The sequence below is a fragment of the Aromatoleum toluolicum genome (assembly GCF_012911005.2).
Taxonomy (GTDB): domain Bacteria; phylum Pseudomonadota; class Gammaproteobacteria; order Burkholderiales; family Rhodocyclaceae; genus Aromatoleum; species Aromatoleum toluolicum.
Map to the genome: position 1 here is coordinate 1 of NZ_WTVS01000024.1, position 55,469 is coordinate 55,469.

At 63.9% G+C, this 55,469-nt stretch carries 57 protein-coding genes and 1 pseudogene (1 of these 58 running past the window's edge); 36 read left to right on the forward strand and 22 right to left on the reverse strand.

The window, feature by feature from the left end; all coding sequences use genetic code 11:
- Nucleotides 1–123 precede the first annotated feature (123 nt).
- The 5 genes from uppS to rpsB are packed head-to-tail and all read right to left on the reverse strand — an operon-like array spanning nt 124 to nt 3,993.
- Nucleotides 124–933, reverse strand: a complete 810-nt coding sequence (gene uppS / locus GPA27_RS12615; protein WP_169140958.1) for a polyprenyl diphosphate synthase — start codon at nt 931–933, stop codon at nt 124–126.
- 49 nt (nt 934–982) lie between these two features.
- Nucleotides 983–1,540 (reverse strand): ribosome recycling factor, encoded by a 558-nt coding sequence (gene frr, locus GPA27_RS12620; protein ID WP_169140960.1) that lies wholly within the window; start codon nt 1,538–1,540, stop codon nt 983–985.
- A 10-nt stretch (nt 1,541–1,550) separates the two neighbouring features.
- Nucleotides 1,551–2,267 (reverse strand): UMP kinase, encoded by a 717-nt coding sequence (gene pyrH, locus GPA27_RS12625; RefSeq protein WP_026296224.1) that lies wholly within the window; start codon nt 2,265–2,267, stop codon nt 1,551–1,553.
- A 10-nt stretch (nt 2,268–2,277) separates the two neighbouring features.
- Nucleotides 2,278–3,183, reverse strand: a complete 906-nt coding sequence (gene tsf / locus GPA27_RS12630) for a translation elongation factor Ts (protein WP_169140962.1) — start codon at nt 3,181–3,183, stop codon at nt 2,278–2,280.
- Between the two features lie 54 nt (nt 3,184–3,237).
- Nucleotides 3,238–3,993, reverse strand: coding sequence for a 30S ribosomal protein S2 (gene rpsB, locus GPA27_RS12635; protein ID WP_169140964.1), 756 nt, complete (start codon nt 3,991–3,993; stop codon nt 3,238–3,240).
- Between the two features lie 293 nt (nt 3,994–4,286).
- Here rpsB and map point away from each other — a divergent pair, with 293 nt between their 5' ends.
- Both map and GPA27_RS12645 read left to right on the forward strand, forming a co-directional pair.
- Entirely contained in the window at nt 4,287–5,102 is an 816-nt protein-coding gene (gene map / locus GPA27_RS12640; protein WP_169140966.1) for a type I methionyl aminopeptidase, read from the forward strand.
- A 22-nt stretch (nt 5,103–5,124) separates the two neighbouring features.
- The gene (locus tag GPA27_RS12645; RefSeq protein WP_169140968.1) at nt 5,125–7,704 is read left to right on the forward strand and encodes a [protein-PII] uridylyltransferase; all 2,580 of its coding nucleotides are present in this window, start codon (nt 5,125–5,127) and stop codon (nt 7,702–7,704) included.
- 44 nt (nt 7,705–7,748) lie between these two features.
- On the opposite strand, the gene GPA27_RS12650 is transcribed toward GPA27_RS12645, so the two are convergent.
- The 4 genes from GPA27_RS12650 to GPA27_RS12665 form a co-directional block, all read right to left on the reverse strand.
- Nucleotides 7,749–8,255, reverse strand: a complete 507-nt coding sequence (locus GPA27_RS12650; protein ID WP_169140970.1) for a TIGR00645 family protein — start codon at nt 8,253–8,255, stop codon at nt 7,749–7,751.
- 70 nt (nt 8,256–8,325) lie between these two features.
- Complete coding sequence (locus GPA27_RS12655; RefSeq protein ID WP_256222927.1) at nt 8,326–9,417, reverse strand: DUF8744 domain-containing protein; 1,092 nt, start codon at nt 9,415–9,417, stop codon at nt 8,326–8,328.
- A gap of 48 nt (nt 9,418–9,465) precedes the next feature.
- Entirely contained in the window at nt 9,466–9,774 is a 309-nt protein-coding gene (locus GPA27_RS12660) for a metal-sulfur cluster assembly factor (protein WP_169140972.1), read from the reverse strand.
- A gap of 114 nt (nt 9,775–9,888) precedes the next feature.
- Nucleotides 9,889–10,626: a Crp/Fnr family transcriptional regulator gene (locus GPA27_RS12665; protein WP_169140974.1), complete on the reverse strand. Its 738-nt coding sequence runs from the start codon at nt 10,624–10,626 to the stop codon at nt 9,889–9,891.
- On the opposite strand from GPA27_RS12665, the gene GPA27_RS12670 reads away from it, so the two are divergent.
- Together GPA27_RS12670 and GPA27_RS12675 are read left to right on the forward strand one after the other, a co-directional pair.
- Nucleotides 10,612–10,917 carry a hypothetical protein gene (locus GPA27_RS12670; protein WP_211164979.1) on the forward strand — a complete coding sequence of 102 codons (306 nt, stop codon included), beginning with the start codon at nt 10,612–10,614 and terminating at the stop codon, nt 10,915–10,917. The two genes, GPA27_RS12665 and GPA27_RS12670, sit on opposite strands and share 15 nt — an antisense overlap.
- On the forward strand, nt 10,917–12,251 hold the full coding sequence (locus GPA27_RS12675) for a hypothetical protein (RefSeq protein ID WP_246261068.1): 1,335 nt from the start codon (nt 10,917–10,919) through the stop codon (nt 12,249–12,251). The genes GPA27_RS12670 and GPA27_RS12675 overlap by 1 nt, the downstream gene beginning before the upstream one ends.
- A gap of 41 nt (nt 12,252–12,292) precedes the next feature.
- Here the strand turns inward: GPA27_RS12675 and GPA27_RS12680 are convergent, their stop codons facing one another.
- Nucleotides 12,293–13,909: a cation:proton antiporter gene (locus tag GPA27_RS12680; protein ID WP_246261070.1), complete on the reverse strand. Its 1,617-nt coding sequence runs from the start codon at nt 13,907–13,909 to the stop codon at nt 12,293–12,295.
- Nucleotides 13,910–13,976: 67 nt separating this feature from the next.
- On the opposite strand from GPA27_RS12680, the gene GPA27_RS12685 reads away from it, so the two are divergent.
- The gene (locus GPA27_RS12685) at nt 13,977–14,462 is read left to right on the forward strand and encodes a glycine zipper 2TM domain-containing protein (RefSeq protein WP_169140978.1); all 486 of its coding nucleotides are present in this window, start codon (nt 13,977–13,979) and stop codon (nt 14,460–14,462) included.
- A 145-nt stretch (nt 14,463–14,607) separates the two neighbouring features.
- Here the strand turns inward: GPA27_RS12685 and GPA27_RS12690 are convergent, their stop codons facing one another.
- The gene (locus tag GPA27_RS12690; protein WP_169140980.1) at nt 14,608–17,106 is read right to left on the reverse strand and encodes a DUF6600 domain-containing protein; all 2,499 of its coding nucleotides are present in this window, start codon (nt 17,104–17,106) and stop codon (nt 14,608–14,610) included.
- A gap of 463 nt (nt 17,107–17,569) precedes the next feature.
- Between GPA27_RS12690 and GPA27_RS29365 the strand changes: the two genes are divergently transcribed.
- From GPA27_RS29365 to GPA27_RS12735, 8 genes are all read left to right on the forward strand, one after another.
- Complete coding sequence (locus tag GPA27_RS29365; RefSeq protein WP_269469651.1) at nt 17,570–18,682, forward strand: beta/gamma crystallin-related protein; 1,113 nt, start codon at nt 17,570–17,572, stop codon at nt 18,680–18,682.
- Nucleotides 18,683–18,957: 275 nt separating this feature from the next.
- Nucleotides 18,958–19,602, forward strand: coding sequence for a hypothetical protein (locus GPA27_RS12705; RefSeq protein WP_169140983.1), 645 nt, complete (start codon nt 18,958–18,960; stop codon nt 19,600–19,602).
- 60 nt (nt 19,603–19,662) lie between these two features.
- Entirely contained in the window at nt 19,663–19,878 is a 216-nt protein-coding gene (locus GPA27_RS12710) for a YMGG-like glycine zipper-containing protein (protein WP_169140984.1), read from the forward strand.
- Nucleotides 19,875–20,207, forward strand: coding sequence for a hypothetical protein (locus GPA27_RS12715; protein WP_246261072.1), 333 nt, complete (start codon nt 19,875–19,877; stop codon nt 20,205–20,207). The genes GPA27_RS12710 and GPA27_RS12715 overlap by 4 nt, the downstream gene beginning before the upstream one ends.
- A gap of 198 nt (nt 20,208–20,405) precedes the next feature.
- A complete protein-coding gene (locus GPA27_RS12720) occupies nt 20,406–20,582 on the forward strand; it encodes a CsbD family protein (RefSeq protein WP_169140985.1) in 177 nt (58 codons plus the stop codon).
- A gap of 228 nt (nt 20,583–20,810) precedes the next feature.
- Nucleotides 20,811–21,524: a proteasome-type protease gene (locus GPA27_RS12725; RefSeq protein ID WP_308446332.1), complete on the forward strand. Its 714-nt coding sequence runs from the start codon at nt 20,811–20,813 to the stop codon at nt 21,522–21,524.
- Nucleotides 21,525–21,573: 49 nt separating this feature from the next.
- Nucleotides 21,574–22,386, forward strand: a complete 813-nt coding sequence (locus GPA27_RS12730) for a transglutaminase-like domain-containing protein (protein WP_169140987.1) — start codon at nt 21,574–21,576, stop codon at nt 22,384–22,386.
- 97 nt (nt 22,387–22,483) lie between these two features.
- Nucleotides 22,484–22,804 carry a DUF1840 domain-containing protein gene (locus tag GPA27_RS12735; RefSeq protein WP_169140988.1) on the forward strand — a complete coding sequence of 107 codons (321 nt, stop codon included), beginning with the start codon at nt 22,484–22,486 and terminating at the stop codon, nt 22,802–22,804.
- 48 nt (nt 22,805–22,852) lie between these two features.
- Here the strand turns inward: GPA27_RS12735 and GPA27_RS12740 are convergent, their stop codons facing one another.
- Nucleotides 22,853–24,052, reverse strand: coding sequence for a DesA family fatty acid desaturase (locus GPA27_RS12740; RefSeq protein WP_169140989.1), 1,200 nt, complete (start codon nt 24,050–24,052; stop codon nt 22,853–22,855).
- Nucleotides 24,053–24,395: 343 nt separating this feature from the next.
- Here GPA27_RS12740 and GPA27_RS12745 point away from each other — a divergent pair, with 343 nt between their 5' ends.
- The 5 genes from GPA27_RS12745 to GPA27_RS12765 all read left to right on the forward strand — a co-directional run bounded on the left by GPA27_RS12745 (nt 24,396) and on the right by GPA27_RS12765 (nt 27,466).
- Nucleotides 24,396–24,599 carry a CsbD family protein gene (locus tag GPA27_RS12745; protein ID WP_169140990.1) on the forward strand — a complete coding sequence of 68 codons (204 nt, stop codon included), beginning with the start codon at nt 24,396–24,398 and terminating at the stop codon, nt 24,597–24,599.
- Nucleotides 24,600–24,661: 62 nt separating this feature from the next.
- Nucleotides 24,662–24,847: a hypothetical protein gene (locus GPA27_RS12750; RefSeq protein WP_050415955.1), complete on the forward strand. Its 186-nt coding sequence runs from the start codon at nt 24,662–24,664 to the stop codon at nt 24,845–24,847.
- Nucleotides 24,844–25,254 (forward strand): hypothetical protein, encoded by a 411-nt coding sequence (locus tag GPA27_RS12755; RefSeq protein ID WP_169140991.1) that lies wholly within the window; start codon nt 24,844–24,846, stop codon nt 25,252–25,254. Before GPA27_RS12750 ends, GPA27_RS12755 begins: the two co-directional genes overlap by 4 nt.
- 123 nt (nt 25,255–25,377) lie before the next feature.
- Nucleotides 25,378–25,665, forward strand: a complete 288-nt coding sequence (locus GPA27_RS12760) for an encapsulin-associated ferritin-like protein (RefSeq protein WP_169140992.1) — start codon at nt 25,378–25,380, stop codon at nt 25,663–25,665.
- A gap of 79 nt (nt 25,666–25,744) precedes the next feature.
- The gene (locus GPA27_RS12765; RefSeq protein ID WP_169141000.1) at nt 25,745–27,466 is read left to right on the forward strand and encodes a diguanylate cyclase domain-containing protein; all 1,722 of its coding nucleotides are present in this window, start codon (nt 25,745–25,747) and stop codon (nt 27,464–27,466) included.
- 12 nt (nt 27,467–27,478) lie between these two features.
- Here GPA27_RS12765 and GPA27_RS12770 read toward each other — a convergent pair whose 3' ends face one another.
- Complete coding sequence (locus tag GPA27_RS12770) at nt 27,479–29,434, reverse strand: AsmA family protein (RefSeq protein ID WP_169141002.1); 1,956 nt, start codon at nt 29,432–29,434, stop codon at nt 27,479–27,481.
- Between the two features lie 238 nt (nt 29,435–29,672).
- On the opposite strand from GPA27_RS12770, the gene GPA27_RS12775 reads away from it, so the two are divergent.
- From GPA27_RS12775 to GPA27_RS12790, 4 genes are read left to right on the forward strand one after another with little or no spacing between them, the layout of a single operon-like run.
- The gene (locus GPA27_RS12775; RefSeq protein ID WP_169141004.1) at nt 29,673–30,809 is read left to right on the forward strand and encodes an ABC transporter permease; all 1,137 of its coding nucleotides are present in this window, start codon (nt 29,673–29,675) and stop codon (nt 30,807–30,809) included.
- Nucleotide 30,810: 1 nt separating this feature from the next.
- Nucleotides 30,811–31,644, forward strand: coding sequence for an ABC transporter ATP-binding protein (locus tag GPA27_RS12780; protein ID WP_169141006.1), 834 nt, complete (start codon nt 30,811–30,813; stop codon nt 31,642–31,644).
- 5 nt (nt 31,645–31,649) lie between these two features.
- A complete protein-coding gene (locus tag GPA27_RS12785; RefSeq protein WP_169141008.1) occupies nt 31,650–32,612 on the forward strand; it encodes an MlaD family protein in 963 nt (320 codons plus the stop codon).
- Nucleotides 32,609–33,313, forward strand: a complete 705-nt coding sequence (locus GPA27_RS12790; protein WP_169141010.1) for an ABC-type transport auxiliary lipoprotein family protein — start codon at nt 32,609–32,611, stop codon at nt 33,311–33,313. The genes GPA27_RS12785 and GPA27_RS12790 overlap by 4 nt, the downstream gene beginning before the upstream one ends.
- 27 nt (nt 33,314–33,340) lie before the next feature.
- On the opposite strand, the gene phaP is transcribed toward GPA27_RS12790, so the two are convergent.
- Complete coding sequence (gene phaP, locus GPA27_RS12795; protein WP_169141012.1) at nt 33,341–33,877, reverse strand: TIGR01841 family phasin; 537 nt, start codon at nt 33,875–33,877, stop codon at nt 33,341–33,343.
- Between the two features lie 167 nt (nt 33,878–34,044).
- A complete protein-coding gene (locus GPA27_RS12800; protein WP_169141014.1) occupies nt 34,045–34,422 on the reverse strand; it encodes a hypothetical protein in 378 nt (125 codons plus the stop codon).
- Between the two features lie 460 nt (nt 34,423–34,882).
- Between GPA27_RS12800 and GPA27_RS12805 the strand changes: the two genes are divergently transcribed.
- From GPA27_RS12805 to GPA27_RS29485, 4 genes and pseudogenes are all read left to right on the forward strand, one after another.
- Nucleotides 34,883–36,955, forward strand: coding sequence for a PAS domain-containing sensor histidine kinase (locus GPA27_RS12805; RefSeq protein WP_169141016.1), 2,073 nt, complete (start codon nt 34,883–34,885; stop codon nt 36,953–36,955).
- Nucleotides 36,956–36,964: 9 nt separating this feature from the next.
- Entirely contained in the window at nt 36,965–37,600 is a 636-nt protein-coding gene (locus GPA27_RS12810; protein ID WP_050415966.1) for a response regulator, read from the forward strand.
- Between the two features lie 252 nt (nt 37,601–37,852).
- Nucleotides 37,853–38,261, forward strand: a pseudogene (locus GPA27_RS29480) (chemotaxis protein CheB); the annotation flags it as partial.
- Nucleotides 38,262–38,402: 141 nt separating this feature from the next.
- Nucleotides 38,403–40,637, forward strand: a complete 2,235-nt coding sequence (locus GPA27_RS29485; protein ID WP_373322756.1) for a CheR family methyltransferase — start codon at nt 38,403–38,405, stop codon at nt 40,635–40,637.
- 82 nt (nt 40,638–40,719) lie between these two features.
- Here the strand turns inward: GPA27_RS29485 and GPA27_RS12825 are convergent, their stop codons facing one another.
- From GPA27_RS12825 to GPA27_RS12840, 4 genes are read right to left on the reverse strand one after another with little or no spacing between them, the layout of a single operon-like run.
- Nucleotides 40,720–41,946 (reverse strand): hypothetical protein, encoded by a 1,227-nt coding sequence (locus tag GPA27_RS12825; protein WP_169141017.1) that lies wholly within the window; start codon nt 41,944–41,946, stop codon nt 40,720–40,722.
- Between the two features lie 42 nt (nt 41,947–41,988).
- Nucleotides 41,989–42,765, reverse strand: a complete 777-nt coding sequence (locus GPA27_RS12830; RefSeq protein ID WP_169141018.1) for a hypothetical protein — start codon at nt 42,763–42,765, stop codon at nt 41,989–41,991.
- A gap of 11 nt (nt 42,766–42,776) precedes the next feature.
- Nucleotides 42,777–43,286 carry a hypothetical protein gene (locus GPA27_RS12835; protein WP_169141019.1) on the reverse strand — a complete coding sequence of 170 codons (510 nt, stop codon included), beginning with the start codon at nt 43,284–43,286 and terminating at the stop codon, nt 42,777–42,779.
- On the reverse strand, nt 43,283–43,561 hold the full coding sequence (locus GPA27_RS12840; protein ID WP_169141020.1) for a DnaJ domain-containing protein: 279 nt from the start codon (nt 43,559–43,561) through the stop codon (nt 43,283–43,285). The genes GPA27_RS12835 and GPA27_RS12840 overlap by 4 nt, the downstream gene beginning before the upstream one ends.
- 892 nt (nt 43,562–44,453) lie before the next feature.
- On the opposite strand from GPA27_RS12840, the gene GPA27_RS12850 reads away from it, so the two are divergent.
- The 6 genes from GPA27_RS12850 to GPA27_RS12875 all read left to right on the forward strand — a co-directional run bounded on the left by GPA27_RS12850 (nt 44,454) and on the right by GPA27_RS12875 (nt 48,578).
- Nucleotides 44,454–44,678: a hypothetical protein gene (locus GPA27_RS12850; protein WP_169128352.1), complete on the forward strand. Its 225-nt coding sequence runs from the start codon at nt 44,454–44,456 to the stop codon at nt 44,676–44,678.
- 18 nt (nt 44,679–44,696) lie between these two features.
- Nucleotides 44,697–44,852, forward strand: a complete 156-nt coding sequence (locus GPA27_RS12855; RefSeq protein ID WP_169141022.1) for a DUF3096 domain-containing protein — start codon at nt 44,697–44,699, stop codon at nt 44,850–44,852.
- A 474-nt stretch (nt 44,853–45,326) separates the two neighbouring features.
- Nucleotides 45,327–46,688 carry a beta strand repeat-containing protein gene (locus tag GPA27_RS12860; protein WP_256222932.1) on the forward strand — a complete coding sequence of 454 codons (1,362 nt, stop codon included), beginning with the start codon at nt 45,327–45,329 and terminating at the stop codon, nt 46,686–46,688.
- 69 nt (nt 46,689–46,757) lie between these two features.
- Nucleotides 46,758–47,144, forward strand: a complete 387-nt coding sequence (locus tag GPA27_RS12865) for a hypothetical protein (RefSeq protein ID WP_169141023.1) — start codon at nt 46,758–46,760, stop codon at nt 47,142–47,144.
- 10 nt (nt 47,145–47,154) lie between these two features.
- A complete protein-coding gene (locus GPA27_RS12870; RefSeq protein WP_169141024.1) occupies nt 47,155–47,844 on the forward strand; it encodes a C39 family peptidase in 690 nt (229 codons plus the stop codon).
- Complete coding sequence (locus tag GPA27_RS12875; protein WP_169141025.1) at nt 47,841–48,578, forward strand: hypothetical protein; 738 nt, start codon at nt 47,841–47,843, stop codon at nt 48,576–48,578. The genes GPA27_RS12870 and GPA27_RS12875 overlap by 4 nt, the downstream gene beginning before the upstream one ends.
- Before the next feature lie 55 nt (nt 48,579–48,633).
- On the opposite strand, the gene GPA27_RS12880 is transcribed toward GPA27_RS12875, so the two are convergent.
- Nucleotides 48,634–49,989, reverse strand: a complete 1,356-nt coding sequence (locus tag GPA27_RS12880) for an autotransporter outer membrane beta-barrel domain-containing protein (protein WP_246261074.1) — start codon at nt 49,987–49,989, stop codon at nt 48,634–48,636.
- A gap of 22 nt (nt 49,990–50,011) precedes the next feature.
- The gene (locus GPA27_RS12885) at nt 50,012–51,343 is read right to left on the reverse strand and encodes a sigma-54 dependent transcriptional regulator (protein ID WP_169141026.1); all 1,332 of its coding nucleotides are present in this window, start codon (nt 51,341–51,343) and stop codon (nt 50,012–50,014) included.
- An 853-nt stretch (nt 51,344–52,196) separates the two neighbouring features.
- On the opposite strand from GPA27_RS12885, the gene GPA27_RS12890 reads away from it, so the two are divergent.
- A complete protein-coding gene (locus GPA27_RS12890; RefSeq protein WP_169141027.1) occupies nt 52,197–53,249 on the forward strand; it encodes an AI-2E family transporter in 1,053 nt (350 codons plus the stop codon).
- 76 nt (nt 53,250–53,325) lie between these two features.
- On the opposite strand, the gene GPA27_RS12895 is transcribed toward GPA27_RS12890, so the two are convergent.
- Nucleotides 53,326–53,814 carry a phasin family protein gene (locus GPA27_RS12895; protein ID WP_169141028.1) on the reverse strand — a complete coding sequence of 163 codons (489 nt, stop codon included), beginning with the start codon at nt 53,812–53,814 and terminating at the stop codon, nt 53,326–53,328.
- Between the two features lie 239 nt (nt 53,815–54,053).
- On the opposite strand from GPA27_RS12895, the gene GPA27_RS12900 reads away from it, so the two are divergent.
- The 3 genes in view from GPA27_RS12900 to GPA27_RS12910 are tightly spaced (at most 41 nt apart) and all read left to right on the forward strand, a layout consistent with a single transcriptional unit that may run on beyond the window.
- On the forward strand, nt 54,054–54,335 hold the full coding sequence (locus GPA27_RS12900; RefSeq protein WP_246261076.1) for a hypothetical protein: 282 nt from the start codon (nt 54,054–54,056) through the stop codon (nt 54,333–54,335).
- Nucleotides 54,336–54,376: 41 nt separating this feature from the next.
- Entirely contained in the window at nt 54,377–55,318 is a 942-nt protein-coding gene (locus GPA27_RS12905) for a DnaJ C-terminal domain-containing protein (RefSeq protein ID WP_169141030.1), read from the forward strand.
- A gap of 3 nt (nt 55,319–55,321) precedes the next feature.
- Nucleotides 55,322–55,469, forward strand: partial view of a chaperone modulator CbpM gene (locus GPA27_RS12910; RefSeq protein ID WP_169141031.1) — the 5' portion only. It continues 152 nt past the right edge of the window; the window shows 148 of its 300 coding nt (coding positions 1–148); its start codon is at nt 55,322–55,324; the stop codon falls past the right edge of the window.

The following is a 55,469-nucleotide window of genomic DNA, read 5'->3' on the forward strand; positions in this document are numbered from 1 at the left end:
CCCCACTCCCACGCCGCCCCGCCGCAGATCAGGCTGGCGAACGCCAGCCACCCGAGGGGCGGCAGGAAGAAGATCGCGCCGAGCAGGACGCCCAGCAGCACGAATGCGGTAATGACCCGGGTCTTAAGCATGATCCGCCGAATCCCGGCTTGCCTCTTCCTGTTTCGCGGATTTTTCGGAATCGCACAACTGCTCGCTGGTCCGCCCGAACCGGCGCTCGCGCGACCTGTAAGACGCAATCGCCAGATCGAGCGCCTTCTCGTCGAAATCCGGCCAGAGCGTGTCGGTGAAGTAGAGCTCGGAATAGGCGAGCTGCCACAGCAGGAAATTGCTGATCCGCTGCTCGCCGCCGGTACGGATGAACAGGTCCGGCTCAGGACCGTAGTTGAGCGACAGCTCTGCGTTCAGGTCCTCTTCGGTGAATCCCGAACGGCGCTCGGGGTTCTTCGCGAGCATGCGCTCGACGGCCTGCAGGATGTCCCAGCGCCCGCCGTAGTTGGCGGCGATCGTGAGCGTGAGCCGCTCGTTGCGCGCAGTCAGATCCTCCGCGCGCCGGATCATGTCGACGAGCCCGGGCTCGAATCGGGACAGCTCGCCGATGACGCGAAAGCGGATGCCGTTTTCATGCAGGCGATCGATTTCCTTCTGCAGCGAACGCATGAAAAGCTGCATCAGGAACGAGACTTCGTCGGCAGGCCGGCGCCAGTTCTCGGAACTGAAGGCGAACAGCGTCAGGTGGGACACGCCCTTCGCCATGCATGCCCGGATCACGGCGCGAACGGATTCGACGCCCTTGCCGTGACCGGCAACGCGCGGCATGAAGCGCTTGCGCGCCCAGCGCCCATTGCCATCCATGATGATGGCAATGTGCTGCGGAACGCCGGAGACCTCCGGGATTTCGCGCGTGGAGCTGGTAAAGGGTTTACGCGCCATCATGCGCCTCCCGCGTGGTATCCCGCCATCGGATCCGATCCCGGAGGGATCAGATCTGCATCAGTTCCTGCTCTTTCTGTGCGAGCAGCTTGTCGATCTCGGCAATATTTTTGTCGGTGAGCTTCTGGATGTCGTCCTGGGCGCGACGCTCCTCGTCTTCCGAGATCGTCTTGTCCTTGACCGCATCCTTGAGCTGCTGGTTGGCGTCGCGGCGCAGGTTGCGCACGGCCACCTTGGCGTTCTCGCCTTCGTGGCGCACGACCTTTGTCAGGTCGCGACGGCGCTCTTCCGTCAACGCCGGCATCGGCACCCGCAGCATCTCGCCCATGTTGGCCGGATTTAGGCCCAGGTCGCTGTCGCGGATGGCCCGCTCGATCTTCCCCAGCATGGGCTTTTCCCAGGCCTGGACGCCGATCGTGCGTGCGTCGATCAGGGTGACGTTGGCGACCTGGTTGATCGGAACCGGGCTGCCATAGTACTCGACCATCACATGATCGAGCAGACCGGTATGGGCGCGACCGGTGCGCACCTTGCTCAGGTCGGCCTTCAGCACGTCGATCGACTTCTGCATCCTCTGCTCGGTCGATTTCTTGAGTTCGGCAATCATTCTCGAATCCTCAGGAATGAACCAGCGTGCCTTCGTCTTCGCCCATCACGACGCGCTTGAGCGCACCCGGCTTGAAGATCGAGAACACGTTGATCGGCAGTTTCTGATCGCGGCACAGCGCGAACGCGGTGGTGTCCATCACGGCGAGGTTGCGCCCGATCGCCTCGTCGAAGCTTATGCGGTGGTAGCGCTTGGCCAGCGGATCCTTGTGCGGATCGGCGGTATATACGCCATCGACCTTGGTCGCCTTCAGCACGATCTGCGCGGCCATTTCCGACCCGCGCAGCGCGGCGGCGGTATCGGTCGTGAAGAACGGGTTGCCGGTACCGGCCGCAAAAATGACGACGCGGCCTTCCTCCATGTGGCGGATGGCGCGCCCGCGGATATACGGCTCGACCACCTGGTCGATGCGCAGCGCGGACTGCACGCGCGCCTCAACGCCGGCGCGGCGGAATGCGTCGGCCAGCGCCATCGCATTCATCACCGTTGCGAGCATACCCATGTAGTCCGCGGTGGCGCGGTCCATGCCGGACGCAGCGCCTTTCATTCCGCGGAAGATGTTGCCGCCGCCGATCACCACGCCGACCTGAACGCCAAGGTGCGTGACCTCGGCGATCTCGGCGACGATGCGGCTGACCACCTCTTCGTTGATGCCGTACGCGTCGTCACCCATCAGGGCTTCGCCGGACAGTTTCAACATGATGCGCTTGTAGGCGGCGACACTCATCATGGACCTCTTACTTCTTGGCTGCAGCAGCCTGGGCGGCGACTTCGGCGGCGAAGTCGGTCACCTTCTTCTCGATGCCTTCACCCACGACGTAGAGCGTGAAGCTCGCGATCGAGGCATTGCGCGACTTGAGCAGCGCTTCGACGGTGAGCTTGTCGTCCTTGACGAAGGGCTGGCCGAGCAGCGTGACTTCCTTCAGGAACTTCTGCACCGAACCTTCGACGCGCTTGGCGAGGATGTCCTCGGGGATCGCCTTGCCGGACTTGGCGGCATCCTCGGCAGCCTTCTCGCGCGCAACGCGGCGCTCGGACTCGATCAGTTCGAGCGCGACGCCCGAAGAGTCCAGAGCCTTCGGCTTCGACGCGGCGATGTGCATGGCCAGGTCCTTCGCCATCTGCTCGTCGCCACCGACGAGGTCGATCAGCACGCCGATCTTGGCACCGCCGTGGATGTAGGACGCCAGACGACCCTTGGCTTCGACGCGCACGAAACGGCGCAGCGTCATGTTCTCGCCGATCTTGCCCACCAGGCCAGCACGCACGGAATCCACCGTACCGTCACCCAGCGGCAGTGCCGACAGCGCAGCGACGTCGGCCGGATTGCGCTCGGCAACCAGGGCGGCGCAGTCGGCGGCCAGCTTCAGGAATTCGTCGTTCTTGGCGACGAAGTCGGTTTCCGAGTTGATCTCGAGGATGCTGCCGAGCTTGCCGTCGGCGCTGATGTTGATCGCGACGACGCCTTCGGCGGCAACGCGGGAGGCTGCCTTGGTGGCCTTGCTGCCGAGCTTCACGCGCAGGATCTCTTCAGCCTTGGCCAGGTCGCCAGCGGCCTCGGTAAGAGCCTTCTTGCATTCCATCATGGGCGCGTCGGTTTTCTCGCGCAGTTCCTTGACCATGCTTGCGGTGATTTCCGCCATGCTAACTCCTCAAATTCGTATGCTTATCGGCCCTGCGTGCAGGGCCGAGGAAACTCAGGCCTGCTCACCCGAAGCCGACTCGTCGACTTCGACGAATTCGTCCGAACCCGCGGCGACGATGTCCTGCAGCACCTGGCTGCGACCTTCCAGCACGGCGTCGGCGACACCGCGGGCATAGAGGCGGATTGCGCGCGACGAGTCGTCGTTACCCGGGATCACGTAGTTGATGCCTTCGGGCGAGTGGTTGGTATCGACCACCGCGACAACGGGAATGCCGAGCTTCTGGGCTTCGGTGATGGCGATCTTGTGGTAGCCGACGTCGATGACGAACAGCGCGTCCGGCAGGCCGCCCATATCCTTGATGCCGCCGATCGACTTCTGCAGCTTTTCCATTTCGCGCGAGGCCATCAGCGCTTCCTTCTTGGACAGACGCTCGATCGAGCCGTCCTCGACCATCGCCTCCATGTCCTTCAGGCGCTTGATCGACTGCTTGACGGTCTTGAAGTTGGTGAGCATGCCGCCGAGCCAGCGCTCGTCAACGAAGGGCATGCCGGCGCGACCGGCTTCCTCGGCGATGATCTCGCGCGCCTGGCGCTTGGTACCGACCATCATGATGGTGCCGCGATTGGCGGACAGCTTGCGCACGAAGTCCATCGCTTCGTTGTACTTGACCATCGTCTTCTCGAGGTTGACGATGTGGATCTTGTTGCGCTGGCCGAAGATGTAGGGGGCCATGCGCGGATTCCAGAAGCGGGTCTGGTGACCAAAGTGGATGCCGGCTTCCAGCATCTGACGCATCGTGACGGACATTTGTACTACTCCGAACTATAAGGGTTGAGCCTCCGCCCGACATGGTCATTCCAGGATGACCCGAACCGTCCCGAGCACATGGCTTTTCGACGGACCCTCACGGCATTCTGCCGGGCGTGTGGATTTTGCCTGCCACCATTGGCAGACAAGCCCAAGATGATAGCAGGTTCGCGCCACCCCACTCAAGATCGAGATGCCCGCACGCGCGGGCAGGCGTGGCCGCCGCGCATCGGATTTGCCGCGGCTTCCGCCATGCGCTAGCCTTTCTCATTTACGCGCCAACCCCTGCACAGATGAGCATCACCATAAAAACACCCGACGAAATCGAGAAAATGCGCGTTGCCGGCCGGCTGGCGGCGGAAGTGCTCGACTACATCGAACCCTTCGTCAAGCCGGGAGTCACCACGGGCGAACTGGACCGGCTGTGCCATGAGTACATGGTCAACGTGCAGCAGACGATTCCCGCACCGTTGAACTACGCACCGCCCGGATACGCGCCCTACCCCAAGTCCATCTGCACGTCAATCAATCACCAGGTGTGCCACGGCATCCCCGGCGAAAAGGCGCTGAAGAAGGGCGACATCGTCAACCTCGACATCACCGTGATCAAGGACGGCTACCACGGCGACACGAGCAGGATGTTCATCGTCGGCGGCGACGGCTCCATCCTCGCGAAGCGCCTGTGCCAGGTGACGCTGGAATGCCTGTGGCTGGGCATCTCGGTCGTGAAGCCCGGAGCCCGGCTCGGCGACATCGGCCAGATCATCCAGAAGCACGCGGAAGGAAACGGCTTCTCGGTCGTCCGCGAGTTCTGCGGTCACGGCATCGGCACCAAGTTCCACGAGGAGCCGCAGGTCCTGCACTACGGCAAGGCGGGCACCGGCCCGGAGCTGCAGCCGGGCATGACCTTCACGATCGAACCGATGATCAACGCCGGCAAGGCGGCGATCTCCGAGCTTCCCGACGGCTGGACCATCGTCACCAAGGACCGGAGCCTGTCCGCGCAGTGGGAACACACAGTGCTCGTCACGGAAACCGGCGTCGAAGTCCTGACGCTGTCGGCGGGCTGCCCGCCTGCCCCCGCGATTGCCGCGCCATCGATCCGGTAAGCGCGAACCACCGGGAGCAGCCATGAGCGCCATGTCGATCGATGACTTCCAGGCGGCGCTCGCGCATGCCCGCGGGCACCTGTCCAACGGAACTGCGCGCATCCGCGCCGCCTACGAGGCGCATCCGGCGACATCGACCGTTCTCAAGGGGCGCGCCCAGCTGGTCGACGAGGCGATCCTCCACCTGTGGCGGGCGTGCGCCATGCCCGGCGAAGTCGCGCTGCTTGCCGTGGGTGGCTACGGACGCGGCGAACTGTTTCCGCACTCCGACGTAGACTTGCTCGTGCTGCTGCCGATTCCGGCCGACAGCCCGTTGCAGGCGCGCATCAGCACCCTGATCGGCGCGCTGTGGGACGTCGGCCTCGAGATCGGCCAGAGCGTGCGCACGCTCGACGAGTGTCTGGAGGCGGCCGAGGAAGACATCACCGTCCAGACCAACCTGCTGGAAGCCAGGCTGCTCGACGGCAACGCGGAGCTCTTCGAGGAGTTCGTGCGGCGCTACCAGGCTCAGCTCGACGTACGCACGTTCTACAAGGCAAAGCAGCTCGAACAGGAAAACCGCTACGCGCGCTTCAACGACACCCCGTACGCGCTCGAACCGAATTGCAAGGAGAGCCCGGGCGGGCTGCGCGACCTGCAGATGCTGGGCTGGATCGCACGCGCCGCCGGGCTAGGGCGCAACTGGCGCGACCTCGCCCGGCGGCGCCTGATCACCGGCGCGGAGGCGAGCGAACTGCGCAGCATCGAGCGCTTCCTGCAGCACGTGCGCATCCGCCTGCACTATCTGACCGGTCGCGCCGAGGATCGCCTGCTGTTCGACCACCAGGAAAGGCTCGCGCGTGCGTTCGGCGTCGAGGCGACCGCAGCCAAGCGCGCCTCCGAAGTGTTCATGCAGCGGTACTACGTGAACGCGAAGAAGGTCACGCAGACCAATACCATCCTGCTTCAGAACTACGGCGCCGAGATTTTCCCCAACCGCGGCGGCGCCGCCTTCGTGATCAACGAGCGCTTCCAGGCGGTACGCGAACTGCTCGACATCCGCAGCGAGGACACCTTCGAGCGCCATCCGCTGGCGCTCCTCGAATGCTTCCTGCTGCTGCAGCAGCGCTCGGAGCTGAAGGGCATGACCGCACGGACGCTGCGTGCGCTGTGGCTGAACCGCACGCGCATCAATGCGGCCTTCCGCGCTGATCCGGCCAGCCGCGCGATGTTCATGGAGCTGCTGAAGCAGAAGCGCGGCATCGTGCATGAATTCCGGCGGATGAACCAGTACGGCATCCTGAGCCACTACCTGCCCGCGTGGCGGCGCATCGTCGGTCAGATGCAGCACGACCTGTTCCACGTCTACACCGTCGATCAGCACATCCTGATGGTGCTGCGCAACATGCGCCGCTTCACGATGGGTGAGCACGCGCACGAATACCCGCTGATGACGCGGCTGATCCTGGGATTCGAGCGCCACTGGCTGCTGTACATCGCTGCCTTGTTCCACGACATCGCGAAGGGGCGCGGCGGCGATCACTCCCAGCTGGGCAAGGGCGACGCGCGCGAATTCTGCGAGCACCACGACTTGCCGCCGGAAGACGCGGAGCTCGTCGTGTGGCTGGTCGCACACCACCTCACGATGTCGCAGGTCGCACAGAAGGAGGACACGACGGATCCCGAGGTCATCCGCCGGTTCGCCGACACCGTGCAGACCGAACGGCGCCTGACCGCCCTCTACCTGCTCACCCATGCAGACATTCGCGGCACGAGCCCGAAGGTCTGGAACGGCTGGAAAGGCAAGCTGCTCGAAGACCTGTTCTTCGCCACGCAGCGCCTGCTGCGCGGCGCGACGCCGCAGCAGGCGCTGGGACTCGACGACCGCCAGGAGGACGCCCGCGAGCTGCTGCGCTACCACGGCCTGCGCCCGGGCATCGAGGAAGCGCTATGGACGCAGCTCGACGCGGTCTACTTCATGCGCCATTCCGCCGAAGAGATCGCATGGCACGCGCGCATCCTTTATTTCCGTCCGCAGAGCGACGAGCCGGTGGTCAAGGCCCGGGTTCTAGACGGCGACGAGGGTGTGCAGGTGATGGTGTTCACCCCCGACCAGAAAGACCTGTTCGTGCGCATGACCGGTTTCTTCGGCCGGCTGGGGTTCTCGATCCTGGACGCCAAGGTGCACACGACGCGTCACGGTTATGCGCTCGACAGCTTCATCCTGCAGGATCCGGGCAACACCGCACATTATCGCGACGTCATCCAGCTGATCGAACATGATCTGACCGAACGGCTGATCCATCCGGGAAGGTCTGACCGCCCGACGCAGGGCAGGCTTTCGCGCCAGATGAAGCACTTCCCGATCACCCCGCAGATCAGCATCCAGCCGGACGAGCCGGGCAAGCACTTCATCCTGTCCCTCGTCGCAGCGGACCGCCCCGGGCTGCTGTTCTCGGTCGCCGAGGTTCTCGCGCGGCACGAGATCCGCCTGCACACGGCGAAGATTGCAACGCTGGGCGAGCGCGCCGAGGATACCTTCCTGATCAGCGGAGGGCGCCTCGCGCTCGACGGTCAGATCCTGCAGGTCGAGCGCGAGCTGCTTGAACGCCTGCAGGTCTAGCAAGCCCCCGCGTTGCGCGTTCGCACGGGCGTATACGCGGGGCGTCAGTGCCCCTTGGTCTGCAGACGATCCATCAGGGCATAGAGAACGCCGGACACCAGGAAGGCGACGTGAATGCCGACCATCCACGCGAGGTGGCGGTCCGTCACGTTGTCGACGTTCAGGAAGGCCTTCAGCAGCTCGATACCCGAAATTGCGACGATCGAGCCGATCAGCTTGATCTTCTGGTCGGAGAATCCGATATGCCCCATCCATTCGGGGCGGTCGGTATGCGAATGCAGATCCTCCATTTTCGACACGAAGTTCTCGTAGCCGCTGAACATGATGATGATGAGCAGGCTCATGATCAGCGCGATGTCGACCAGCGACAGCACCCCGATGATCATCTCCGACCCGGTGGCGCTCATGATGTGGCTGAAGAGGAACCAGACTTCCTTGCCGAACTTCACGAGAAGCACAATCAGCGCCAGGATCAGCCCGAAGTAGACGGGCGCCATCAGCCAGCGGCTGGCGAAGAGCATGTGTTCGAAGGCTGATTCGAGTTTCTTCATTTCTTGTGCAGGATGCATGTAATGGAACGGGAGGGCGCAATTCTAGCAGTTGTCGCACACGTCCCCGGCTTCAGCCTCGGCCGGCCAGACGGCCGCGCAGCACGCTCCCCACCATCGTCAATATAAAGGCAAGGAGGGCGAGCGCATTGACGAGCCCGCCCGCCAGCAGCAGGGGCGCTGCACCGCCGCCCACGAGCGTTCCTGCAATCCTCGCCGCAAGCGAGACGTGAAGCAGCACGAGCGGCAGGTAGAAGACCGGATGATAGGGAATCCGGACCCGCGCGATGGCCGGGAAGATGATCGGGGCATGGCCGAACACCATCGCGAACACGAAACCGAGCGCGATCGCATGCAAGGCCGCATCGCGCAGCAGATGGCCGGGCGCGAAGCCGCCCGCGAGCCCGATCGCGGCCCCCACGGCCAGCCACACGTAGCCGGACAGGAGGCAGAGCGCGATGTAGCGCACAAGCTCGCGTTGCCGCGCGTTGTGCCGCGCGATGTCGTAGCGCAGCAGCCACAGCGACAGCGCGAAAAGGCCGGCCGCGAACAACACGAGCCCGAAGGGCGAGAACCAGGCCGCCACGGCGCCGCCGAGCGTGGCCGCGACGGCGATGCGAAAGAGCGGCGCAGCCTCGCGGCGCGCAGGCAGGAAGCGGGTGAGCTCGAGCCTCTCGCCGGCGATCGTCACCACAAGAAATGCGAGCCACCACGGAATCGCAGGCTGGATCATGCCGCTCGCGACCCAGGCGAGGTTGCCTGCAAGCCAGCACCCTGCCCCGACTGCCAGGGTCCGCGTAAACAGGGCCGACTGCCGGCGCACGACCGCGATCGCGCCACCGACGAGCACCACTGAGGCGAGGACAAACAACAGTTGCGCCGACGGGAGGGGCAAACCGGCGAGCAATGCGATGCCCCCGAGCCCCGAGGCCAGAGGCCCCGCATAGGCGATGGGGTGTCCGAGCGCTACGGCACGCTCGAGCCCGATCACCGTCCCGAAGAATGCGCAGACCATCAGGGCGGCATGCCACCCGGCCAGCGACGCTGCGAGAGCGGGGACGTCTGCGCCCAGGCGCGCCAAGCCGGCGCCGACACCGGCCACGAGCGACAGCATCCCCAGCACCAGCAACACCACGCGCGGCACCAGCCGCGGATCAGAACTCACGACGCCCCACCTCCGTATTCCCTGCTCCGTCGATCTCTCGGGGTGTCCTTACCAGCCGAAATGACCGCGCGCATCCTTGTTCATCATTTCGGGGGTCCACGGCGGTTCCCACACCAGATTGACCACCACACCAATCTCGGGCGGCAACGCAGCATCGAGCGCGGCATCGATGTCGCTCATGATCATGTCGCCCATGGGACACGCCGGCGAGGTCATCGTCATGCGGATGGAGACCTGCTCGGGCGTGATGTCGATGCCGTATATGAGCCCGAGATCGACGATGTTGACGCCCACCTCGGGATCGATCACCTGGCGCAGCACTGCCTTGACGGATTCCACATCGGGAATTGCAGGCATCGCGAACCTCCTCGTCCGTCGTATTGGAAGTCCGATTATGACCGCGAAGCCGCGGAAAACTCCAACCCGACCGGTTCGTCTCTCCAGACCGTCCGACGAAAAGCGGGTGCCAGCTTACAGGATCTCTTCTACCTCGGGCAGCAGGCGATCGAACTCCCTCTTGACCACCGCATAACACTCGCAGGCCCTCGCCTCCAGCCCCGGCCGGTCGCGGACGGTGATGTGGCCACGCCGGTATTCGATCACGCCGGCCCTTTGCAGCTTGCCAGCCGCCTCCGTGACCCCTTCGCGGCGCACGCCGAGCATGTTGGCGATCAGTTCCTGGGTCATGACCAGTTCGTTCACCTGCAAACGGTCAAGACTGAGCAGCAGCCAGCGGCAGAGTTGCTGGTCCAGCGAGTGATGGCGGTTGCACACCGCCGTCTGCGCCATTTGGGTCAGCAGTGCCTGGGCATAGCGCAGCAGCAGGTTATGCAGTGCGCCGGAGCGACGCCCCCCGACCCGATCGAATTCCTTCTTCAGAACCTGACCCGACAGCCGATAGGCGCGGCCCGCGCTTTGCACGACGGCCCGGCTGGGCGTCGTTTCACCGCCCATGAACAAGGAGACACCGACGATCCCCTCGTTGCCGACCACGGCGATTTCGGCCGAGGCGCCGTCTTCCAGCACATACAGCAGGGACACGATCGCATCGGTGGGGAAATAGACGTGACGCATCTGGGTCCCCGATTCGTACAGCACTTCGCCGAGCTCCATCGGGATCAGTTCCAGATAGGGAGCGATGCGCGCGTAGTCGTCGCCCGGGAGGGCGGCGAGAAGGTGGTTCTGGCGCGGGTCATGAAAGTCATCCATACGCAATCCTCCACTCGCCAAATACCCATTTCCTTTATAGGCGTTTCATTCCCTATATGCGCGACAGCGAACAGACGCGGCAAGGGATTCAGCTCAATTCTTATCTGCCCACGGCAGGAAGAGAGGAACGGCAAGGCACCTCGAGCGAGCAAGGACCAGCATCGCCCGGAAGGCGATGGGCGCGCACTGGACCTCGATCTCACGTATCGCGTCGTTGTCGAGCGGGCGGCGCAAAGCAATGACGCGCAGCGCGTGGTGCGGCAAGGCTTAATCTTCGCATGGAGAGGATGATGAAACGCTATTTGAAATACATTCTTGCAGTCCCGTCATTGGCAGCCCTGGCGCTGTCAGGTCAGACGATCGCCGTCTCGGACGACGTCGCGCTGTCAGGCAAGAAGCTCGACCAGCAGATGGACCGACGCGCGCAGCAGACACTGGCCGAGGGAAGGGAGACCTTCCGCTTCGATACCTTCGGCGATGAGGCCTTCTGGGGCGACACGCTGAAGCTGCACGAGGCGGTCAAGGGTGCGCCGCTTGGTGGCGTCGGCCCGGGCGTGAGCCCGAAGACTGCGCTCGCCGTGGGGCTGAAGATCGATGTCGATGCCCTGCCCGGGAAGCTCGTGGACGACCTCAAGGGCGGGCGTGTGAATCTGGACGATCCGGCGGTGACTGTCGAGTTGCTGCGCCTGAATGCGGTCATCGGCGTGACCGGGTTCTTTGACGGAGGGCGCGACCTGCGCTCCGTCGGAATCCAATGCGCGCTCTGCCATACCGCGGTGGACAACTCGCTCGCTCCGGGGATCGGTCATCGGCTCGACGGCTGGGCGAACCGCGACCTCAATGTCGGCGCGATCATCAATCTGTCGCCGGACCTGAGCGCCGTGGCCGCACTGCTCCAGGTCGACGAGGCGACCGTGCGCCAGGTCGTCACGGCTTGGGGACCGGGGAAGTTCGACGCCGCGCTGTTCCTGGACGGCAAGGGCTTCCGACCCGACGGCAAGACCGCCGCAACGCTGATTCCCCCGGTGTTCGGGCTGGCCGGAGTCAACCTCCACACCTGGACCGGCTGGGGCTCGGTGCCGCACTGGAATGCCTTCGTCGCCAATCTCGAGATGCACGGCAAGGGAACGTTCTACGATCCGCGCCTGAACGACCCGGTGCAGTTTCCCGTTGCAGCCCGCGCGGGCTTCGGCGACGTACGCAGCAACCCCGACCTGATCAGCCCGAAACTGCCGGCGCTGCATTTCTACCAGCTCGCGATTCCCGCCCCGGCTGCGCCGACAGGCAGTTTCAACGCCGCCGCCGCCGCGAGCGGCAAGCAGATCTTCGAGAACAAGGCAGGCTGCGCGAGCTGCCATGTTCCCCCAACGTTTACCGAGCCGGGCTGGAACATGCATACGCCGGCCGAAATCGGCATTGATGATTTCCAGGCAAACCGGGCGCCGGACAGGCGCTACCGCACCGCACCGCTGAAGGGCCTGTGGACCCACACGACCGGCGGCTTCTACCACGACGGGCGCTTCGCGACCCTGGGGGCAGTCGTCGACCACTATAACGCCCACTTCGGATTAGGCTTGACCGGACAGGAGAAGATCGAATTGGTGGAGTACCTGAAGTCGCTCTAGCCGCGCCGCGACGAACACTCGCCAGACGGGCAGAGGGGGCGTCAATCGTCTTTCCGCCGCCCCTGGCGCTGCGCCTTGCGCCGCGCGTAGTGAGCCATCAAGGGCGTCACGGATACGCCGTGAACCACGATGGAGACGGCCACCACGGTGAGCGTGAGGGCGATGATTTCCTCCGCCAGGGGACGCGGCAGGCCATGGTTGATTGCGTACATCAGGTAGTAGATCGAGCCGATGCCGCGGATGCCGAACCACGAAATCAGGATGCGCTGGTCGCGTGACACGGGCGCACCGAGCAATCCAAGCCACACCGACAGGGGACGCACGACCAGGAACAGGAGCAGGACAATCCAGGCGGCGCTGGCGGGGAGGTAGGTGTAGGAGAGCATCGCGCCGACCACCAGGACGACCGCCACCTCCGCGATCCGCTCCAGTTGTTCGTTGAAGCCCTGCACTGCCTGCATCATGTAGGCGCCGGCGTAGTCCGCATGGGTGGCAAGCACCTCGTCGGCCTGCTTGCCCCGAAGACCCGTTTCCAGGAGCACAGCATCGGAGATCCGCCTCGGCTGTTCGTTCACTCGCTGCAGAGCGAGGCCCGCGGCAAAAACGGCCAGGAAGCCGTACGTGTAGCTGACCACGGCGAGCCCGTAGGCCAGTGCAATGAGTCCCAGCGCGAGGAATTCGTCGAAACCGACCGACTCCTTGTGGCGGCTGCGCAGATAGACGACCAGCCGCCCGATCAGCGTGCCCAGCATGCCGCCGATCAGCAGGCCGCCAGCGATCGCCCACAGCACGTCGACGGCCAGCCAGCGCCAGCCGCCCGTGCCCAGGTCGTGAAGACCCATCAGGCCGAGTCCCAGCATCACGAAGGGAAAGGCGGCGCCATCATTCAAGCCGCCCTCACCCGTCAGGCTGAAGCGCAAGCGGTCGCGATCGCCCGCCTCGAGCACCTGCACGTCGGACGCCAGCACCGGATCGGTAGGTGCGAGGATCGCCCCGAGCAGGACTGCTGCGCCGAGCGAAAGGCCGAGACCCAGAACGCCGATCGCCGCGATGAGCCCCACCGTGATGGTCATCGAAACGAGCGCGAGACGCACTGGCAGACGCCAGCCCTTGTCCGACATCGGGAGGCCGAGCTTGAGACCGACGGCGAACAAGGAGATGAGCACCGCCAGCTCGGTAACTCGTTCAAGGATGACAGCGTAGGTCAGCGGATCGGGCGACAGGAGCGCCCATCCGGCGGGGCCGAGCCCGAAACCGGCGGCCAGGTAGAGCATGGCGGTGCTCAGGGGGAGCCGCTTGAGCGATGTGCCCGACAGGGCCATCGTGATCAGCAGCACGCCGATGATGAGCGCCCAGATAGCGAAGGACATGGGACAAAGATACGCGAGTTGCCCGGCCTCCTTCGTACGTTGCCGCACATTGCGCAGGTCGTCCGGCAGAAAATCGGCTTTCCGGTGATCGAGCTGGCAGACACTCCCCAAGCACGGCATGAGCGCGACCGTACAGAGCGACGGACGGCAGAAGGGGATGATCAACATGAAGATCGGCGGCTTGCCCCGAACCGAGCACGCAGTGAAACGTGTCATCACATGCGCGGCGAAAGGGGTACAGAACGTCGGCAATGTGGTGAGCAGCAGGACTCGGGTGGAGTCGCTCATCGTAACGATCGCGGGGGCCAGCCCGGCCGGCGCGCGACCCTAATTCAAAATGGGCAGGAGATTAATCATGAAGACGATCAATGAATTCGGATCGGTGCTCGGCGTCGTTGCGGCGCTGACGCTTGGTGCATGCGCAACCCCCTACAACGAACCCTATGGGGCCAGCTCCGGGGTGAGCAATCGGGAAGAGGCCTCCTCCGGCTATGGCGTGGTGTCGGCGGTTGAACGGATGAGTTCCGACAACACGGGCCGTGCCGGAGGCATCGGCCTGGGCACCATCGCCGGCGCCGTCGTCGGGGGTGTGGTTGGCAACCAGGTGGGGTCCGGAAGCGGCAACACGGCGGCAACCGTCATCGGCGCCGCGGGCGGTGCGTATGTCGGCCACGAGCTGGAAAAACGCCAACAAGTGCAGCGGGGGGACGATGCCTACAAGGTCACGATCAGCATGGATGACGGGACGTACCAATCGATGATCCTGGACAGGAGCAGCAATACCGACTTCCGCGTCGGCGACCGGGTGCGGATCAGGAATGGCGTGCTGCAGCGGTACTGATCGCGGCACGTGGTCCCTGAAAGGAAATGCCCTGCTGTGCAGGGCATTTTTCCGTTGGTGAAGCACACGTTCGAGCCGGGCGACGGGTCGATGTACGCGGCGGCAGTTGCGCGCCGCTCTTGCGGCGCCGCAGACGACCGGTGTCTCAGTTGCGCCGCTCGTCCCTGCGCCTCTGTTCTTCGCGCCGTTCCTCTTCCAGCTTCTGTTCTTCGCTGTCCTTGTTCTTGTCTCGCCCCCTGCCCGCGGCAGGCTTGGGCTCCTGACCACGCGGCTCCGCCGCTGGCGCCGGCTGCGAAGGTGGTGGGGCCTGCTTCGGTGCAGCAGCAGCCGGACGCGGCTCAGCTTGCCGCGCGTCCGGCGCAGGCTCGGGCTTCGCCCGTTGCGCGGGTTGTTGTGCGGCGGGCGGAGGGGGCGACGGAACGGCGGCTTTCTCGCGCTCGCGCTGGGCACCATTCCCACGCTGTTCCGACCTGTCGCGTGGTTCGCGCGACTGCACTGCAGGTCGCTCGGGCGCTGCTCGCGGCGGGGCCGCCTCCTCGGGCGGCGCTACACGTCGGGCTGGCGCCGGGGCCGGCGTCACCGCTTGTTCTCGCTGTTCGCGCTGTTCGCGCTGCACCCGCTCGTCACGCTGTTCGGACTTTCCGCGTGGTTCGCGTGCTTGTGCTGCCGGCTCGGCTGGTGTGGCGGGCACTGCGGGCACCGCCGGTGTCGCTCTGGTCGCGGGCGTGGCCGGTGTCGCAGGCACGGCTGGCATCGCGCGCGGCGGAGCGGACTCTGGCTCGGCGGAGCGTTGCGGTGATGCGGGCCGCGGGGCGACGGTTTGTCCGCGCTGCTCATCGTTTCCACGCTGCTCCGTTCTGCCCCGCTGCTCATCGTCACCGCGCTGATCCGCCCTGCCGCGTGGTTCGCGCGGTTGCGCTGCGGGCGCGGCTGGCGCTGCTTGCGGCGGCGTGATCTGGGGCTGCGTCGCACGCTGCGGCGGTTCCGCCTGCGGTGCTACGGGTTCTTCACGTTGATCCGCCCTACCCCGCTGTTCGGACCTTGCGCCGACATCGGGCGTCTTGGCACGAGCCGCTGCCTGCGGCGGACGCGAACGCGGCATCCCATCCTGCTTCCGGGTGATGACTTTGACGGCGGGGGCCGGCGCGGTTGCTGCGGACCTCAATTCCTTGCGTACGGACTCATCGAGCGGTCTGCCTGGCTCGGCGCTCAGTCGCTGCTGTTGTGCCACGAATCCGACAGGCGCCGGCGGCGGGGCAGTCCGCGCAACGACACGTCGTTCGAGTGCACGCGGAGGCGGCTTGCCCCCTTGGGCAGCAGCGCCGCGCAAGCTCTTCTCGGTCGGCGCAAGCGGCGCAACAAGCGCCAGCGGTGCACTGCCGATCGTTTCCCGCGATACCCGCAGTGCCTCCCTCGATACCGGCTGCGACTGCACGAACGCGGTCGTCGGCACGGCGACGACGGCACCCTCGACGCTGCGGTTCATGTAGACCACATTGGTCACGTTCGTATTCTTGTAGTAATTATTGATGACCGTGTTATTGACGACGGTATTGCTGCGATTGATATTCTCGAAATAATCGCGGCTGACCCGATACGCAGGTCGGTAGACCTCCCGCGGCGCCAGCGGGAACCACGCGACAGCGCCGACAAGGCCGCTCGATATCGTGAGCTGGAAGTTTCCACCGCCGACGAACACGACCAGCGCCGGGGCGTAGTAGGCCCTGCTGCGCACGGGACCGGGCACCCAACCCCAGGCTCCACCGACATGGGCCCAGCGGCCATAGTGAGATACCGCGAAGCCCCACGGCGCGTCATCCACCCAGGTCCAGCCCCACGGGTCGATCCACGCCCAATGTCCGTCGCGATATGGCGCCCAGCCGGTGGCCACGCGATCCGGGTACCACACGTTGCCGTAAGTCGCGTCGGCACGCCAACTGCCGTGCTCATCGAGGTCGTGGTAACCGATCACATCTTGCGAGACATAGCGGGCGGAACGCGAGTCGTCGTAGCGACGGTCACGGCTGTTCGACCAGCGGTCGAAGTCGTCCGGTCGCAGCGCATCGACATACTCGTACTCGCGCAGGTTGGTACCGGTGAATCGATAGGCTTGCCGAGAATCGATGACGTAAGCGGCTTCGTCGCCGTACGCCTCGCCCTGCCCCCTGCGCACATAGATCGTGGTCACATCGTCGTCGGGATCGACTTCGATCCGGTATGCCCCCGGTTCGCGCAAGGTAAAGGCCAGATTCGGCGTATCGACCTCGAAAACCTGGTTTGGCGCGATACGACGGACGCGCACATTCAATGCGCCCTGGGTCAATTGCAGTTGGGTGATGCGGTCATCGAGATTCAGGACGGACACGCTGGTACCGGCGTGCATGCGCACCAGCGCTCCGCCGGTCTCGAGTTCGGCGCGCGCATCGTCATCGACCCAGAGGCGGTCACCGGTGGTCAGGGGGCGATTGACCGTGGCCTGAACCCATTCGCTGTCGCCCGCGGGCGACATGCTCACTGCGCCGCTCGCGTAGGCAAGCCGCGCGACGCGCGAGGGCGGGTCCGCGCCTACCCAGCCGCTGAAGGCCAGGATTGCGACGCCAGCCAGGAAGGTGGCTATCCGCAAGCGGAGAGATTGCGTTTTCATGATGGTTCCTTGAGCGGGATTACGCCGTCAGGATTGACAGAAGCGGTCGACGTCATAGCCGGCGCTCGGTCAAGAAGACGATAAAAAGCATACCTGGCACCGAGCGCACCGTCTGTTCGGTAGCACACCAAGACCGTCGGCGAGTCGTGACCCCTGGCGACGCCGTCGGGACCTTGATCCGGCGCGATCGCACGGGGGTTCGGTGGGAGGGCAAACGCGCTCGCTATGTATGCTCCCGAACAGACTGCGCCCCGGTAGTGGGTGACATTGGCACCGACTACGTTGTTGCCCGGCGCACCGATGTGCGAGCGCGGACACGGCGAGGATCTGCAATTCCAGCAACGGGATCCGAGGTCCGGCCACGCCGGATTGTGTCGCGCGTCTGGATGGAATACCGCGGCGCCTGAGCGGCTTCGGTATGCGCAACCCATTACAGGAGACATCAATGACTTCGATACTGAGAATGGCGCTGGCGGTGGCCGGCGTGCTTATGGCCACACAAGCGGCCGCACAGGTCACCTTCTACGAACGTGAGCGCTTCAGGGGCAGTTCCTTCACCACGACGGAAAGGGTGCGCAACTTTGAGCGCCGCGGCTTCAACGACCGGGCCTCGTCGGTCGTGGTCGCGCGCGACCGCTGGGAGGTTTGCGAGGACGCCGGCTTCAGAGGCCAGTGTGTCGTCCTGCGTCGCGGCAGGTATCCGTCGCTGGCCGCCATGGGCTTGAACGACCGCATTTCGTCGGCGCGGATGCTGGACAGGAATGCGCGCATCGACGAGGACCGTTATGCGCCCGACCCGAACGCGAACCGCAATGATCGTGACGACGCCCAAGTCACCTTCTACGAACGTGAAGGCTTCCAGGGCCGGTCCTTCAGCACCGAGCAACAGATCGGCAACTTCGAGCGCAATGGTTTCAACGACCGCTCCTCGTCGGTCATCGTTACCAGCGGCCGCTGGGAAGTATGCGAAGACGTCCGCTTCAGCGGTCGCTGCGTCGTCCTGCGTCCGGGCAGGTATCCGTCCCTGGCAGCGATGGGCCTGGACAACAGCGTGTCATCGGTGCGAACGGTGAGCCGCGACGCGCGCATCGATGACCATCGTTATGCACCGGCTCCCGTCGTCTCCAGTGACTACCGCCGGCGCAATGACGAACGCCTGTACGAGGCGGAGGTAACGAGTGTGCGCGCGGTGGTGGGACCGCCCGAGCAACGCTGCTGGGTCGAGCGTGAAGCGGTCGATCAGGACCGCAGCAACGCCAACGTTCCCGGCGCCATTGCCGGTGCCGTGATTGGCGGCATCCTCGGCCACCAGATCGGTGACGGACGCGGCAGGGATCTCGCGACAGCCGGTGGTGCCGTCGCGGGAGCCGTAGTCGGCGCCAACGTCGGTCGTAACGACGGCGGACAGCAGGCGTACGCCCAGGATGTGCGACGGTGCGAGAACGTACCCAGCCAGGCCCGCCCCGAATACTGGGATGTGACCTATGCCTTCAGGGGACAGGCGTATCGCGTACAGATGACCGCGCCCCCCGGACGCACCGTCACGGTAAATGAGCGCGGCGAGCCGCGCGAGTGAGCCTTCGACGCAGCAGACCCCAGAACCCGCGCAAGGCGGCCCGTTCGGGCCGCTTTGCCGTGGGGCGCACGAGCTTGCGCCGCCTATGTGCGACAGGAGACAGACGGTAACGGGCGATCTGCATAACCTGAAGTCATCGGAGCCAGCAGCATGCAGTGTCAACACCGCGGCGATGTCCAGAGGTTGAAAGCAGCGCGGTCCTGGCAAAGAGAATGGTGTGTAAGGCATCGCACACCAATGCATCACTCCCAAGCTCACCAGATGAAGGAACGAAAATGAACGCACTCAGCATTAACGTGATCGCGATTGCGCTCGGACTGGCGTTCAGCGGCGCTTCGATGGCCGAAGGCATGTCAAAGACCGATTACCAGGCCGCCAAGGACAAGATCACAGCCCAGTACAAGGCCGACAAGGCTGCTTGCGACTCGATGTCCGGCAACAAGAAGGATATCTGCGTGGAAGAGGCCAAGGGCAAGGAAAAGGTCGCCAAGGCGGAACTCGAGGCGAGCTACAAGCCGAGCCGGGAAACCCGGTACGACGTGAGCGTCGCCAAGGCCGAGACCGCCTATGCAGTGGCGAAGGAACGCTGCGATGACATGGCCGGCAACACGAAGGATGTGTGCGTGAAGGAAGCGAAGGCTGCCGAAGTCACCGCGAAGGCCGACGCCAAGGCGCAGATGAAGACCTCAGAGGCCAACGCCGAGGCCGCCAAGACGACCTCCAAGGCCAATGTCGCGGCTGACGAAAAAACCGCCGAGGCACGCAGCAAGGCAAGCGAACAGGCTACCGATGCCCGCAAGGACGCCACTGCGGACAAGCGTGAGGCCGAGTACAAGGTCGCAAAGGAAAAGTGCGATGCATTTGCGGGTAACGCCAAGGATGACTGCCTGATGAAAGCGAAAACGCAGTTCGGCATGTAATCAGTCGCATTCGAAGATGTACGAGCACGGGAAACACGATGTTGGGAAAGAGGTAGTTCCATGAAAACGCTTCAGAGATTCGCGCTCAGTGCAGTTGCCGCAGCAGCAATGCTCGGTCTGGGCGGTTGTGCCGGAATGTCGGCACAGGACAAGAACACAGCCATCGGCGCCGGAGTCGGCGCCATCGGTGGCTCGGTTCTTACAGGCGGCAGCGCGGTCGGAACGGTCGGCGGTGCTGCAGTCGGCGGCGTCATCGGCCACGAAGTCGGCAAATGACGATCGACGCGCGTAGTGGCAGCCCTGCCCGGCTGTGCCGCGCGGCCGCCTTTCACCCCGATCCCGCAGGGGGCGTGACCGAGATGGTCTCGCTCGCTGTCGGGCAAGAAGTGGCCCACAAGGAGGTACGAATGATGAAACACGCAAGGACGCTCGGCGCAGCCTTGGTCATGGCTACGTTGCTTGCAGCGCTGCCCGGCTGTCAGAAGGAAGCAGGCCCGGCAGAGCGGGCTGGCAAGGAAGTCGACAAGGCGGCCGAGAAGGTTGGAGAGTCGATCGAGAAGGCCGGCGACAGCATCCAGGACGCCGCAAAAGGCGACAAGAAATAGCCGTCGCGCCGCTCGCGCTGAATTACCGACTTTTATCGTCTGCGAATTGGCGGGGCACTCGGATCATTGCGCGCAGCTCGCTATGCGCACCACCGTACAGACCATATCGGGTCACGTCCCTAATCTGATTAATGACGAGCTGCGGATGCCGGATGCACCGCTCAGGACATGGTCAATCACCACCACGAGGAGAGAACCATGAACAAGGATCAAGTGAAAGGTCGCATCGAAGAAGCGAAAGGAAAAATGAAAGAAGTTGCCGGAAAAGTGAGCGGCGACAAGAAGCTGGAGCGGGAAGGCAAGATTCAGAACATCAGCGGCAAGGTCCAGGCGGGGATTGGCGATCTCAAGGAAGACATCAAGGACGCCATCTGAATCGACTTGGCACTGCCCCTGATTGGCCAGCCGGCCAGACACGGCCAGCCCGTCGCATGGGAAACAGGCTTTTACCGAACACTTTCGACAGGAGCACAGAATGACTTACGAATCCGGCGACCCCAATAGCCCCGCACCGAGGCTGCACGGCGGGTGTGGTCGGTACGTAACACTCGCTTCCGGACAGGCGAATCGCCAGGAAGATTCATGACCTACTGCGTAGGCGTCATGCTGGACAGCGGACTGATCTTTGCGTCGGACTCGCGCACGCACGCCGGCGTCGACAACTTTGCGAGCTTCTGCAAGATGAGCCTGTTCGAACGCGCTGGCGACCGGGTCATCGTTCTCCTGAGTTCCGGAAACCTTGCCGGGACGCAGGCCGTCATCAGCCTGCTGAAGCAACGCTGCGCGAAGGATGGCACACCCAACCTGTGGAGCGCGGAGTCCATGTTCGATGCCGCCCTGCTCGTGTCGGACGCCATGCGGGACGTCGATCGCCGCGATGGCCAGCATCTGGCGGACAGCGATGTCGGCTTCAACGCCTCGTTCATTCTTGGCGGCCAGATCAAGGGCGAGCCGCCACGCCTTTTCCGGATCTATGCAGAGGGGAACTTCATCGAGGCAAGCACGCAGACTCCGTATCTTCAGACGGGTGAAACCAAATATGGCAAACCGATCATCGACTGGGTGATCACCGGCTCGACCTCTCTGAACGACGCAGCAAAATGCGTCCTCGTTTCGTTCGATTCGACAATGCGCAGCAATTTGTCCGTCGGCATGCCGATCGACCTGCTGTGCTACAAGCGGGACAGTCTCGCAGTGGACATGCAGCGCCGCTTCGAGGAGGGGAATGCATATTTCACCGAGCTTGGCCGGCAATGGAGTGAAGGCACCCGTGAAGTCTTCCGCCGACTCCCCAGCCTGGACTGGGCGGTCCCGTGACCATGATGCTTGAAACCGCGGGGCAGGATGAACTCCGCAGGAGACCCAGATGAAAATCCGCATTGGCTACGAACTGATCTACGACTGCCCGCAACCGACGCCGATGATCCTGAGCTTGAGCGTGCATTACTCGCGGGTGTCCGACTTCATCATCCCCGACTACCTGATCGCCGACCCGCCCATCCCGCTCACTGCCTACCGCGACAGCTTCGGCAACTGGTGCTCGCGCATCGTCGCCCCCAAGGGCCAACTCCGCCTATCCACCGATGCCCTCATCAGGGACTCCGGGCAGCCGGATGTGGTCGTCCCGCAGGCGCGGCAGACGCCGGTGGAAGAACTGCCCGACGAGACGCTGCTGTTCCTGCTGGGGAGCCGGTATTGCGAGACCGATCGTCTGTCGGAGATGGCGTGGGAGCTATTCCACAGGTCGCCGACCGGATGGGCGCGCGTCCAGGCGATCTGCGACTACGTGCATCGACATCTCACCTTCGGCTATGAGCACGCGCGCTCGAGCAAGACGGCCTGGGAGGCTTTCCAGGAGCGCACCGGCGTATGCCGTGACTTTGCGCACCTGGCCATCACGTTCTGCCGCTGCATGAACATCCCGGCACGTTATTGCACCGGCTACCTCGGCGACATGGGCACGCCGCCGCCCTACGGGCCGATGGACTTCGCCGGCTGGTTCGAGGCCTATCTCGACGGCCGTTGGTACACCTTCGACGCGCGCAACAATACGCCGCGCATCGGACGCGTATTGATCGCCCGCGGCCGCGACGCCGCCGACGTCGCCATCAGCAACAGCTTCGGCCGGAATACCCTGAAGGGATTCAAGGTGTGGACCGACGAGGCGTTTCAGGACTGACTATGCTGTCAACAGGCGCAGCTGAAGCGCACCTCGGACTTCCACTCATCGGGAAGAAGACAAGGACTGAACGACGCAGAGGAAAGGAGACACCATCATGCTGATCACTTTCACGTCCGCCGCCAGCGGCGATGTCATGATGTTCGAGGAGAACGGCAAGGAGCTGCTGAGCGTGCTGGGCAAGGATCCGGACGCGGACAAGGGCATCTTCACCGTCGAACAGCTGCCGCGCGCGATCGCCGCCCTGCGGGCCGCGGTCGAAACGGACAGGTCAACGAAGCGGGAGCAGCCCGACGCCGACGAGGATGACGATCGCCAGGCCGATGACGGTATTCAGCTCGCCCAGCGTGCGCTTCCGCTCCTTGAACTGCTGGAGCGCTCGCTGGTGGACAAGGCTCCCGTCACCTGGGGCGTGTGATCCGCCGTGGGCGGAATGCCGGCCCACGGCAGGCTTGCCCCGAAAGGGTCACTGCATGCCGCGCGACGGTGAGTCGTAGCGGCGCAGTGTCCGCGAAAACTCCTGCAAGGCGTCGATGCCGCTTTGCTCGGCGCGCCGGCACCAGTCTTCCAGCTGCCTGACCAACTGGTCCTTCGATGCGGCGGATCGACCCCACAAGGCGGTAAGGTCCTGCCGCATCGAATCGATGGTGCTCAACACCGGACTGGAATGCAGGGCTTGTTCCAGGACCGCGCGTTCCTTTTCCGGCAGGGCCTGCGCATCCCTCTGCAACCAGTGCCTGACCGCTTTCAGCGCGCTGGAATCCTTCAAGCCGGGCACTGCGCCGTCCCTCAGCCTGCGGATTTCCTGCGTAGCGGTCCGCTGCAGGGTTCTGGCGAACCTCGCCAGCACGTCGTAACGGTGGGTGATGACCGCCTGCAGGGTGTCTGCGTCGCAGTGCGTCTTGAGTGCGGTGTAGCGTATGCGGGGCGCGACCTTGCGCACCTTCGCGAGGTGGACGATCCCCAATGCGCGGATGTACATCCAGCCGACGTCGAATTCCCACCACCGGTTCGAAAACCGCGCGGAACTGGCGTAGGCGTGGTGGTTGTTGTGCAGCTCCTCGCCACCAATCAGGACGCCCCACGGCACGATGTTGCGGGACGCGTCGTACGGCGCGAAATTGCGATAACCCCAGTAGTGGCCGATGCCGTTGATCACGCCCGCGGCGAAAATCGGGATCCACAGCATCTGCACCGCCCAGATGGTGAGGCCGATCGGGCCGAACAGCACGAGATCGATGATCAGCATGATGCCCACGCCGAGCGCGCTGTGAGGTGTGTACAGCCTGCGCTCGATCCAGTCATCGGGCGTGCCGCGGCCGTACTGCGCGAGCGTTGCCGCATTTCGGCTCTCCAGCCGATACAGCTCGGCCCCCTCCAGCAGGACTTTCCAGATGCCATGGACCTGCGGACTGTGCGGATCGTCCGCCATCTCGGTGGTGGCGTGGTGCTTGCGATGAATCGCCACCCACTCCCGGGTGACCATCCCGGTGGTAAGCCACAGCCAAAAGCGGAAAAAATGCGCCACGACGGGTTGCAGGGCCAGCGCACGGTGTGCCTGGTGGCGGTGGAGAAAGATCGTTACCGAGGCAATGGTGACGTGGGTCAGGCCCAGCGTAACCAGCACATAAGCCCACCAGGGCAGATCGAGCAGACCAGCTTGCATCACGGATTCCTTTGCGGGACTACCTGGCGACCACCGGTTGTACCGGCAGTCTTCACCCTGTCCTGAGCTGCAACACTACTCCGTAGACAGGAACCGTCTGTACGACAGCGCACATCCGGCGCTGATTCGGCCCGCTTCACGCGCCCGTCCGCCCTGCCACGAAAACCTGTCGCAGGGCGAACGGCCTGCCGCAAACGCCGTAACCACCATCGGGCACGAACTTCGGTGCGCCAGCGTACCGACTGCACCTCATCACGCGCATAACCTTGAACCTGCATCGCCAGCATCGATGCATGCCCGGCTGGCAATTCCGCCAGTCGGCCCCCAACCGCAAGGAGCTGAAATGAACTGGGATATCGTCGAAGGCAACTGGAAACAGTTCAAGGGAAAAGTGAAAGCGCAGTGGGGCAAACTCACCGACGATCACCTCGACGTGATTGCCGGCAAGCGCGACCAATTGGCGGGCAAGATCCAGGAAGCCTACGGCATCTCGAAGGACGAAGCCGAGGAGCAGATCAAACGCTTCGAGGAAAGCAACAAGGACTAAGGTCCGACGACTGTTCGCTACCCACGGTGCGCTCCGCGCACCTCGTTGAAAGGACTCCGATCATGACAAGCTATAAACATTTCATCCTGCCGGCCGTGCTGGTCGGGAACGCCGCGGTCGCACCCGTGTTCGCCAAGTTCATGGCCGACCGCCTTCGCCACACGCGCAAGAGCCGCCAGAAGGCTGTCCTGGCCGACTGGGAGGACGAGGGTGGAAGCGTGGTAGCGCCCGTGGTCTCGACACCATGACTGTCACGACGGCGGATGACGACTCGAAGGGCGTCGTCATCGATCGGGAATCTGGTCGGGGTGCGGTGTCACCATTGCGCTTCGCGCGGGATCGGGGTGTGACGGCGATGAGCGCGGCCCCCACAATCGACACGCATCACCCGAACGATATTTACCGGTCCGCACACCGGCACGCGTGCCCGCGCTGCATGGGCTCCGTGTACCGCGTCCCGCGACGGTTCGTGGACTTGCTGCTGAGCGTCTTTGTGCCGGTACACCGCTACCGCTGCGATGAGATGGGCTGTACCTGGGAAGGGAATCTGCGCACGACGCGACAGTCCGGCCCGAGCGGCGGCACTGCGGATACGCACGAAGAAGCAGGAAGCGACGCGCACGAGCGGTCGCAGATGGGCCGCGACTCGCTATAGGGAACGCCGCCGCGCTGAGCGCCGGGTCACCCCTGCTCGCGCCGCGAGTTCAGCGACTATCGACCCGCTCGCACCCAACCCACACGTTCCTTGCCAGGAACCCGCAGTGATCAGGAGAACACCATGTCCAGCGTCGGTTACCACGAGCCTTTGGGAGAACTATCCGCGGAAACACGTGATATGCACCGTGCCATTGTTTCCCTCATGGAAGAGCTGGAAGCCATTGACTGGTACAACCAACGCACCGATGCGAGCCAGGACCCGGAACTGAAGGCCATCCTCGAACACAACCGCGACGAGGAAAAGGAGCACGCATCCATGTTGCTGGAGTGGATTCGGCGCAAGGATCCGAAGTTTTCCGAGGAGCTCCGGGACTACCTGTTCACCACAAAGCCCATTGCCGAGAAATGACCAGGGCCGGGCACTCGTCGCAGCGGGCCGCCACCAACGACCCTTGGCGCCACCCACTATCGCCGCGAGCATCAATGCCATGAACACGCCCCCAACCACCGTCCTGCTCGTCGAAGACGACCCCGCCGATGCAGGCATGATCCAGACGGCGCTCGCCAGCGCGGACGAGCACCGGTTTCGCGTCGAATGGGTGACGCGACTGTCCGACGCGCTCGAACGACTCGGGCGGGACGGTATCGAGGTGGTCCTGCTCGACCTGACGCTACCCGACGGCCAGGGTATCGAGGCGTTCGACCAAGTGCACCTGGCTGCGCCCAACGCCCTGATCCTGGTCCTCAGCGGCGCGATGGACGAAGAAACCCCGCGCCTCGCCTTGCAGCGCGGCGCCCATGACTATCTCGCCAAAGGCCACATCGACGCCCACTGGCTGCCGCGTGCGCTGCGCTACGTGATCGAGCGCAAAGCTTCCGGGGAGCGGCTGCGCGACAGCGAGGCGCGCTTCCGTGCCATGAGCGATGCCTCCCCGCTGGGCATCTTCGTCTCCGATGCTCAGGGTGGGTGTACCTATACCAACGCGGCGTATCAAAGGATATCGGGGCTGACGCTCGAGCAAACGCTGGGGACGAACTGGAGCGTGGCGGTGCACCCGGACGATCGCCAGCGCGTGCTTGCCGAGTGGCGCGACGCAGCGCGAGGCCAGGATCCATTCGAGACGGAGTTCCGCTTTCTGCGTGAAGACGGGAGTGTCGTGTGGACGCGCGTCAATGGCGCCGCCATGCGCGACGGCGCATGGGCGCACGGTCACGTGCAGACGGTCGAGGACATCACCGAGCGCAAGTCGACGGAACTCCTGTTGCGAGCGGCCGAGGAGGCCATCTTCGAGGAAAAGGAGCGTGCCCAGGTCACGCTCAACTCCATTGGCGACGGCGTACTGAGCACCGACCTTCTGGGCAAGGTGACGTACATGAATCCGATCGCGGAAACGATGACCGGCTGGTCGTGCGAGGATGCGCTCGGTCGGCCGCTACCGGAGGTGTTCACGATCATGGACGGCAAAGGGGGCAACGCTTTGGAGAACCCTGCGCTGCGCGCGATCGCGGGCAACGAGACGGTGAAGCTGAGTGCGGATTGCATGCTCGTCCGTCGCGACGGCTCCGAATCCCCGATCGAGGACTCCGCCGCCCCCATCCACAGCCGCGCCGGCGCGGCCATCGGCGCCGTGATCGTCTTCCACGACGTCAGCAAGGCCCACGCCATGGCGCAGAAGATGTCCCATCAGGCCCAACACGACTTCCTCACCGGCTTGCCGAATCGGATGCTGCTGACCGAAAGGCTCTCGCAGGCGATCGGGCAGGCCCATCGGCACGGCAAGCAGGTCGCGCTGATGTTCCTCGACCTGGATAATTTCAAGCACATCAACGACTCGCTCGGGCACGCGATCGGCGACGAGCTGCTGCAATCGGTTGCGGGTCGCCTGGCGAAGTGTGTGCGCACCACCGATACGGTATGCCGCCAGGGAGGTGACGAGTTCGTGATCCTGCTGTCCGAGATAGCGAGCCCGCACGATGCAGCGCACGTCGCGAACAATGTGCTGGCCGCACTCGCCGAGGCGCAGCAAATCGGCGGACACGAACTTCATGTCACCGTAAGCATCGGCATCAGCGTGTATCCCGACCACGGCACCGACGCAGAAGCCCTGATGCAAGGCGCGGATACCGCGATGTATCACGCCAAGGCGACCGGCCGTAACAACTTCCAGTTCTGCGAGACCGAGATGAACACCCGGTCGGTCTCAGCCTGATCAAGGCCCGCCTTACTTGTTCGCTGACTCCGACAAAGTCCTGGCGTCCCGCACCAGTTGGGCGCAGTCGCTGTCCTGTCCCGGGCCGGCGTCGATCAGCGGAATCAGGGCGAGCAACGGATTCACCATGCCGAGCAGCGCTGCGCCGAGCGCGCGTGCCGCCACCCGTCCCTTGTCGACACCGGCTTCGGGCCTGGCGAAGCTGCCGCGAATGAGGATCGGGCTGCGCAAGGCTACGGGACTCGTATCCTTGGTTCTCTGATTGAGCGTCAGATCGAGCTTCTCCTCCCCCAGATCGATGGTGCCCGTGCCGAGGATGGTGGTGATCTCGGTGTCGAAGATCAGCGCCCGGCTGTTCATGATCCCTTCCTTGACGTCGAAGTCGGCCACCGCACAGCGCAGCTTCACGCGTTCGTCACCCCGCACCTGCAGTTCGAGTATTTCCCACAGATGCAGGCCGATCTGCTCCATCATCAGCCTGCTGATCTCGCCGCCGGCGACGACCAGGCCCAGCGTGCCGTTGGAACTCGCAAGCATGCGCCTGACCGAGTCGCCGTTGCCCTTGAGGTCGAATTCGCCGTTGATCTGGCCGATGCTGGCCTTGGTCAGCTTGACCGTCGGAAACAGCTTCGCGATCAGGATCTTGCGCGCCTTCACCTTGGCGTGCGCCGCAATCGGGTCCTTGCGCCCGTCGAGCGTGATCACGGCGTTAAGCTGGCCGCCGGCGATGCCGAAGTCGAGCGGATCGAGCCGCAGGACCGAATCGCGCAAGCTCAGATGGGTCACGAGGTCTTCAAGGGGCAGCTCCTCGGCGCGGCGGATCGTCTTCGCCTTGAGCGTCACCTCGGCGTCGACGGTATCCCAGCGCTCGGTCTTGAAAAGCATGTCCGGCAACACGCGTGCTCGCGCAGGCGTGGGCGCAGTCGTCTCGGAAGGCGCCGGCGCGGCCTCCCGGGCGGCCTCCAGGCGACCGGGCCTGGCGCCGATCAAGGGGCCCAGATCGGCGAGATCGAGCACCTTGGAAACCACATCCGCTTCCAATGCCGGGCGTTTGCCGCCCGTGACCACCTGCACCGTGCCGGCAATGTCACTAGCCCCGATGCGGCCGGAGAATTTCTCGTAGCGCCACGTTTCCCCGCTGCGCACGATATGCCCGGCCGTCGCATAGGCGCCCGTTTCCGGAACGGCGATGCCGAGCAGGGGATAAAGCTGCGCCATGTTCTGCCCGCTCACGGCGAGTTGCATGTCCACCGCGGAAAACTTCAGCAGGCTGGTTATGGTCCCCTCGCCCTTCACGACGGTACGGCCCACGCTGAGTTCGCCCTTGAGCGGATACGGCGTGCGCTCGTCGCGCAGTCCGAGCACCGGCCCGCCGCTGCCGCTCGCCTTGAGCGGCAGACCCTTGAACTGCCCCTGGGCGGAAAAGCGCAGTCCGCCCTCCGACGGCCCGGCGTCCGACGTCGATACCTCCGCACGGATACTGGTCTTCTGCGCGGCATCGTCATAGCCGAGCGTTCCTTCATCGAGCATCAGGCGGTCGATCTGGATACTCGCCCCTTCGTCCTGCTGCTCGAGGTCGAGCAGCCAGTTCTTTCGCCCCTCGCTCCCCTGTTCGAGAAGGATGACGGGACGCCTGAGGCGGACCTCGGGAAGCACGATGTTTCGCAGCATGAGTTGCGGCAGATCGATCGAGACTTCGAACGCCTCCGCAGCGACCATCTGCTTTTCCTTGGCCCAGGCCGGGTTTGCGAATGTCACCGTACCGGCATGCAGACGCGGGTGCGGCCAGCCGAACTCGATGGCGAGATCGCCGCCGATCACCAGTTCGCGGCCCGTCTTCTCGAGTGCCGTGCGCTCGATCGATCCGCGCAACCAGTTCCAGCCGAAAACCGCGACAAAGAGGACCGTCAGCGCGATCAGCGCGAGCGCGACTCCGGCGATCCACTTGAGAGAAGAACGTAGCGTCATGGCGTCATGCGAGGCGATGCAGGCATATTCTCCGGAATACGAAGCTTGGATGCCGGCAATTATCGGCCTCCGCCAGGTAGTTCTCCGTTCGACAGCGCACGTACGGACAATTCCCGGCAGTTGCATATTTATCCGACCGGCAGATAGTGCTCCGCGATGCGCGGCATATGTGCGCTGTCGAACAAACGCGGCAAAATATTTCAACTATCCTCGGATGCATCCAGTCTCGAGTGCATCCATGCATCCCATGTCGGCGGCCCCCGCCGCCATAGCCCATTCGTCGTCGCAGGAACTCGTGCTCTCGGGCGCCTGGACCGCACGCGGGATCGGCGCAATCGCACCGCAACTCGACGCGATCTCCGCCCCCGCCGGCCAGGAACTGCGCGTCGACGGTGCGCGCATCGAGGCGCTCGATACTGCAGGCGCCTGGGTCCTGCAAAAGCTCCTGCAGCGACTGCGCGGTGACGGCAACGCCTTGCGGCTGCATGGCCTGCGCCCGGAATTCGCCCGGCTGCTCGAGGCGATCGAGCAGCAGATGGCCGATCAGGAACGCCCCCTCGCCGCGTCTGCCATTGCGCCCCCATCGGCGCTTGAAGCTGTGGGCCGGAGCACGCAAGCCGCCCTCGAACAGGGCTTCGCACTGCTGAGTTTCGTCGGGGAATGTGCGCTCGCGCTCGGCGGATGCATCGCGCACCCGGCGCGAGTCCGGTGGCGACCGATCCTGTACAACATCCGCAGCGCCGGATTCGACGCCCTACCGATCGTCGGGCTGCTGTCCTTCCTGCTCGGCGTCGTTGTCGCCTATCAGGGTGCCGACCAGCTCCGGCAGTACGGCGCCAACATCTTCGTCGCCGACCTCATCGGCCTGTCCATGCTGCGCGAGTTCGCGCCCCTGATCACCGCCATCATCGTCGCCGGGCGCTCCGGCTCCGCCTACGCGGCGCAGATCGGCACGATGGCAGTGACCGAGGAGATCGACGCCATGCGCACGCTCGGCATCGCGCCGCTGGATGTGCTGGTGCTGCCGAAGATTCTCGCGCTCCTGATCGCGCTGCCGCTGCTGACCGTGTTCGCCGACGTGCTCGGCGTATTCGGCGGCATGCTCATGGCGCGCGCGCAATTGGGCGTGGGCTTCGGCGATTTTCTCGATCGCTTCGTCAAGGCCGTCAGCGTCACGGCCTATCTCATCGGGGTCGGCAAGGCCCCGGTATTCGCCGCCATCATCGCCGTGGTGGGCTGCTTCCAGGGCTTTCGCACGCGCGGCGGCGCAGATAGCGTCGGGCGCCAGACGACGCGCGCCGTGGTGCAGTCGATCTTCCTCGTGATCGTTGCCGACGCCCTGTTCTCGGTCGCCTTCAGTGCGCTGGACCTCTGACATGCCAAGCCCGACGCCCTCCACCGACGCGGTCATCGAGATCAGCAAGCTGTCGACGAGCTTCGGCGACCACGTCGTGCATTCCGGCATCGACCTCGAAGTGCGCCGCGGCGAGATCTTCGCGGTGATCGGCGGCAGCGGCTCCGGCAAATCGACCTTGCTGCGCGAGATGATCCTGCTGCATCGCCCCGACACCGGCTCGATCCGGGTCCTCGGCGTCGATCTGCAGGCGCTCGATGGTGGCGACGCGAACGGTGAAACCCTTGCGCTGCGCCGGCGCTGGGGCGTGATGTTCCAGCATGGCGGCCTGTTCGGATCGCTGACGGTGCAGGAAAACGTCGGCTTGCCACTGCGCGAGCACACCGGGCTGGATGACGCGCTGATCGACGAGATCGCGGCCGCGAAGCTCGCCATGACCGGGCTCGAACCACAGGTCGGCGCGCAATATCCCGCCGAACTCAGCGGCGGCATGAGGAAGCGCGCGTCACTCGCGCGCGCGCTGGCGCTCGACCCGGAGTTGCTGTTTCTCGACGAACCGACCGCCGGCCTCGACCCCGAAAGCGCCGGCGAAGTCGACCAGCTCGTGCACAAGCTGCGCGAGCTGTTCGGCCTGACCATCGTGATGATCACGCACGACCTCGACCTGCTGTGGCAGCTCGCCGACCGCGTCGCCGTCCTCGCCGAAGGCAAGGTACAAGGCGTCGGTTCGATGTCCGAGCTCGCGCAGATGGACAACCCCGCCATCCGGAAATTCTTCGACGGCCCGCGCGGGAGAGCGGCGCACGAGCAGGACAAGCAGCAGGCCGACGTGCACACCAGCGGGCAAACCGGATAGCCATCATGGAAAACAAAGTCAATTATGCGGTCGTCGGCGGGTTCGTCCTCGTCCTCGGCGCTGTGCTGGTGGCGGGCATACTGTGGCTCGCCTCGGGCGGCGCGTTCCAGAAGAAATACGACCTCTATCTGGCGATCATGGACGAATCGGTCGCCGGCCTGAATCTGAATGCGCCGGTCAAATACAACGGTGTCGATGTCGGCAAGGTGCGGCAGATTCAGCTCGACCCGACCAACCCGGAACGGGTGAACCTGATCTTCGCCATCGAGCGTGGCACGCCCATCAAGGAGGACACCGTCGCGGTGCTCAAGACGCAGGGCCTGACGGGCATTGCCTACGTCGAACTCAGCGGTGGCACGCAGGATGCGCCCCTCCTTCGCGCCACCGCGGGCAGTCCCTACCCGGTGATCCGCACCAAACCCTCGCTCGCCGCACGACTGGAGAATGTGCTCACGAGCGTGCTGGCGAAGCTGGACAGCACCTCGACCAGCATCAATGCCATCCTCAGTGACGAAAACCGTGCGGCATTCACCAGCGCGCTCGCCGACATCGCTGCCGTCGCGCGCACGATCGCCGCACGCAAGGAGGAACTCGACACGGGCATCACCCACGCCGCCCGCACGTTCGAGAACAGCTCGCGTGCCAGCGCGCAGGCCGGCCCCGTGATCGATCGCATCGGGCGCAGCGCCGAGGCGATCGAGAAGATGGGCAACGAGGTCGCCCGCACAAGTGTCAGCGCCGGCAAGACCGTCGATTCGGCCGGAGCCGACCTGAAACGCCTGGGCGAGGAAACGCTGCCAGAACTCGAGCGGCTGCTCGGGGAACTCAGTGTCCTGTCGACCTCGCTACGGCGCCTTACCGAGCAAACCGAACGCAACCCCGCCGGACTCCTGTTCGGACGCCGGCCGGTGCCGGACGGGCCGGGAGAGTCGGAAACCGCAATCCCCTCAGGACAACAACGGCCATGATGAATCCATCCCTCGCACGATTTTCCGGCTTATGCACCACCGGCTTGTTGCTGGCGCTCGGCGCCGGTTGCGGCACACTGCGCCAGACGGCGACGCCGCCGCCCGCTTTTTATTCGCTCGACGACGCACGGATAGAGGCCCGGGCAGCAATGCGTCATCCGGCGACCTTGTCGGTCAGGGGCCCCACGCTGATCGTCAATCCCCCGCACGCGGTATCGGGTTACGACAGCCAACGCATCATCTACGTGCGCGAGGCCCACAAGCTCGAATACTTTGCGCGCAGCGAATGGGTCGATACGCCTGCACGCATGGTCGCGCCGCTTATCGTCGCTGCAGTGGAAACCAGCGGGGCATTCCGCGCGGTCGTGCTGACGCCGAGTGCCGCGACCGGCGATCTGCGCCTCGACACCGAGATCACCCGCTTGCACCACGATTTCTCCAGCCAGCCGAGTCGCGTGCGTTTCACGATGCGCGCCTATCTCGTCGATAACCGGACGCGCCGGATTCTGGGATCACGCGAATTCGATGAGAGCGTCGATGCCGCGAACGAGACGCCCTACGGCGGAGTTGTTGCCGCAAATCGCGCGGTGCAAACCGTGCTCGGGCAGCTCGCACAGCTCTGCGCCGACACGGCAGCGAACTGGCACCCACCCGGTGCCGAAGCCCCGAAGCTGACGGAGGAAGGCCTGCCGGGGCGATGACACCGCCCGCGGCAGGCTGAAAAAAAATTACGCGGACTTCCGGGCCGAGCGGGCGCTCGTGCGGGATGCGTCGGCGGACGTCTGCAGCGCCTGCGTCGCCACCGTCATGGTGGATTCGGCGACCTCGCGCGAGGTGTTGATGATGTTTTCGCAGGCGGTGCCGGCGTTGCTCAATGTCGACTTCAGAATGTCGGCAATCCCGGCCGTCTTGAGCGGGGATCCTTGGAACAGGTTATCGACTTGCGCAACCAGCGCCTGCGTGACTTCGGCCGCACGCTGTGCGCTCACGCTGGCGATTTCGGCTTGCGTCTTCACGCAGAGCTCATTCACGTTGCGGAAGTACTCGCTCGCGCGCTCGAACCCCTGCATGTAAGCGCTCATCTGCTCGTGCACGTCGTGCGCCGAGGGGGTGGTGCCGGCTGTGATGAAGGTGCGGACGAAGTCACCGTTGAGCGCCAGCATCTGCTGGGTCGCGTTCAGCGAGACGTCGAAGATCGCCTTGAAGACTTCACCGTTGTCGCTGGCAGCCTCGGTAACTTTCTGCAGATAGCTGATCGAGTTCATGTAGCAGTTTCCTCTTGAATAAGACGTTCAGATTGCGTGCAGCGAAGCCGCCGACTCGAACCTTCGGGTCGGCAGCGGGGTGATATCAGGGTAGTGAAACGTCACCAGTCATCGGCAGGCGCGATGACGCCGCGCGCCCGGGCCTTTCAGCACGTGACAGGAAGATGTCAATGGGGTGCGCTCGTCGACGCGCCAACGGATCGTGTCGGTACCGGATGGCGACGCGACTTGCGCTGCATGTACCGGGCCTGACTCGGCTCCATGATTGCGACGGGTTGGATGGCTGCGTCCTGATCAAGCACCCCCAGGGCGCGCGCGCTGGTGGCGATGAAGCGCGCGAGGTCCGGGTTGTCAAACGGCCCGAACGCACGCAGGTTGCCGGCGTCGACGGCTTTCCGGCCGTTCTTCGTGCGTATCCTCGGCATCACGAAGTAATAACCAAGACTCATACGACCACAATCGCCAGCCTGGTTGTGACAGGTTGGCGGCGAGCCGGAGTCGGCTTCTGTCATCTTTCTGATGATCTGCTTGTGAACAGCTTGCACGTTTGTCTCCTCCACACGACGCAGGCATTAGGGGCGGTCGATTTTCTTGGCATCGACTCAACCCCGGCGACGGCATCCCTGCCACCTCGCCATTTTTCGATCTGTCGTTTGTTCGGTTGCGCTGACGAGTGCTCGCGACGCTTTGATAAGAACACTCTGTGATGCTGAGGAATCGAATTGATTTTTGAACTCGTGATTCCCTCACCGCAGCGGACCGCTGGGAACGTACTCTATTTAGGGGTTGAATAATGCCATTTCCACTTATGACATTCTGTCGGCCGCGCGCCCGATCGATGTCGGAATTCAGCCCATGCGATGTCGGGTTTTTCCTACATGCAGCGATGCGAAAATGGTGTAGATATCGGTTTCGGGTTGTTCCGCGGGTTTGCCTGGAGCGCTCCAGGTCTGCAGGGCGGATGAGGCACCGGGGGTGAGACATGCGGTTTGAAGGGAATGGCATATGAGCACGTTGCAGGATGACGGCGTGCAATCGGTCCGCCGGGCCGCGACGCAGCCTGAAGGCACATCCGCCGCAGATGCGCCGCACCCCTTGCCGGACGAACTCCTGCACGAGCTCAGGGTTCATCAGGTCGAACTGGAGAGACAGAACGCGGCGTTACGCAACGCCCAGCTTTCGCTCGAGGAAGCACGGGATCGCTACGTCGATCTGTTCGAGTTCGCGCCGGTAGGCTATCTGACCCTGACGCGCCAAGGGACCATCGATGAAATCAATCTGACCGCGACGAAGCTGCTCGGGGCCGAACGCAAGCAGGTGCTGGGCCGGCGCTTCGCGCACTTCGTGCTGCCCGAGGACCGTGACCGCTGGCATGTCTATCTTGCTGACGTGGCCAGGCATTCCGACAGCCGCGATTGCGAGCTGCACCTTCTGCGCAGGGGAAAGACGCGCTTTCATGGCCGGGTGGATGGCATCGGGGTGACCTCGAACGCTGGCGAGGTCGCGGTGCGCATCACCTTGACGGACATTTCCGAGCAGAAGCGGATGGAGGCGCTGAACGAGAGCGAGTTGCGCCTGCGCATGGCCATGCAGGCGATGTCGGGGGGGATCTACGACTGGGATCGGCGCACCGGCTCGCTCTACTGGAGCAGCGATCTGCCGCAGGTCTGCGGCATCGCTTCGGGCGACTTCAGGCCTGACCGGCGCTGGTGGCGGCAGCACGTGCATCCGGAGGACCTGCGCCGGATCCGGCCGGCGATCGTGAGCGCGCTGAGAACGCGCACGAACCAGTTTCAGGTCGAATACCGCGTCCGCCATGAGGATGGTCACTGGGGGTATGTCGCGGATCGTGGCCACCTCGTGCGCGACGCCGCCGGCCGCGTCGTACGACTGGTGGGCGCCGTGACCGATGTCACGGCACGCAAGCATGCCGAGGCCGCCCTGCTGCGGCTGAACGACATGCTGGAGGAGAAGGTTGTCGAGCGCACGGCCGAGGTCGAAGCCCGCTCGCAGGCGCTTGCCGAAGCCGAGCGCTTCGCGCGCGCGACGATCGACTCGCTGTCGTCCAGCCTGTGCGTGCTCGACGAGCACGGGGGGATCATCGCCACGAACAGGACGTGGCGCGAATGGACAATTGACGCCGGCGACTGCGAGGCTCGGTCCGGCGGCTGTCCGGACTGCCTCGCAATGCCTTTCCGAATGCCCTGCTGGTCCCCCGAAACAACCTCCGGTGTGCACCATGCGATCCAGGATCTGCTGGCGGGAAAACGCCAGACCTTTTCGCTCGAATACGAATGCCGCACCCCCGCGACCTCGCGCTGGTTCGAAATGCATGTCACGCGTTTTCCCGGCGATGGCCCGGTCCGGCTGGTGGTGACGCACGACGAGATCAGCGAGCGCAAGCGTGCGGCGGAAGACCAGAAAAGGACCGCCGAGCGCATCAAGCAACTCGGCTTGCACCTGGAAACGCTGCGGGAACAGCAGAGCGCGATGATCGCGCGTGAATTGCACGATGAACTCGGCGCAACGCTGACGATGCTCAAACTCGGCCTCGCGATCGCCGCGGAAGAGGTTGCGAGCTCCGAACCGCTGCGCACGAAGCTCGCTGGCCTGCTCGAGCAGGCGGACGCGGCCCTGCGCGTGGTCAAACGCGTTTCCAGCAGCCTGCGCCCGGCGACGCTGGACACACTGGGCCTCATTGCGACGATCAGGTGGTACGTCACGCAGTTCTCGCGCAACACGGGCATCGCCACGGTGCTTCGCTTACCGGAATACGTGCGCCTGTCGCAGCTCGGCAATACCGCCGTGTTTCGCATCATTCAGGAAGGTCTGACCAACGTGGCAAAGCACTCGGGCGCGAGCAAGGTGACGATCAACGTCCGCAAGCATGATGGCGCATTGATCGTGAAACTGGTCGACAATGGCTCGGGTATCGCGGAAAGCGACCTGCAGCGCCCGGACTCCTTCGGCCTCATGGGCATGCGCGAACGTGCCGAGCACCTGGGGGGGACGCTTTCAATCGGCCGCCGACCGGACAAGGGGACACAGCTCATGCTGCGGATCCCCCTCGACAGCTAAGGGGAAGCGATGAAACAGGTCAACCTGCTGATTGCAGACGATCATGCGGTCGTTCGCAGCGGCCTGAGGCAGTTTCTTGCCTCCACCGAGGATCTCAAGGTCGCCGCGGAGGCTGCCACGGGCGAGGAGGTGCTTGCGCTCGTGCGCCAAGGGGTGTGCGACGTCGTGTTGCTGGATATCAGCCTGCCGGACCTGGACGGGCTGGAAGTGCTCAAGCGGGTGAAGCGGGAGTGGCCGGATCTGCCGGTCCTGATCTTCAGTATGTACTCCGAAGACGAATTCGCCGTCCCTGCACTGAATGCCGGTGCCTCGGGATACCTGAACAAGGACAGCCCGCCGGGCCAGATCCTGACCGCGATTCGCGCGGTCGCTACGGGCGCCCGTTACGTGAGTCCCGCGCTGGCGGAGAAGCTCCTTGCCGGCACGGTGAGCCGCGGCAAGCGGCTTCCCCACGAAGCGCTCTCCGCGCGCGAGATGGAGGTGCTGCTGCTCTTGAGCAAGGGCATTCCACTCACCAAGATCGGCGAGACGCTGCATGTGAGCGTCAAGACCGTCAGTACCTACCGCTCGCGCGTGCTCGAAAAGCTCGCGATGCAGTCCAATGCCGAGGTCACCCGTTACGTCATGGAGCACAAGCTCGGTTGATGAGTATTGAATGGCGGTTTATCCGGTTGGAGTAAGATTCCGGTTCGGTCATTCCGCGCCGTGCGGATAGGAAACCTGGTGCCAAACAGCAAGGTAGCTGAAGCGCCCGATAGCGGGACTCCCGTGATTGCCGCCACGACGGGCGCCCTCCCCGACCTGCGCGCAGCGAGAATGGACCCCGGAAATTTTTCCATCGTCGGCATGGGCGCATCTGCCGGCGGCCTGGAAGCCTTCGAGCAGTTCTTCCGCCGGATGCCTGCGGATAGCGGCATGGCCTTCGTGCTGGTTCAGCACCTCGATCCGGACCACGCCAGCCTGCTCACCGAAATCCTGCAACGCGCCACCACCATGCCGGTGGTCGAAGCCACGGATCAGCTGATCGTGGCCCCCGACCGCGTGCACGTCATTCCGCCCAATCGCGACATGGCGATCTTTCACGGCAGGCTGCAGCTGAGCGTCCCGGATCAGCCGCGCGGCCTGCGCATGTCCATCGACGCCTTTCTGCGTTCCCTCGCAGAAGACCGCGGCGACAAGGCGGTCGGCATCATCCTGTCCGGCACGGGCACCGACGGCCCTCGGGCTGCGTGCCATCCTGGGGGCCGGCGGCATCGCGCTGGTGCAGGATCCTGCCGACGCCCGCTACGACGGCATGCCTGCCAGTGCGATCCGGTCGGGCTACGCGACCGCTGTGCTGGCCGCGGACGCCATGCCGCGCGCGCTACTGGCAGGCATCCGCCGCACTGCGCGGCGTACGGAAGATCGACCGACGCCGGCGGCCGTCGGCGCCATGAGCCGCATCCTGATGCTGTTGCGCACCGCGACGGGCCATGACTTCTCGCTCTACAAGAAGAGCACCATCGGCCGCCGCATCGAGCGGCGCATGGCGCAGCACGACATCGAGGACATCGAGGTCTATGCCCGCTACGTCAAGGAAAATCCCGCCGAGATACAGACGCTGTTCAAGGAACTGCTGATCAACGTCACCAGCTTCTTTCGCGACGCCGAGGCCTTTGCCACGCTGAAGCGCGAGATCCTGCCGCTGTTGCTGCGGGACAAACCGGAGGCCTATGTGCTGCGCATCTGGGTGGCAGGGTGCGCCACCGGCGAAGAGGCCTATTCGATCGCGATCCTGCTGCGCGAGTTGATGGACGAGCGCGAGCAGGCATTCAAGGTTCAACTCTATGCAACGGATCTTGATGAAGATGCCATCAGCGCTGCACGGACGGGCGTGTACCCGCCGAATATCGTCCAGGACGTCCAGCCTGACCGGCTGCACCGCTTTTTTCTCAAGGACGATGCGGGTTATCGGGTAAGGAAGGAAATTCGCGAAATGGTGGTGTTCGCCGTCCAGAACGTCATCAAGGACCCTCCCTTCACCCGGCTCGACCTGCTGTGTTGTCGCAACCTGATGATCTACCTGGAGCCGGAACTGCAAAACCGTCTCATCCCGGCGTTCCATTACGCGCTCAAACCAGGCGGAATACTGTTTCTCTCGCCCTCGGAAAGCATCGGCAACCACACCGGATTGTTCACGGCGCAAGACCGCAAATGGAAGTTCTATCGTGCCACCCACTCCGTCGCCTCTGCCCGCACGGTGCTGGCCAATGGCTTGTCCTGGGCCGCGGATAGAAGGGGCAAAGCGCCCGAGGAAGTCATGAAAAGAGCCAAGGAAACCAACTTCGCCGAACTGACCCGACGCGTGTTGCTTCAATCCTACGCGCCGGCTTCGGTCCTCACGGACCTGAAGGGCAACATCCTCTATGTTCACGGCGACACCGGAAACTTCCTGCGCCCGGCTCCCGGCCAGGCCACGCTCAATGTGGTCGAGATGGCGCGCGAGCCACTGCCACCTGAACTGCGTGCGGCAATCCTCCACGCCACCAGCCAGGGGGGAGCCACCTTGGGCCGGGAAGTCGCCGTCACCACCAATGGCAAGGTACAGACGGTGAGTTTCAGTCTGCGCCCCGTGCAGGACACGGACGCCGGCGAGACCGTGCTGGTGATCAGTTTCGAGGAAATCTCGGGCGGCGCACCCGGCACGCGGAAACGCAGCAAACGCGAGTCGACGTCGCTCACGAACGAGAGGATAGAGGCCCTCGAACGGGAACTGGCCTACACGCGGGAGAGCCTGCAGGCCACCATCGAGGAACAGCAGGCGTCCAACGAGGAGATGCAGTCCACCAATGAGGAACTCCAGTCGAGCAACGAAGAACTGGAGACATCCAGGGAGGAGCTGCAGTCGGTCAATGAAGAGCTGGTGACGGTGAATGCAGAGCTGCACGCCAAGATCCAGCAACTGACGGGCATACAGAACGACATGAAGAACCTGCTCGACAACGTGAACGTCGGCACGATCTTCCTGGATGAGCGATTGGTCATCCGCCGCTTTACGCGTGAGGCGGCGCGGATCTATCGCCTGATCGGCTCCGATGTGGGGCGGCCGCTGGGTGACATCAACTCCGAACTGGAAGGTGACGACCTGCTCGCCCGCGCACAGACCGTCCTCGACAGCCTGATCCCCTATGAGTGCGAGCTTCGCACGGATAGGGGCGCCTGGTATCTGGCGCGCATCATGCCTTATCGGACCGTCGACAACGTCATCGAGGGGGTGGTGCTGACCTTCACGGACATCAGCAGGCGCGTCGAAACTGAGGCGGCGGTGCACACGGCGCGGGATCTGGCCGAAGGCATCGTCGATACGGTACGCGAACCGCTGCTGGTGCTGGACGGGGCCCTGAAGATCGTCTCCGCCAGCCGTTCGTTCTACCGGAACTTCCGCGTCACGCCCGAAGATACCCTGGGCCGCCCGCTCTACGACGTCGGCAACGGCCAGTGGGACATCCCCCCACTACGGGAACTGCTGGAAACAATCTTGCCGCGCGACCGCAGCTTTGAAGGTTACGTGGTCGAACAGGTCTTCCCCGCCATCGGGCGACGCAGGATATCGCTCAATGCCCGCCGCATAGCCGGCAGGAGCGGCGACACGCAGCTGATCCTGCTGGCAATGCAGGACGATGGGCAAGAGCGCGCGACGTAGCGCGCAAGTGTCCGAATCCTGATCATGCGCGTGCGAAAAAGGGAACACTACGCCACCGTGGGTGACGTAGTCCGACGGACTGCTAGCGCAGTTTGTAGGTCGCCCTGCACGTCTCGTGCAGGTAGGCCAGCACGTCATGCTCATCCGCGTCGTTGAGATGCATGCGGGCATCGGGCCCCAGGTCTTCGGACCAAAGATGCCTGACGTCGGCCTGATACTGAAACGGCACGACCTGCTGGATGAAGCGCGACACCGCCGCCTCGTCGAAGCCCGAGCTGCGGAAACCTTCCCAGACGCCGATCGCATCCTTCTTGCGCAACGTGGGACCGGGCTCCAGGCCGGTCGCGACCATCAACAGGACGGTGCACATCACATCCGGGTGTTCGCCCTTGCCACCGGTGATTTTCCGCCAGGCGTCTTCGGTCTCTTTGTCGTGATGCGTCAGCTCGTCGAGCCCGCAGGTGTTGAAGAAAAAATATCCCGACAGCGGCCCGACCTCCTCCTTCGGAATGAAATCCGCGGCGGGGTGCTGCTTGAGCGTCGGCAAGAGCTTGCCGAGGAAGTTCTCGCGTGCGTCACCCAGCACGCCGCGGATCGCCGCCGGAGCCTCTTCGGCCCATTCGTCGAGAGCCGGGAAATCGCGCTTCCTTTTCTTGCAGGCCAATGCATGGAGTTCCATGAACTGCCCGGTGGAAAACAGTTTGCCGGGCTTCTTGTCGACGAAAAACACCAGCAGTGCGCTGTTGATGACCGCCTCGCAGGGTTCGTTCATCTGCAGATCCTTGCGCGACACGCCCAGCTTACCGGCCAGCCAGTAGCTCAGTTCGTGCTGGGCCAGGATGCCCTCGCGCCGCTGCATTTCCTCCTGGTACCGGGCATGCGTCATCGGCTCGTCGAGCGTCCATAGGGACAGCATCTGCTTTTCGATCTGGCTGACCGCGGCGGGCGGTTCCAGAATCAGGTCTTCCGGCAGCTTCAGCAAGGCACGCAGCGCGTCGGCTCCAGCCTTCGACAGGGCAAGGAGCGTTTTCTGGCGCAGCTGGTCGGCGGCCGCCGCAACTTTTCCGCCGGATGCGGACTCGAGCGCCAGGCTGACCAGGGTCACCAGGCGGGTGCGCGCCGCTTCGAGCTCGGGGCGCAGGTTGGCGGTGCCGAAAAAGCCGGCCAGCTGAACGATCCCTTTCGCGCCTTCGCGTCCGATGGCGGCCAGGCGCTCATCGTCGATGACGCGCTGGTTCACGGCATAAGAGAGCACCTGCTCGAAATACGGGCGGGCATCGACGGTTGCGACAGTGGTATTGCTGGACATTCGTGTGTGGCGCGCGAAGCACAACGGCTTCGCGCTTCCCTATCAGATGGCGGACTCTTCTTCGTCTTCCTGAATCTTCGGCACACCCGGCTCGCCGGTTTCGACCGGCGGCGGCACATGCGCGGCTTCCATTTCGCGACGCATGCGATCCTGGACCTCGATGATCAGCAGTTCGAAGCTGTCCTGGAATTCGTGGCGCAGCACCCACGCCGTTTCCATCCAGTCGCCATCAGCCACTTCGGAGCGCGACATGCTCGGACGTGCCAGCTCCATCGAGTCACCGGCTTCAAGCCCCTGCTCCATCTCGTCGAACTGCTCCTCCGCATCGAAGGAGTGCGTCCGCTTGGGCGCCATGGCCTTCTCGAGATCGAAGTCGTCTTCGAAGCGCCCGTGGAAGGCGAAGTTCTGCAGCAGATCGTAGTAGTCGGTGAAGTAGTCCGCCAGCAGACGGATGCCTTCATCGCGTTCGGTCAGGCATTCGAGGATCTCGACGCAGGCGCCTGCCCCCCGGTGCATGACGGCATTCATGGTGTTGCGCAGGCGCGGCACGTACTTCTCGAGCGGCTCGCCATACTTGCGTTCGAGCAGGATCGCGTCGACAAACTGTTCGGGACTGACCACCAGGTTGATCACGGACTCCTTGCTGGAGTCGAACTCGCGCATGATGGCCAACAGATCCTTTGGCGCCAGTTCGTCGAGGACGCTCACCAGCGCCTGGTCGCCCTGCGTTTCGGCGATGGCGACCAGTTGCGATTCCGCCTCGGCGATTTCGCCGGCGAGGATCAGGGCTTGGGTCTGGATGACGGCAGGATGGGTCATGGACTTGGTGCTCAACGGTCAGGGGTATCGAAACCTTGTTCGGTCATCCAGCTTTCACCGGCTTCGCCGAGGTCTTCCGTATCGTCTTCATCTTCTTCGTCGGCCTGGGCTGGGGCGTCAGGCCTGCGGATGTCTTCGGTAAGCATCCACTCGAGCACGGCCGTGGAGGTCAGGAAGACATCGCCATCGGCAGTCTCCAGGCACATCTCGATCAGCGGACGCGCCCACGGCTGGATATCCAGGGTTCTTTCCATCTCCGCCCAGCGCGGGAAACGACCGAGCCCCGGGGTGGCGTTGGCCGCCCGGTCAAGAATCCTGCGGTCGTTGAACGCATACGCCCCATGCAGCGCGGGCGCGACCATTTCCGGCGCCTCCTCGATCATGGGCATCAGATCCTTGAAGCACTGACGCTTTTCCTGCAGACGCAGGTTGAGCACGTTCTTGTTTTCCGAATCAGTGCGCAAGTCATCCAGCTCGCTGTTGTAGCGCTCGGAAAGATCTTCAAAATAGAACGACGTCATGTAATCACTTTCTCAATATACGCATTCCACAGCGAGGTCGCTTCCTGCAGTGGGTCGTCGATCAGGTTGCGGCGGCGCAGCGCATCGTATTCGCGGCGCTTCGCATCGTCACCCAGCAATTCGTAAGCCGTCTGGGCTTCCCGAAAACGGGCCGACGCGTCGGCCGAGGGGTTCCTGTCGGGGTGGTAAAGACGGGCCGCCTTGCGGTAGGCCGCTTTGATGTCATCGAGAGATGCGACTGGCGAAACACCTAGAACTTCGTACGGGTCTCTCATTTCAGTCATCAGGAATAAACGGGGCTTATCATTACTAGTATAACAAGGAACTATTGGCCCCTTCGCAGAGAGTCGGCTTGGCCGAGCCGCGCTGCCCATGCCATTAGCATGGCTGCATCCCGCTCGCGACACGCTGGCGTCCCACCGGGGGAAGTCTGCCGCCCGCGCAAAGAAGGAAGCCTGAACGGACTACGCCACCCGTGGGTGGCGTAGTCCGAGGCAACGCCAGGCGGATCTCAACGCGCGGGAGCCGGAGGCGGAACGACGATCACGGTGTCGCCACCGGTCTTGCCGCGCTCACCCTGGGCTCCGGTATCGCCGGTGGAACCGGTTGATCCTTGTGCTCCGGTGTACCCGGTCGATCCGGTTTCCCCGGTAGATCCTGTCGACCCGGTGGGCCCCATCTGCCCGGTCATTCCGGTGGCGCCAGGGGCACCTGCGGGGCCGGCGGGTCCCGGGACGGGCGCTGGAGCCGGAGCCGGGGCCGGCGTCACGACCGTCGACTTTTCACACGCGCTCAAGGCTAGCGCCATCAATGCCGCTGAAAAAATTATCGAGTACTTCATCTGAATTCCTTTGGAGTGTTGGTCAACAACCGCTCTCTTGGGGAGATTCGCGGTCAGCTGGACGTGCGATTTGAAAATACGCGATACCCGCGCCGTGTTCCGTTCGCTGGCGAACACAACCGCGCGCGTGTGTGTCCCGGCACCGCCGCGCCACGGATCGACTGCAGCACAAGGACTGTCGGAGACGGTGAACCCCGGGACTGACTCCCGCAGCGGGGCCCTTCTGTGCGGAACCGTACAGAGCCGACGCCGTTTTCGGCGTAAATATCATTTGCCGGACGGCAACATTCTCATCAACGGGGCGCAAGTCCAGGGATCGACGAACCATGAAAGCCCTACTCATTACCGGAGTCGCACTGATTGTCATGGGCGCAGCCGTTCTGGGCTACGACCATTACAGCTATACGACGACCGAGAACATCCTCCAGATCGGGCCGATCACGGCGACCGCCGAACGCACGCATACGGTCTCGATACCGCCGCTCGTCGGCTGGTTGCTCATCGGTGGCGGCGCGTGCGTGATCGCTTTCGCCGTACTGTCGAAGAAATGACTGAAAGGGAAAGCCTACATGACCATCAACCTGGCTCTTGCTCCGCTGGTCGCGCTGATCGCCGGGATTCTCATCCTCGTCGTGCCCCGACTGCTGAACTATATCGTCGCGATCTATCTGATCCTCATCGGACTGATCGGGGTCTTCGGGGGCGGCAACTTCAACCTTCGCTGAACTCGGCCGCTGCTCAGCGCTCGCTGCGAACGGACCTCAAACCGTGATCCGGCCCAGGCGCCCTGCCTGGCCGTCCTATGGGAAGGTCTGTCGATGGCCGGCGCGCAAGAGTGTTTCACCACTGAAACACCTCAATCCTGTCGCGCGATTCGTGTCCAGCCCTTTATGAATCAATGGTTTGATGCCTGCTTCTCGGATGGCGACGAGCTGGGGTCGGGGTTCGCCTGTACAGAGTCTGTACAGCGTTGCCGCTGCGCGGCCACCCCAAATGCATTACGAATTCAGACATATCACTTTTAATCAATAAGTTGCGAACATAAAAAGCATACGGCACGGGTCTTGCGAATTCGTGGCCACCGGGCTTGGCATGGTGCCGGCTCTGGCTATCGAAGGGGAATTACGATGAGGAAGACTCTGATCTCAGCCGCAATCGGGCTGGCCTTTGGTCTCGCCGGGCAGGTGTGGGCGAATCCCGTGAATACCGTCAGCGATGTCACGGACACCAATACGCAAACCGCCACCGCAACCGCAACGCAGGGGGGCGACACCAGCCCGCAGGCGAACGAGTTCTCGACGGCGACGCAGGACAACTCGACGAGCAACACCGACAACTCGAACCAGGGCAACAACAGCTCCACCACCGACAATTCGAATCAAGGCAACAACAGTTCCACCAACAGCGCCGACAGTTCGAATCAGGGTAACGACAATTCGACGAGCAGTACCGACAATTCGAACCAGGGCAACAACAGCTCCACCAATAGTGCCGACAGTTCGAACCAGGGCAATAACAACTCCACCAACAGCGCCGACAGCTCGAATCAGGGCAACGACAATTCGACGCACACCAACACCAGCAGCGCCGACGGCGACAACCGCGACAACGAAGGCACGGCGGCGGCCGAGGGTTTCGGCAGCACGGCAGCCAACAATGGCTCGAGTTCGACGGCGAATTTCAATAACGCGTTCAACACGACGCACGTAATGGCCCTGTCGACACTGACCGGTACGGTCAGCGGTGTATCGGTGAGCGGTCTCGGCAACATCGCGACGAACAACGGCAATGCCAACGGCGGAGCGGGCGCAGCCGGCGGGGCTGGCAGCGGAGGCGACGCGACGGGCGGCGCAGCTGCAGGTATGGGTGGTTCCGGTGGTGCGGCATCCGGCGCGCGCGGCGGTGCTGGCAGCAATGGCGGCGATGGTTCAAGTGGCACTGCGTCGACCGGCGAGGCAAACGGCGCAACCGGCGCAACCGGCGGCAATGCGGGTCCCGCGCGAGCCAACGGTGGTGACGGCAGCGCATCGGTTGGCGATACGACGGCCAGCAACGGTTCGTCCGGCGGGGCGGCTACGGTTACACCGTCCCCTCTGCCGGGTAGCGCGACTGCAACCGGCGGGGATGGTACCGCGGGTGACTCGACGGCGGGCGCCAGCAGCAGCACGGCAACCGGCGGGAATGGCGGCACGGCCAGCAATACCGCGGGAGCCGGCGGCAACGGCGGTACGGCGACCAGCGGCGATGCCTCGACGGGTAGCGCGACAGGCGGCAATGGCGGCAGTGGCGGCAACGGCGGCACCAACACCGCAGGTACCGGCGGCGACGGCGGCACGAACACCGGCGGAATGGCGACGGGCGGAACCGGCACCGGTGGCGAAGGCGGCATGGGCGGAGCCGGCGGCACCGCGATGGTCGATGCGGGGACCTTCAACATGTCCAATACCATCAGCGGCAGTTTCACCAACGGCGCCGGCATCATCGTCAATGCCCAGAACAGCGGCATCGGTGCACTGGTGCAGCAAAGCGTGAATGTGCAGGCAAACCTGACAGTCAGGTAACTCGCGCGCGCAGAGCCGGGGGAACCGAGAACCTTCCCCCGGTTTCATTGGCAGTCGAGGAGTCAAGCCATGAAACAGGTACTGCACTTGCTCGCCCTGGGCATCGCGCTGGCGCTGATGTACGGCACGGCCGTGCCTGCGTGGGCCGATGACCTGGTGATGCTGGGTGATGCCGAGGAACTCTCGGTGCAGGAGCCGGCGTCAAGGCTGCTGGGAGCGCCGGTACTCGATGAGGCGGCGCTTTCCGGTCTGCGTGGCGGCGCCGACACGCATAGCAGTGAAATACGCGCGATCGGCGCGGTGAGCGAGATTTCGGTTTCGGATGCCGCAACCGGGCACAACCTCATTACCGGCGGTGCGCTTGCCGGTGCGAGCGGGGTGCCGATGTTCATCCAGAACAGCGGAAACGGGGTCCTGATCCAGAATGCGGTGATCCTGAATGTCGAAGTGAATTGACGAGGCGGCGATGAACGTCCGCGCGTGGTTTTCCGTCCTCATGCTGCCCTGCTGCCTGCTCGAGCCTGCCCTCGCGGATTCGCCGGGGATACTGGGCCCGGCCGGGAACAGTTACGCGGTACCGGTGACGAGCCTCAAGGGCGCGCGCTTTGTGTCGACGCTGCGCCAGCAATATGACTTCAGTTGCGGCTCGGCGGCGGTCGCAACCTTGCTGACGCATCACTATGGTCTGAAAGTCGACGAGGTCGAGGTCTTCAAACATATGTTCGAACGCGGAGACCAGGCGAAGATTCAGCGCGAGGGCTTTTCCATGCTTGACATGAAGCTCTTTCTCGATGGCAAGGGCTTCCGCGCCGAAGGTGTGCGCGTATCGCTCGACCAACTGGCCGAGGCCGCCGTGCCGGCGATCGCGCTGGTCAAGGAGAACGGGTATTCGCATTTTGTCGTCGTGAAAGGCGTGCGACCGAACGCGGTGGTTATCGGCGACCCTGCCCTGGGCACGCGCGTGCTTCGTCGCAACGACTTCGAGAAGTTCTGGACAAACGGCATCCTGCTCGTGATCAACAACAGGGTCGATCTCGCGCACTTCAATCGCGAGCGGGACTGGCAGGTACGACCGGCGGCGCCACTCGGCAACGGGGTTCGGGGGGCGAACAGCATGGACGTGCAGATGCTCCGTCCCGGCCCGATGGACCATTGAGCGAAACGACCATGATCGCGCCGCGGCCGGGACGACTTTACAGACTGCTCGCCTGCGCCGTCGTGGCGGCAGGAATTCCGCGGCTCGCGATGCCGGTTCAGCAGGACGCCCTCCAGCCCGGGCGCTTCGGACACGTGGCCGAACAGGTTCCGCAGCATGCTGCGGCGTTGCAACACCCGGGATTGATCCCGGCACCGCAGGGTGCGGATCGGATCGAGCGCGCTTCGCCCGGCGCGCGAGCCCCCGATCAGGCCGAATCCGGTGGCCTTGCCGGGATCAATTCCCCGGGTGCAGGAGAATCTCTCCTGTTTGCCGGCGTGACCGTGCTCGATGACGCGGTGATGGATGGCCTGAGGGGGGGATTCGAGACCCCCGGCGGCCTGATGCTGTCCTTCGGCATCGAGCGTCTCGTCTATATCAACGGCGAGTTGCTGAGCACGACCAGCCTGAACGTTGCGGATCTCGGCACGCTGGTCGGCGGGAGCGCGGAAGCCGCGAAGGCGCTGACGGTGGGAAGCACTGTCGGCCTGATCCAGAACGGGCCGAACAACACCTTCGATGCGAGCATGATCTCGTCCGGTGCCTTCGCGACGGTGATCCAGAACACCCTGAACGATCAGACGATACTCTCCGTCACGACCATCAACGCCACGGTGAACAGCATGGACATGCTGCAGGCCAACCGTATCGGCGACTCGCTCAGAAGCACGGTTAACAGCGCGCTTTTCAGATAGGTGCGCTCCGGACATTCGGCAGCCCGCCCGGGGGCAAGCTGCCGAAGGCCTTGCCTCAGAGCTGGAGCGGCATGCGCAGGGTGAGCTGGAGATCGGGCGCGTCCTCGGTGAGCCCTGCGCCGATCGTCAGATTGAGCGTATTGCCCGAATTGAGCCTGTACGAGTAGCCGAGCAGCAAGGTTCCCAATTGCGCGCGGATCGAAGTCGTCGGCCGCCGCCCGCCTACCCTGACCTTGCCTACCGACAGGTGATCGTAGCCGATGCTGAACGACGATCGGTCGTTCAGCGCGAGGCCCATGCCGAAGTTGAAGCCAACCGCGCCGCCCGGCTCCACTTTCCCCAGATCGAGATCCCCGTCATTGGTCTTCTGCTTGACGTTGTCGCGCGCAAAGCTGTGCTGATAGCTCACGCCGCCAAAAAACACCACCGGGTCGGACGGCAGGAGCACGGTGAGCCCTGGCTGGACCGTGTAGAAGCCGGACCCGGTCGGCATCTCGGTCTGCAGCCCGGTGCCGGTGGTGCCGCGTATCGTGCGGTCGACCTTGACCTCGAAGGGGTCCTTGCCGGTGCGCGTCTTGACCCGCAGCGAGGCGATGTAGTACGGATCCTCCGCGCCCCCGTCGTTGAGCTGATAGCGGCCGGTGAATTCGATGTCTCCAAGGCCGTGGCCATCGACGTCGAACGAGGTATCGGCCGCGGCGCCGGCGCCGACCGGCCGGCTGACGCTGGTATCTGTGCGATATACATAGGGAATCTTGGCTTCAAGTTCGAAGCGGTTGGTGATTCCGCGCCGCACCGTCAATGCGCCGATGAAGGTGTCGCTCTTCACCTCGCGCACGTCGATCAGTCCGATCACGATCGCCGGGATAATCGTGTATCCGACCAGCGCGACGCGATTGCTGGATGAGTGGGCGTACTGCAGCGAAGGTTCGACCAACCACTTGCCCGGCGGAGTCAGGACACCGGGCTGCTCGAAGATCGGCGCGACCGCGGGCGGGCGGTTCTCCTTGGGGCGTTCGGGCGCCTGCCCGACCGGTTTCGGCGCCTGCGCCAGCTGCTGCGGGGGACGCGGCGGGGAAACCGGCTCGGGCGGCGTCGCTGATGGCGCGGCGACCGCGCCCGCCGATGCCGTTCCCCGCCCCCTGACCTCGCCGATATCGCGGGTGCGCTGCATGCCGTCGATCAGCATCTGCTGCTGCGCGAGATCACGTTTGAGCGCTTCGATCTGACGGGCCTGCTCCTCGATCCGCTCCTTGAGCGCTGCCATCGATGCCGTGAAGCTCCCCTCATCGGCATGGGCGGCGGAGCCGCAGGTGGCGATCACAAGGCCGGCCAGACTGCATCCCAGCATCCGTCCTTGACGATGTGCCAGTGCTTTCATGATTCCCCCACATTTCTCGTGCTCGACCAAGGCCAGGCTGCGGCCCGCTGGGCTACAGGACAATCTTCAGGCGATCGATCATGCGATACAGCGTGACGCGCGAAACGCCCAGGTGGCGCGCCACTGCCGACACATTGTTCTGGTACCTGCTCAAGCTGCTCTCGATGACTTCCCTCTCCACCGTCGAGCGGACTTCATCCAGGGTCTGACCGGATGCATCGACGTCCGACGAGGGAAGTCCCAGATCCGCGGCACTGATCAGCTTGCTTTCGGACATGACCATCGCGCGCTGCACACGGTTGATCAGTTCCCGAACGTTCCCCGGCCACGGGTATCCGCACATCGCGCGGAACGCTTCCGAACTGAAGCCTTTCACCTGCGGACTCTTCTGATGCTGGTTGGCCTTGAAGATGGCGGTTGCCAGCAGCGCAATATCCTGTTCGCGCTCGCGCAGCGGTGGGACGCCGAGATGCAGCACGTTGAGCCGGTAGAAGAGGTCCTCGCGGAACTGCCCTTCGGCGACGGCGCGGCTCAGATCCCTGTGGGTCGCCGCGATCACCCGCACGTTCACCCGCACCCGCTCGGTCGAGCCGACCCGCACGATGGTCTTTTCCTGCACAAAGCGCAGCAGGTTCGCCTGCAGGTCAAGCGGCAGGTCGCCGATTTCGTCGAGGAACAACACCCCCTCGTTGGCCGCCTCGACGTTGCCGATCTTGCGCTGGTGCGCACCGGTGAAGGCCCCGCGCTCATGCCCGAAAAGCTCGGATTGAATGAGATTGGGCGCGATCGCGCCACAATTCATCGCGACGAACGGCCCGTTGGCACGCTCCGAGTGATGATGGATGGCGCGGGCGACCAGTTCCTTGCCGGTGCCGGACTCGCCGCCGATCAGCACCGGGGCATCCACCGTCACGATCTTGTCGAGTTGGCGGTACAGCTGGAGCATCTTCGGGCAGCGTCCGGTCATCCCGTACCGCCCGATCTCATCGTCCTGTTCGACGATGCTCCTGCAGATCAGCGCCTTGCCATGCGCGTGACCCAAGGTCATGACCAGACGATCGCGGTCCAGCGGCAGCGTGTGAAAGTCATGAAAACTGCGCAGCACCATTGGCGCCAGGCTCTGGTTGTGCAGCAGTTCGCGGCCCAGGATTGCGATCCATTCGATGTCATGCCGGGCGATCAGGGATTCCAGCTCGCGGGGCGACCACGACTGCGGTGAGGTAAAGGCCACCAGGCCGACCAGTGGATGACTTCCCGCCAATACCTTGTTGGCGGCCTCGACGGTCGACGCGACCGCGAAATCCCAATCGGGGAGGCCCAGATCATTCAATCCGGCACGGACCATGCCGTTGCTGTCGAGTAATACGCCCTTCCGCTTTTCCATGACCAACCTCGAAGTCCGGGCCGTACTTGCGCATTCCGGGCATCGGAGACCGTGGCGCAAGCCCTGCCTCCTGCTCGGGTACGTCCCGCATGCCAGCTCGGGTTCCCGGACCGCAACCACTGATCGGGTTCGCCAGGGAAATGCCCGGCCAACCCATTTGCATCAGTCTGCATTTCGCCCGAGCCATTTACGCACGGAGAGGATGCATGAATGATGCCAATCGTCGGGTGTATCCATGCCGGTGTGTGTCGTGATGTAACAATATGCTTCTGGCATTCGTGCGCGCCATCTAAAAATTCCTATGTATTTTTTTGAAGACATGGTCATGGACTGACGCTCGAAAACGCTCGCAGCACCCTCGCCTGCTGCGTCACGCTCATCGTTCTCGATGCGCATTGGGGACGGAAATGTCGCCCATGAAATACCGGGGGGTGTGTAGGAAATCGCCGCATTTGACGATTATTGGACGACATGGACGCATGGGGGCGAAGGCTTGGGTCAATTGGCCCATTTGCAGCAAGGGGGTGCGATCGGCTGGATGTGGCCGCTCGTGCGCATCGCGTGGACGCTGAAATCCGCCTTGAGCGCTTCCCATCGCGCGCCCTGATTATGCTCCAAGCATTTATTTCACCGGAGTGATCGACACCGCATCGATGACTCGACGGCACGTGTCAAATTCTTCGACACTAGGCTTCACGGCACACATCGCGGTGCAAGTCGTGCAAATGCCTCATCGGGGGTCGTGCAGGCGGAAAAGATGACGGGGTGTGTCGTGGGCATTTCGCGAGCGCGCCGATCAGGGGCAGAATTGGCGGCAAGCGTCGGGAAGCCCGGACTTACCCAAGGAGCACGCGTGGACGACTATCGCAAGGCCTTCGTAATTGTCGTGGCGGCCCTCTTCGCACTCGCCCTTTACTGGATGCTGGCGCCCTTCTGGGGTGCCTTGGCGTGGGGCATCTGCCTCGCGTTTCTGCTGGCGCCGGTGCATCGCAGACTGACCCGCAAGCTCAAAGGACGCGCCGACCTGTCAGCCGGGATCATCACCGTGCTTGTTCCCGTCATCCTTGCAGGCCCGCTGGTCAGCCTTGGCATCGCATTCGCGAATCAGGTGACGGAGCTGATCACCCGTCTCCAGGCCGAGGAATTGCGGTTCGATATCCATCTGCTCGCGCAGCTCGAGCAATACCCCATCATCGGGAGTCTTGTCGAATGGCTGCGCCAGAACTTCACTGCGACTACCGAACAGCTCCAACGCTGGCTGGCAAGCGGCACCCAGATGTTGCTGAAGTCGCTGGCCGCGACGGGCGGAAATTTTGTCCTCAGCGCCGTGGGTACCGTCGTCCATTTCTTCATGATGCTGTTCCTGCTCTTCTTCCTGCTGCGCGACGGCCCGAAGCTGCTAGGCCGCGTCGTGCACCTGGTCCCGATGGAGGCACAGCGCAAGGGCGAGTTGCTCCATTTGATCGGCGGCACGACACGTGCCGTCGTCTACGGCACCGGACTGACGGCTCTTGCCCAAGGGGCTCTGGTGGGCATCGGCTTCGCGATGGCGGGCCTGCCCTCTGCGGTCGTCTTCGGCGTGATGGCCGCACTTCTGGCACTGTTGCCGATCGGCGGGGCAGCGCTCGTGTGGGTGCCGGGGGTTCTTGTCCTGGCGGCCAACGCCGAGTGGGGCTGGGCGATCTTCCTGCTGATCTGGGGCTTGGGCGTGTCGATCTCCGACAACCTGCTGCGGCCATTGCTGATTTCGAGCCAGGCACCGGTGTCGATGCTCGCAGTATTCGTCGGCATCATCGGCGGCATTTCGGCCTTCGGCATCATCGGCCTCATCATCGGCCCGGTGCTGCTCACGGTCCTTGCTGCGCTCCTGCGCTTCCTCGCCGATCACGTGTCGGACCAGGCGTAAGCGTCGGCGCAGAATGGAAAAAGCCCCGACTCGCGGGGCTTCTTCCTTCCTTACTTACTTACTATTGCCCGAGGGCTTACGCAGCCTTCTTCGGGTGAGACGTCACCGGCGCCATCATTTTCGTCGTTGCGTCGCCGACCGCTTTGGCGTTGGCTTCGAACATGCTGTTCGTGTCCTTCACAAACTTGGAGAACATGTCGAACCCCGCATTCGTGCCGGCCTTGGCAGTCGCGTCGAAGCCGAGTGTCGCGAAGTACGACGTCACGAGCTGGGCGACCTGTTGCTGCGAATCGGCAGCAATCTCCTGCACGCTGCGGAAGTACGCCGCGCAGTGCTCGATTGCCGGAGCGTTGATCGTGGTCTGCAGGTTCTTGAGTTCGCTGACGTCCCTCGCCTGCAGCAGACTATTCGACGCGGCGAAGCCGTCTTCCAGTGCGACACGGGCCACATTCAGGTTCAGGGCGGTCAGGCGCTCGACGCCGGAAAAGGCGACCTGCGACAGCGCCATCAGGGCGTTGGTGTAGGTCTTGGCGGCGCGGATTTGTTCGGGTGTGGTGGTTTGCATTATTACTTTCCTTGTGGGAATTGCCGCGTAAAGTGGTCTGGAATGAAATCAGCTCAGCGTTGCTCGCTGTCTTCGTGTACCAGTTTTTATGTTGCGACGCAGCACGCACATACAGTGTGGCCCCATTGGGCTGAGAGTCAAGCCTTATATTTCGGGCCGGCAATGCGGGACGAAATCGCCGATCTATAGTTAAAGCGAGACCCATATTTGGGAGGGGTAAAAGTATGCGCCGGATATCGATGCTCATCGTGCCGTTCATGCTCTTCGGGAATCTCGCAAGTGCCGCCGAAGCCCCTCGCGACGCGTCCCGGGGCGAGTTGTTGTACGCGACGCATTGCGAGGGCTGCCACAACCTTGATGTCCATTGGCGCGACAAGCGGGTCGTCACCGACTGGGCAAGCCTCAGGCTGGAAGTGCGCCGCTGGCAGGATGTCGCCGGGGCGGGCTGGGGCAACGAGGACATCGAGGAGGTGGCGCGCTACCTGAATGCGCTGCTCTACCGCTTCCCCGCCACGGACTGAGCGGAGACCGTGCAACGCCAATCGATTCAGGAGCTGTGAGCGTGGAATTCAGGGATTACTACCAGATCCTCGGTGTGGCGAAGACCGCGACCGCCGATGAGGTCAAGAAGGCTTACCGCAGGCTCGCACGCAAGTACCACCCGGATGTCAGCAAGGAGCCGGAAGCGGAAAAGCACATGAAGGAGGTCAACGAGGCCAACGCCGTGCTTTCCGATCCGGAAAAGCGCGCGGCCTATGACCAGCTGGGCAGCCGTTATCGGGCCGGTCAGGAGTTTCAGCCGCCACCGGACTGGGACGCGGGATTCGAGTTTTCGGGGCGCGGTCCGTCGCCAACGGACGATGCGGATTTCAGCGACTTTTTCGCCAACCTGTTCGGCCACACGGGCCGCGCCCGGCATGGCGCCGACGATTTCCGGATGCGCGGCCAGGACCGTCACGCCAAGATACTGATCGATCTGGCCGACACCTATCACGGGGCAACACGGACGATCACCCTGCATGTCCCCCAGGCGGATGAACACGGCCGCGTCGGGGTCAGGGAGCACAGCCTGCACGTGCAGATTCCCAAAGGCGTGAAGGAAGGCCAGCATATCCGCCTGAGCGGCCAGGGCAGCCCCGGCCTGGGCGGCAGCCCGGCGGGCGACCTGTTTCTGGAAGTGCAATTCGCGCCCGACGCACGCTATCGGATCGAGGGGCGGGATGTCTTTCAGACCCTCCCGGTGACGCCGTGGGAAGCCGCGCTGGGGGCGTCCATCGAAGCGCCCACGCCCTCGGGTGCGGTGCAGGTGAAAGTGCCGGGAGGGTCGCAAAACGGCCGCAGGCTGCGCCTGAAGGGACGCGGGATTCCGGGAGCGTCGCCGGGCGATCTCTATCTGGTGCTGGACGTCGTGCTGCCTCCGGCAGACAGCGACAAGGCCCGCGAGCTCTATGCAACGATGGCGCGGGAATTGGACTTCGATCCCCGCGGAAAAGTGAGGGGGTGAGCCGTGACGCAAAATGAGATCGTGACCGGCGTCCTGGTCGACGAAGTTACCCTGACCCTGGAAGAGGCGGCGCAAGCCTGCGGGGTCGAGCCGCAGTGGATTGTCGAGCGGGTCGAGGCCGGATTTCTCGGCGACGGTTCGGTGCAGATGA

What these genes read in the sequence shown, in the direction of transcription:
- GPA27_RS12680 (WP_246261070.1), bottom strand. Translation starts at nt 13,909, where the DNA reads ATGAGCGACTCCACCCGAGTCCTGCTGCTCACCACATTGCCGACGTTC.
- tsf (WP_169140962.1), bottom strand. Translation starts at nt 3,183, where the DNA reads ATGGCGGAAATCACCGCAAGCATGGTCAAGGAACTGCGCGAGAAAACC.
- GPA27_RS12765 (WP_169141000.1), top strand. Translation starts at nt 25,745, where the DNA reads ATGAACACGCCCCCAACCACCGTCCTGCTCGTCGAAGACGACCCCGCC.
- GPA27_RS12675 (WP_246261068.1), top strand. Translation starts at nt 10,917, where the DNA reads ATGAAACGCTATTTGAAATACATTCTTGCAGTCCCGTCATTGGCAGCC.
- GPA27_RS12855 (WP_169141022.1), top strand. Translation starts at nt 44,697, where the DNA reads ATGACCATCAACCTGGCTCTTGCTCCGCTGGTCGCGCTGATCGCCGGG.
- GPA27_RS12745 (WP_169140990.1), top strand. Translation starts at nt 24,396, where the DNA reads ATGAACTGGGATATCGTCGAAGGCAACTGGAAACAGTTCAAGGGAAAA.
- GPA27_RS12730 (WP_169140987.1), top strand. Translation starts at nt 21,574, where the DNA reads ATGAAAATCCGCATTGGCTACGAACTGATCTACGACTGCCCGCAACCG.
- GPA27_RS29365 (WP_269469651.1), top strand. Translation starts at nt 17,570, where the DNA reads ATGGCGCTGGCGGTGGCCGGCGTGCTTATGGCCACACAAGCGGCCGCA.
- GPA27_RS12715 (WP_246261072.1), top strand. Translation starts at nt 19,875, where the DNA reads ATGACGATCGACGCGCGTAGTGGCAGCCCTGCCCGGCTGTGCCGCGCG.
- GPA27_RS12780 (WP_169141006.1), top strand. Translation starts at nt 30,811, where the DNA reads ATGCCAAGCCCGACGCCCTCCACCGACGCGGTCATCGAGATCAGCAAG.
- GPA27_RS12670 (WP_211164979.1), top strand. Translation starts at nt 10,612, where the DNA reads ATGAAAGTCATCCATACGCAATCCTCCACTCGCCAAATACCCATTTCC.
- GPA27_RS12750 (WP_050415955.1), top strand. Translation starts at nt 24,662, where the DNA reads ATGACAAGCTATAAACATTTCATCCTGCCGGCCGTGCTGGTCGGGAAC.
- GPA27_RS12740 (WP_169140989.1), bottom strand. Translation starts at nt 24,052, where the DNA reads ATGCAAGCTGGTCTGCTCGATCTGCCCTGGTGGGCTTATGTGCTGGTT.
- GPA27_RS12710 (WP_169140984.1), top strand. Translation starts at nt 19,663, where the DNA reads ATGAAAACGCTTCAGAGATTCGCGCTCAGTGCAGTTGCCGCAGCAGCA.
- GPA27_RS12720 (WP_169140985.1), top strand. Translation starts at nt 20,406, where the DNA reads ATGAACAAGGATCAAGTGAAAGGTCGCATCGAAGAAGCGAAAGGAAAA.
- GPA27_RS12870 (WP_169141024.1), top strand. Translation starts at nt 47,155, where the DNA reads ATGAACGTCCGCGCGTGGTTTTCCGTCCTCATGCTGCCCTGCTGCCTG.
- GPA27_RS12895 (WP_169141028.1), bottom strand. Translation starts at nt 53,814, where the DNA reads ATGCAAACCACCACACCCGAACAAATCCGCGCCGCCAAGACCTACACC.
- GPA27_RS12825 (WP_169141017.1), bottom strand. Translation starts at nt 41,946, where the DNA reads ATGTCCAGCAATACCACTGTCGCAACCGTCGATGCCCGCCCGTATTTC.
- GPA27_RS12665 (WP_169140974.1), bottom strand. Translation starts at nt 10,626, where the DNA reads ATGGATGACTTTCATGACCCGCGCCAGAACCACCTTCTCGCCGCCCTC.
- GPA27_RS12900 (WP_246261076.1), top strand. Translation starts at nt 54,054, where the DNA reads ATGCTCATCGTGCCGTTCATGCTCTTCGGGAATCTCGCAAGTGCCGCC.
- GPA27_RS12775 (WP_169141004.1), top strand. Translation starts at nt 29,673, where the DNA reads ATGCATCCCATGTCGGCGGCCCCCGCCGCCATAGCCCATTCGTCGTCG.
- pyrH (WP_026296224.1), bottom strand. Translation starts at nt 2,267, where the DNA reads ATGAGTGTCGCCGCCTACAAGCGCATCATGTTGAAACTGTCCGGCGAA.
- GPA27_RS12685 (WP_169140978.1), top strand. Translation starts at nt 13,977, where the DNA reads ATGAAGACGATCAATGAATTCGGATCGGTGCTCGGCGTCGTTGCGGCG.
- phaP (WP_169141012.1), bottom strand. Translation starts at nt 33,877, where the DNA reads ATGAACTCGATCAGCTATCTGCAGAAAGTTACCGAGGCTGCCAGCGAC.
- GPA27_RS12725 (WP_308446332.1), top strand. Translation starts at nt 20,811, where the DNA reads ATGCTGGACAGCGGACTGATCTTTGCGTCGGACTCGCGCACGCACGCC.
- GPA27_RS12650 (WP_169140970.1), bottom strand. Translation starts at nt 8,255, where the DNA reads ATGAAGAAACTCGAATCAGCCTTCGAACACATGCTCTTCGCCAGCCGC.
- GPA27_RS12770 (WP_169141002.1), bottom strand. Translation starts at nt 29,434, where the DNA reads ATGACGCTACGTTCTTCTCTCAAGTGGATCGCCGGAGTCGCGCTCGCG.
- GPA27_RS12705 (WP_169140983.1), top strand. Translation starts at nt 18,958, where the DNA reads ATGAACGCACTCAGCATTAACGTGATCGCGATTGCGCTCGGACTGGCG.
- GPA27_RS12885 (WP_169141026.1), bottom strand. Translation starts at nt 51,343, where the DNA reads ATGGAAAAGCGGAAGGGCGTATTACTCGACAGCAACGGCATGGTCCGT.
- GPA27_RS12830 (WP_169141018.1), bottom strand. Translation starts at nt 42,765, where the DNA reads ATGACCCATCCTGCCGTCATCCAGACCCAAGCCCTGATCCTCGCCGGC.
- GPA27_RS12735 (WP_169140988.1), top strand. Translation starts at nt 22,484, where the DNA reads ATGCTGATCACTTTCACGTCCGCCGCCAGCGGCGATGTCATGATGTTC.
- GPA27_RS12790 (WP_169141010.1), top strand. Translation starts at nt 32,609, where the DNA reads ATGATGAATCCATCCCTCGCACGATTTTCCGGCTTATGCACCACCGGC.
- map (WP_169140966.1), top strand. Translation starts at nt 4,287, where the DNA reads ATGAGCATCACCATAAAAACACCCGACGAAATCGAGAAAATGCGCGTT.
- GPA27_RS12810 (WP_050415966.1), top strand. Translation starts at nt 36,965, where the DNA reads ATGAAACAGGTCAACCTGCTGATTGCAGACGATCATGCGGTCGTTCGC.
- uppS (WP_169140958.1), bottom strand. Translation starts at nt 933, where the DNA reads ATGGCGCGTAAACCCTTTACCAGCTCCACGCGCGAAATCCCGGAGGTC.
- GPA27_RS12840 (WP_169141020.1), bottom strand. Translation starts at nt 43,561, where the DNA reads ATGAGAGACCCGTACGAAGTTCTAGGTGTTTCGCCAGTCGCATCTCTC.
- GPA27_RS12850 (WP_169128352.1), top strand. Translation starts at nt 44,454, where the DNA reads ATGAAAGCCCTACTCATTACCGGAGTCGCACTGATTGTCATGGGCGCA.
- GPA27_RS12835 (WP_169141019.1), bottom strand. Translation starts at nt 43,286, where the DNA reads ATGACGTCGTTCTATTTTGAAGATCTTTCCGAGCGCTACAACAGCGAG.
- rpsB (WP_169140964.1), bottom strand. Translation starts at nt 3,993, where the DNA reads ATGTCCGTCACGATGCGTCAGATGCTGGAAGCCGGCATCCACTTTGGT.
- GPA27_RS12865 (WP_169141023.1), top strand. Translation starts at nt 46,758, where the DNA reads ATGAAACAGGTACTGCACTTGCTCGCCCTGGGCATCGCGCTGGCGCTG.
- GPA27_RS12805 (WP_169141016.1), top strand. Translation starts at nt 34,883, where the DNA reads ATGAGCACGTTGCAGGATGACGGCGTGCAATCGGTCCGCCGGGCCGCG.
- GPA27_RS12760 (WP_169140992.1), top strand. Translation starts at nt 25,378, where the DNA reads ATGTCCAGCGTCGGTTACCACGAGCCTTTGGGAGAACTATCCGCGGAA.
- GPA27_RS12755 (WP_169140991.1), top strand. Translation starts at nt 24,844, where the DNA reads ATGACTGTCACGACGGCGGATGACGACTCGAAGGGCGTCGTCATCGAT.
- GPA27_RS12785 (WP_169141008.1), top strand. Translation starts at nt 31,650, where the DNA reads ATGGAAAACAAAGTCAATTATGCGGTCGTCGGCGGGTTCGTCCTCGTC.
- GPA27_RS12660 (WP_169140972.1), bottom strand. Translation starts at nt 9,774, where the DNA reads ATGCCTGCAATTCCCGATGTGGAATCCGTCAAGGCAGTGCTGCGCCAG.
- frr (WP_169140960.1), bottom strand. Translation starts at nt 1,540, where the DNA reads ATGATTGCCGAACTCAAGAAATCGACCGAGCAGAGGATGCAGAAGTCG.
- GPA27_RS12645 (WP_169140968.1), top strand. Translation starts at nt 5,125, where the DNA reads ATGAGCGCCATGTCGATCGATGACTTCCAGGCGGCGCTCGCGCATGCC.
- GPA27_RS29485 (WP_373322756.1), top strand. Translation starts at nt 38,403, where the DNA reads ATGCTGTTGCGCACCGCGACGGGCCATGACTTCTCGCTCTACAAGAAG.
- GPA27_RS12690 (WP_169140980.1), bottom strand. Translation starts at nt 17,106, where the DNA reads ATGAAAACGCAATCTCTCCGCTTGCGGATAGCCACCTTCCTGGCTGGC.